Annotated in this window: 46 protein-coding genes and 2 pseudogenes (1 of these 48 only partly in view); 34 read left to right on the forward strand and 14 right to left on the reverse strand. The window is 60.4% G+C overall.

The annotated features are described in order from the left end of the window. Nucleotides 1-649, reverse strand: partial view of a hydroxypyruvate isomerase family protein gene (locus ACIONG_RS01740; RefSeq protein WP_401296255.1) — the 5' portion only. It extends 101 nt beyond the left edge of the window; the window shows 649 of its 750 coding nt (coding positions 1-649); its start codon is at nt 647-649; its stop codon lies beyond the left edge, outside the window. 93 nt (nt 650-742) lie between these two features. Then, nucleotides 743-2,308, reverse strand: a complete 1,566-nt coding sequence (locus ACIONG_RS01745; protein ID WP_401296257.1) for a carbohydrate porin — start codon at nt 2,306-2,308, stop codon at nt 743-745. A 168-nt stretch (nt 2,309-2,476) separates the two neighbouring features. On the opposite strand from ACIONG_RS01745, the gene ACIONG_RS01750 reads away from it, so the two are divergent. The 6 genes from ACIONG_RS01750 to ACIONG_RS01775 all read left to right on the forward strand — a co-directional run bounded on the left by ACIONG_RS01750 (nt 2,477) and on the right by ACIONG_RS01775 (nt 9,314). Next, nucleotides 2,477-3,751 (forward strand): ABC transporter substrate-binding protein, encoded by a 1,275-nt coding sequence (locus ACIONG_RS01750; protein ID WP_401296258.1) that lies wholly within the window; start codon nt 2,477-2,479, stop codon nt 3,749-3,751. Between the two features lie 21 nt (nt 3,752-3,772). Next, nucleotides 3,773-4,735 carry a sugar ABC transporter permease gene (locus ACIONG_RS01755; protein ID WP_315445447.1) on the forward strand — a complete coding sequence of 321 codons (963 nt, stop codon included), beginning with the start codon at nt 3,773-3,775 and terminating at the stop codon, nt 4,733-4,735. Continuing rightward, on the forward strand, nt 4,732-5,574 hold the full coding sequence (locus ACIONG_RS01760) for a carbohydrate ABC transporter permease (protein ID WP_103302005.1): 843 nt from the start codon (nt 4,732-4,734) through the stop codon (nt 5,572-5,574). The genes ACIONG_RS01755 and ACIONG_RS01760 overlap by 4 nt, the downstream gene beginning before the upstream one ends. Before the next feature lie 27 nt (nt 5,575-5,601). Then, nucleotides 5,602-6,747, forward strand: coding sequence for an ABC transporter ATP-binding protein (locus tag ACIONG_RS01765; RefSeq protein ID WP_401296261.1), 1,146 nt, complete (start codon nt 5,602-5,604; stop codon nt 6,745-6,747). Beyond that, nucleotides 6,744-8,246: a glycoside hydrolase family 32 protein gene (locus ACIONG_RS01770; RefSeq protein ID WP_401296263.1), complete on the forward strand. Its 1,503-nt coding sequence runs from the start codon at nt 6,744-6,746 to the stop codon at nt 8,244-8,246. Before ACIONG_RS01765 ends, ACIONG_RS01770 begins: the two co-directional genes overlap by 4 nt. 75 nt (nt 8,247-8,321) lie before the next feature. After that, entirely contained in the window at nt 8,322-9,314 is a 993-nt protein-coding gene (locus ACIONG_RS01775) for a LacI family DNA-binding transcriptional regulator (protein ID WP_103302008.1), read from the forward strand. Between the two features lie 73 nt (nt 9,315-9,387). On the opposite strand, the gene ACIONG_RS01780 is transcribed toward ACIONG_RS01775, so the two are convergent. From ACIONG_RS01780 to ACIONG_RS01795, 4 genes are all read right to left on the reverse strand, one after another. Continuing rightward, entirely contained in the window at nt 9,388-11,790 is a 2,403-nt protein-coding gene (locus ACIONG_RS01780) for a TonB-dependent siderophore receptor (RefSeq protein WP_401296265.1), read from the reverse strand. Between the two features lie 67 nt (nt 11,791-11,857). Then, nucleotides 11,858-12,820 (reverse strand): FecR domain-containing protein, encoded by a 963-nt coding sequence (locus ACIONG_RS01785; RefSeq protein ID WP_401296267.1) that lies wholly within the window; start codon nt 12,818-12,820, stop codon nt 11,858-11,860. Next, nucleotides 12,820-13,329: a sigma-70 family RNA polymerase sigma factor gene (locus ACIONG_RS01790; RefSeq protein WP_401296269.1), complete on the reverse strand. Its 510-nt coding sequence runs from the start codon at nt 13,327-13,329 to the stop codon at nt 12,820-12,822. The genes ACIONG_RS01785 and ACIONG_RS01790 overlap by 1 nt, the downstream gene beginning before the upstream one ends. Before the next feature lie 145 nt (nt 13,330-13,474). Further along, nucleotides 13,475-14,380 carry a helix-turn-helix domain-containing protein gene (locus tag ACIONG_RS01795; RefSeq protein WP_401296271.1) on the reverse strand — a complete coding sequence of 302 codons (906 nt, stop codon included), beginning with the start codon at nt 14,378-14,380 and terminating at the stop codon, nt 13,475-13,477. A gap of 162 nt (nt 14,381-14,542) precedes the next feature. Between ACIONG_RS01795 and ACIONG_RS01800 the strand changes: the two genes are divergently transcribed. The 10 genes and pseudogenes from ACIONG_RS01800 to ACIONG_RS01845 all read left to right on the forward strand — a co-directional run bounded on the left by ACIONG_RS01800 (nt 14,543) and on the right by ACIONG_RS01845 (nt 27,488). Then, nucleotides 14,543-15,901 (forward strand): glutamine synthetase family protein, encoded by a 1,359-nt coding sequence (locus ACIONG_RS01800; RefSeq protein WP_401296273.1) that lies wholly within the window; start codon nt 14,543-14,545, stop codon nt 15,899-15,901. Nucleotides 15,902-16,058: 157 nt separating this feature from the next. Beyond that, a complete protein-coding gene (locus tag ACIONG_RS01805; RefSeq protein ID WP_401296275.1) occupies nt 16,059-17,147 on the forward strand; it encodes a polyamine ABC transporter substrate-binding protein in 1,089 nt (362 codons plus the stop codon). Continuing rightward, nucleotides 17,144-18,445, forward strand: coding sequence for an NAD(P)/FAD-dependent oxidoreductase (locus ACIONG_RS01810; protein WP_401296277.1), 1,302 nt, complete (start codon nt 17,144-17,146; stop codon nt 18,443-18,445). The genes ACIONG_RS01805 and ACIONG_RS01810 overlap by 4 nt, the downstream gene beginning before the upstream one ends. A gap of 176 nt (nt 18,446-18,621) precedes the next feature. Continuing rightward, complete coding sequence (locus ACIONG_RS01815; RefSeq protein ID WP_401296279.1) at nt 18,622-20,277, forward strand: intermembrane transport protein PqiB; 1,656 nt, start codon at nt 18,622-18,624, stop codon at nt 20,275-20,277. A gap of 17 nt (nt 20,278-20,294) precedes the next feature. Further along, complete coding sequence (locus ACIONG_RS01820) at nt 20,295-20,846, forward strand: membrane integrity-associated transporter subunit PqiC (RefSeq protein WP_401296281.1); 552 nt, start codon at nt 20,295-20,297, stop codon at nt 20,844-20,846. 260 nt (nt 20,847-21,106) lie between these two features. Then, on the forward strand, nt 21,107-21,784 hold the full coding sequence (locus ACIONG_RS01825; protein WP_401296283.1) for a histidine phosphatase family protein: 678 nt from the start codon (nt 21,107-21,109) through the stop codon (nt 21,782-21,784). A gap of 57 nt (nt 21,785-21,841) precedes the next feature. Beyond that, nucleotides 21,842-23,561 (forward strand): annotated as a pseudogene (gene arnT / locus ACIONG_RS01830) (lipid IV(A) 4-amino-4-deoxy-L-arabinosyltransferase). A gap of 259 nt (nt 23,562-23,820) precedes the next feature. After that, nucleotides 23,821-24,834: an iron ABC transporter substrate-binding protein gene (locus tag ACIONG_RS01835; RefSeq protein ID WP_401296285.1), complete on the forward strand. Its 1,014-nt coding sequence runs from the start codon at nt 23,821-23,823 to the stop codon at nt 24,832-24,834. A gap of 3 nt (nt 24,835-24,837) precedes the next feature. Beyond that, nucleotides 24,838-26,433, forward strand: coding sequence for an ABC transporter permease (locus tag ACIONG_RS01840; protein WP_401296287.1), 1,596 nt, complete (start codon nt 24,838-24,840; stop codon nt 26,431-26,433). Beyond that, nucleotides 26,430-27,488: an ABC transporter ATP-binding protein gene (locus tag ACIONG_RS01845; protein ID WP_401296288.1), complete on the forward strand. Its 1,059-nt coding sequence runs from the start codon at nt 26,430-26,432 to the stop codon at nt 27,486-27,488. Before ACIONG_RS01840 ends, ACIONG_RS01845 begins: the two co-directional genes overlap by 4 nt. Here the strand turns inward: ACIONG_RS01845 and xerC are convergent, their stop codons facing one another. Next, on the reverse strand, nt 27,489-28,379 hold the full coding sequence (gene xerC, locus ACIONG_RS01850; protein ID WP_213028795.1) for a tyrosine recombinase XerC: 891 nt from the start codon (nt 28,377-28,379) through the stop codon (nt 27,489-27,491). It abuts the gene before it with no gap. A 433-nt stretch (nt 28,380-28,812) separates the two neighbouring features. Between xerC and arnB the strand changes: the two genes are divergently transcribed. The 14 genes and pseudogenes from arnB to ACIONG_RS01920 all read left to right on the forward strand — a co-directional run bounded on the left by arnB (nt 28,813) and on the right by ACIONG_RS01920 (nt 44,455). Further along, entirely contained in the window at nt 28,813-29,961 is a 1,149-nt protein-coding gene (gene arnB / locus ACIONG_RS01855; protein ID WP_401296290.1) for a UDP-4-amino-4-deoxy-L-arabinose aminotransferase, read from the forward strand. Next, a complete protein-coding gene (gene arnC / locus ACIONG_RS01860) occupies nt 29,958-30,992 on the forward strand; it encodes an undecaprenyl-phosphate 4-deoxy-4-formamido-L-arabinose transferase (RefSeq protein ID WP_401296292.1) in 1,035 nt (344 codons plus the stop codon). Before arnB ends, arnC begins: the two co-directional genes overlap by 4 nt. Beyond that, a complete protein-coding gene (arnA, locus tag ACIONG_RS01865) occupies nt 30,989-32,980 on the forward strand; it encodes a bifunctional UDP-4-amino-4-deoxy-L-arabinose formyltransferase/UDP-glucuronic acid oxidase ArnA (protein WP_401296294.1) in 1,992 nt (663 codons plus the stop codon). The genes arnC and arnA overlap by 4 nt, the downstream gene beginning before the upstream one ends. Further along, a complete protein-coding gene (gene arnD, locus ACIONG_RS01870) occupies nt 32,980-33,864 on the forward strand; it encodes a 4-deoxy-4-formamido-L-arabinose-phosphoundecaprenol deformylase (protein WP_103302024.1) in 885 nt (294 codons plus the stop codon). The genes arnA and arnD overlap by 1 nt, the downstream gene beginning before the upstream one ends. Next, nucleotides 33,861-35,513 (forward strand): lipid IV(A) 4-amino-4-deoxy-L-arabinosyltransferase, encoded by a 1,653-nt coding sequence (gene arnT / locus ACIONG_RS01875; protein WP_401296296.1) that lies wholly within the window; start codon nt 33,861-33,863, stop codon nt 35,511-35,513. The genes arnD and arnT (ACIONG_RS01875) overlap by 4 nt, the downstream gene beginning before the upstream one ends. Continuing rightward, nucleotides 35,510-35,854 carry a 4-amino-4-deoxy-L-arabinose-phosphoundecaprenol flippase subunit ArnE gene (arnE, locus tag ACIONG_RS01880; RefSeq protein WP_401296298.1) on the forward strand — a complete coding sequence of 115 codons (345 nt, stop codon included), beginning with the start codon at nt 35,510-35,512 and terminating at the stop codon, nt 35,852-35,854. Before arnT (ACIONG_RS01875) ends, arnE begins: the two co-directional genes overlap by 4 nt. Continuing rightward, nucleotides 35,851-36,255: a 4-amino-4-deoxy-L-arabinose-phosphoundecaprenol flippase subunit ArnF gene (arnF, locus tag ACIONG_RS01885; RefSeq protein WP_401296300.1), complete on the forward strand. Its 405-nt coding sequence runs from the start codon at nt 35,851-35,853 to the stop codon at nt 36,253-36,255. The genes arnE and arnF overlap by 4 nt, the downstream gene beginning before the upstream one ends. Further along, complete coding sequence (locus tag ACIONG_RS01890) at nt 36,252-37,631, forward strand: UDP-glucose dehydrogenase family protein (RefSeq protein ID WP_401296302.1); 1,380 nt, start codon at nt 36,252-36,254, stop codon at nt 37,629-37,631. The genes arnF and ACIONG_RS01890 overlap by 4 nt, the downstream gene beginning before the upstream one ends. Beyond that, nucleotides 37,628-39,223 carry an ArnT family glycosyltransferase gene (locus ACIONG_RS01895; RefSeq protein ID WP_401296370.1) on the forward strand — a complete coding sequence of 532 codons (1,596 nt, stop codon included), beginning with the start codon at nt 37,628-37,630 and terminating at the stop codon, nt 39,221-39,223. The genes ACIONG_RS01890 and ACIONG_RS01895 overlap by 4 nt, the downstream gene beginning before the upstream one ends. Before the next feature lie 35 nt (nt 39,224-39,258). Next, nucleotides 39,259-39,777 (forward strand): GNAT family N-acetyltransferase, encoded by a 519-nt coding sequence (locus tag ACIONG_RS01900; RefSeq protein WP_401296304.1) that lies wholly within the window; start codon nt 39,259-39,261, stop codon nt 39,775-39,777. A gap of 117 nt (nt 39,778-39,894) precedes the next feature. Further along, nucleotides 39,895-41,073 (forward strand): annotated as a pseudogene (locus tag ACIONG_RS01905) (MFS transporter). Between the two features lie 154 nt (nt 41,074-41,227). Next, nucleotides 41,228-41,917 carry an HPP family protein gene (locus ACIONG_RS01910; protein WP_401296306.1) on the forward strand — a complete coding sequence of 230 codons (690 nt, stop codon included), beginning with the start codon at nt 41,228-41,230 and terminating at the stop codon, nt 41,915-41,917. A 276-nt stretch (nt 41,918-42,193) separates the two neighbouring features. Beyond that, complete coding sequence (locus ACIONG_RS01915) at nt 42,194-43,300, forward strand: enoyl-CoA hydratase/isomerase family protein (protein WP_401296308.1); 1,107 nt, start codon at nt 42,194-42,196, stop codon at nt 43,298-43,300. Nucleotides 43,301-43,303: 3 nt separating this feature from the next. After that, nucleotides 43,304-44,455, forward strand: a complete 1,152-nt coding sequence (locus ACIONG_RS01920) for an acyl-CoA dehydrogenase family protein (RefSeq protein WP_212808877.1) — start codon at nt 43,304-43,306, stop codon at nt 44,453-44,455. A 121-nt stretch (nt 44,456-44,576) separates the two neighbouring features. Here ACIONG_RS01920 and ACIONG_RS01925 read toward each other — a convergent pair whose 3' ends face one another. The 6 genes from ACIONG_RS01925 to ACIONG_RS01950 all read right to left on the reverse strand — a co-directional run bounded on the left by ACIONG_RS01925 (nt 44,577) and on the right by ACIONG_RS01950 (nt 51,549). Continuing rightward, a complete protein-coding gene (locus tag ACIONG_RS01925) occupies nt 44,577-45,350 on the reverse strand; it encodes an enoyl-CoA hydratase (protein ID WP_212808878.1) in 774 nt (257 codons plus the stop codon). Nucleotides 45,351-45,366: 16 nt separating this feature from the next. Beyond that, entirely contained in the window at nt 45,367-46,494 is a 1,128-nt protein-coding gene (locus ACIONG_RS01930) for an acyl-CoA dehydrogenase (RefSeq protein ID WP_103302035.1), read from the reverse strand. Nucleotides 46,495-46,636: 142 nt separating this feature from the next. Then, on the reverse strand, nt 46,637-47,830 hold the full coding sequence (locus ACIONG_RS01935) for an acetyl-CoA C-acyltransferase (RefSeq protein WP_401296311.1): 1,194 nt from the start codon (nt 47,828-47,830) through the stop codon (nt 46,637-46,639). Between the two features lie 12 nt (nt 47,831-47,842). Then, nucleotides 47,843-48,604: an SDR family NAD(P)-dependent oxidoreductase gene (locus tag ACIONG_RS01940; RefSeq protein WP_401296313.1), complete on the reverse strand. Its 762-nt coding sequence runs from the start codon at nt 48,602-48,604 to the stop codon at nt 47,843-47,845. Between the two features lie 16 nt (nt 48,605-48,620). After that, nucleotides 48,621-50,285 carry an AMP-binding protein gene (locus ACIONG_RS01945; RefSeq protein WP_401296315.1) on the reverse strand — a complete coding sequence of 555 codons (1,665 nt, stop codon included), beginning with the start codon at nt 50,283-50,285 and terminating at the stop codon, nt 48,621-48,623. Nucleotides 50,286-50,532: 247 nt separating this feature from the next. Then, complete coding sequence (locus ACIONG_RS01950; RefSeq protein WP_401296317.1) at nt 50,533-51,549, reverse strand: AraC family transcriptional regulator; 1,017 nt, start codon at nt 51,547-51,549, stop codon at nt 50,533-50,535. Nucleotides 51,550-51,840: 291 nt separating this feature from the next. On the opposite strand from ACIONG_RS01950, the gene efeU reads away from it, so the two are divergent. From efeU to efeO (ACIONG_RS01970), 4 genes are read left to right on the forward strand one after another with little or no spacing between them, the layout of a single operon-like run. Then, nucleotides 51,841-52,680: an iron uptake transporter permease EfeU gene (efeU, locus tag ACIONG_RS01955; protein WP_401296319.1), complete on the forward strand. Its 840-nt coding sequence runs from the start codon at nt 51,841-51,843 to the stop codon at nt 52,678-52,680. A gap of 8 nt (nt 52,681-52,688) precedes the next feature. Further along, nucleotides 52,689-53,888, forward strand: coding sequence for an iron uptake system protein EfeO (gene efeO, locus ACIONG_RS01960; RefSeq protein WP_401296321.1), 1,200 nt, complete (start codon nt 52,689-52,691; stop codon nt 53,886-53,888). A 17-nt stretch (nt 53,889-53,905) separates the two neighbouring features. After that, entirely contained in the window at nt 53,906-55,204 is a 1,299-nt protein-coding gene (efeB, locus tag ACIONG_RS01965; protein WP_401296323.1) for an iron uptake transporter deferrochelatase/peroxidase subunit, read from the forward strand. A 27-nt stretch (nt 55,205-55,231) separates the two neighbouring features. After that, entirely contained in the window at nt 55,232-56,056 is an 825-nt protein-coding gene (gene efeO / locus ACIONG_RS01970; RefSeq protein ID WP_401296325.1) for an iron uptake system protein EfeO, read from the forward strand. Nucleotides 56,057-56,187: 131 nt separating this feature from the next. Here the strand turns inward: efeO (ACIONG_RS01970) and pssA are convergent, their stop codons facing one another. Further along, complete coding sequence (gene pssA, locus ACIONG_RS01975) at nt 56,188-57,531, reverse strand: CDP-diacylglycerol--serine O-phosphatidyltransferase (protein ID WP_103302044.1); 1,344 nt, start codon at nt 57,529-57,531, stop codon at nt 56,188-56,190. Nucleotides 57,532-57,671: the final 140 nt, after the last annotated feature.

Here is a 57,671-nt window from a genome sequence, read left to right on the forward strand (position 1 = left end):
CCGCGAACAACGCAGCAAAGTCGATATTCCCCGTTCCCGGCTCGTGACGCCCCGGGCAATCGGCAATCTGCACATGGACGGTTCTGTCATAAAACCGCGCCAGCACAGCGGCTGCGTCTCCAGTCAAAAGCTGGGCATGGTAAAGATCAAGAATCAGCCCGACACTCGGGAAGGTTTCCAGAATCTGTTGCGCCTTGCTGAAGTCAGACATGTAGTAGCCCGGCATCGCCTCCGCGCTGATCACTTCGATAAGCGGCCGCAGCCCCTGGTCTTCCAGGTACTTGACCGCATATTCCAGGTTGCCCGCGTAGATACGCTCAGCGTCATTCTGCGTTGTAACGCCCGACATGATGTGGACATCCGAACACGCCAACGTCTTTGCGTAGCGGGCGGCCTGGCGTAACCCGTCACGAAACTCCACTGCCATGCCCGGTAACGCGGCGATGCCTTTGGTCACGCCAGCCGGGGCGGCGAACTGAATCAACGGCAAACTGTATTGGGCTAGATGGTCGGCAAGCAGACTTGCGTCGAATTCATACGGCGACGGAAACTCCACCGCCCGGAAACCGGCGGCTGCGGCGGCTTCGATGCGCTGCAGAAAAGGCAATTCATTGAATTGGAAACCGAGATGAGCATTGAACTTGAGCATTGGGTAATCATCCATCCTGGGAAGAAACGACATCATTAGCCTGGAGCATCCTTCGCCGCTCCAGCACTGCACTATCGCAATTGCGTTCAACCATTAAAACCAGGTTTCCATCTGTATACCGTATTGCCATACCCCTCCCGCCTGGAAGTCGGACATGCCAAAGGAGTCCGCAGTACTGAATTTGTCCAGATCCGAAGACCAGTTCATGTAGCTTGCGAACACTCGCAACTCCGGACGCGTGAGAAGATCGCCAACGTCAAGTTTGAAAGTCGGGGCGACAGTGAACTTCCAGAAGTTACCATCGACAGCATTACGTTGTAGATAGCCTTTAGGGTCGAGGTTCATGGTTTGCCAGCTCATTTCGTAGGCCATTTCGAAGTTGCTGTTGATTGTGTTGGCCAATCGCACGTTCAAGGTCAGCCAGCGGTAGTCGTCACCTTTGACGTATCTATCCTTGCTCTGTTCGGCCAGCACGCTGGGGCCGATGCGCCAGTCAGAGCTCAGAGGGGTTTCACCGTAAAGTGCCAGACGCAGCGCGCGGGCCTCGTCGATCAGCTCACCATCCGAACCAACGTTCTTGACCTCGGCCCCCAGGCCTTGCCCATAGAGCAGCGCGGTTTTGAAGAACCCTTCCCTGCCGAAAAAGGTTTTCTGGTGATTGGCCAGCATGCTGTGCAAACCGCTATCCGCAGGCGTCAAACCGGCTTTATTGGTGCGGGTGCCGAAATCGTTTTTCTTTGCGCCGATGGCGTTGTACATCCACTGCCACTGGCCATCCTCGAAGAACTGGTTGGAGGTCAGAATGTAACTTTCCACATCGGCATCAATACCGCCCTGACTGAAATCCCCGTAGCTACGCCCAATCAAGGAGTAATTCGAACGCCAGTGCTTGTTCATCTGCACATCGTAAATTCCGCCGCCGGTGCCGGCCAGGTAAACGACGTCGGAGTCCAGCCAGTGGATATCGAAGTTATCTCTATCGAACCGCTTGCCTGCCCACAGCGTCGCGTTCTCGAACACTGAATTGCCTTTGAACGCAGCGACATGGTCGAGCGTGGCGAATACCTGGCGTACGTTGAGTTTGCTTTCGTCCGCCGTCCAGTCATTGGAGCTTTCCACACCGTCGGCGATGGAAACCGTGAATTTGGAACGGGTGCCGTTTTGCGCATAGACCTCTTTCGACAGGTCGATGCGCATGTAGGTGTCGTCTTCGTTACCGAGTCGCCCGACTGCACCGCCCACCGAGCCGGCCGGCGTTGCGTAAGGGCCGCCACGGCCGCCACCCAGCCCCTCGTCGACCAACAATCCGGAGCGCGCATAGCCGTTGAAGCTGAACCCATCGGAGAGGTGTCCGGTATTGCTGTCTTTATCCAGGCTTTGCTGACGGGCTTCGAGTTTTGCCAGTCGGGTATCCAGAGCAGGCGCGGAAATGGCTGTTGCGTTAGACGCGACGGGCTGCAAGGGCGGCGCCGCGAGTTTGATCTGCTGCAATTCCCGGGCAAGTACTTGGGTCTGCTGTTCGGCCGTGGCTGCGCGCTTTTCCGCTGCGCTGGCGCGAGCTTCAAGTGCGGCCATGCGCTCTTCCAGTGTCGCTGCCTGTGCGGTCGCCGCGGATGTGCCGAGCACACCTGCCAGTAGCCAGCCTGTTGCTTTGTGCATATGAAATCCCTGTTTTGTTTTTATTGTTGGTTGACGCAAACGGCCGTTTTTTTCTTGCGCTGCGAGTTGTCGCAATCAACGAAAAAAAGGGTGCCTCATCGCAAATACGCTGCTACATTTGGCGATGTTAACGTTAACTTTTCTAAAAACAAAAATAAAGGACGCTCGATGAAACACCTGAAATCGCTCCTGCCCGTTGCATTGCTCACCCTGTCTGCCGCACTTCCATCCGTCTCGAGCGCAGCCGATCTGACGATATCGTGCGGTGCGGTGGGGGCGGAATTGCAGCTGTGCAAAGAGGCCGTCGAGACATGGTCGAAACAGACTGGCAACAACGTCGAGGTGGTCTCCACGCCTAACTCGGCGACCGAGAGGTTGTCGTTCTACCAGCAGATCCTCAGTGCGCAGTCCACCGACATCGACATCATTCAAATCGACATGGTGTGGCCGGGGATGCTGGCCAAACACCTGATGGATCTGCGTGAGGTACTTCCCGCCAACGCGACCCAAGGCTACTTCCAGGCACAAGTCGAGAACGCCACGGTCAACGGACGGCTGGTGACGATGCCGTGGTTCACCGACTCGGGGCTGCTGTATTACCGCAAAGACTTGCTCGATAAATACGCAAAGCAGGTTCCTCAGACGTGGGAGGAAATGACCGCTACCGCCAGGGATGTGCAACAGGCGGAGCGCAACGCCGGGAACGCCAATGTCTGGGGTTACATCTTTCAGGGACGTGCCTACGAGGGCCTGACGTGTAATGCGCTGGAGTGGATCAGCAGCCAATCGCAAGGCGGACTGATCAATCAACGCGGAGACATCGTGGTTAACAGTCCGGCCTCAAGAGCCGCGTTGACGCTGGCGAAAAGCTGGGTAGGAGATATCTCTCCGCGTGGCGTGCTCAATTACACCGAGGAAGAAGGACGCGGCGTATTCCAGTCGGGTAATGCGCTGTTCATGCGTAACTGGCCTTATGTCTGGGGCCTGGTGCAAAGCCAGGACAGTGCCGTAAAAGACAAGGTCGGCGTCGCTCCCCTGCCCCGCGGCGGCGAGAACGGCGAGCATGCTTCCACCCTCGGTGGCTGGGGCCTGGCGGTATCGCGCTACAGCGCTCATCCCAAACTTGCCGCCGAGCTGGTGAGCTACCTGACCAGTGCCCAAGAGCAAAAACATCGTGCCCTGACAGGCGCCTATAACCCGGTGATCGAGTCGCTGTATCAAGATCCCGAGTTGCTCGCGGCCATGCCTTATTACGCTCAGCTACACAGCATTCTCAACGACGGGGTCATGCGCCCCGCCGCAATCACCGCCGACCGTTATCCACGGGTCTCCAATGCGTTCTTTGATCGGGTGCATGGCGTGCTGGCGGGCGAGTTGCCCGTCGATCAGGCACTGGCCGAACTGGAAAGCGAACTCACGCGTATCAAACGCCAGAACTGGTAAGCCACAAGGAAGGAAATCACCATGTCTGTCTCTACTGCCCATGCCCCCTTCGACGAGCTCCTGCTCACGAGGGAAACACCCGTACAACGTCGCCGGGTGCGCGCTGCCTGGCTGTTTCTGACGCCAATGCTGGTCTGTCTGGCCCTGGTGGCCGCCTGGCCGTTGCTGCGCACGTTCTGGTTCAGCCTGACCGACGCCAGCCTGGCGGACACCGGTGGCGCAACCTTCATAGGCTTGAGCAACTATCTTTTGTTCAGCGGTTCCGGCTGGTCAGGCATCCTCGTCGACCCGCAATGGTGGAACGCGGTGCGCAACACGTTGTATTTCACGGTGCTGTCGGTGGGACTGGAAGTCATTCTGGGGCTGTTGGTGGCGTTGCTGCTGAACATCAAGTTCACCGGCCGTTCTCTGGTGCGTGCGTTGATTCTGATTCCGTGGGCGATTCCGACGATTGTCTCGGCGAAGATCTGGTCATGGATGCTCAACGACCAGTTCGGCATCATCAATCACCTGATGCTCAGCCTCGGCCTGATTGACGCCCCCCTGGCCTGGACGGCAGATGCAGACCTGTCGATGTGGGCGGTGATCATCGTTGACGTCTGGAAGACCGTCCCCTTCGTCACGCTGCTGATGCTGGCGGCCCTGCAGATGTTGCCAAGCGATTGCTACGAAGCGGCCAGGGTCGATGGCATTCATCCGCTGAAGGTGTTCTGGCGCGTCACGCTGCCACTGTTGATGCCTGCACTGCTGGTGGCGGCGATCTTCCGTATCCTCGATTCCCTGCGGGTATTCGACGTGATCTACGTGCTGACCTCGAACTCGTCGAGCACCATGAGTATGTCGGTGTATGCCCGCCAGCACCTGGTGGAGTTCCAGGACGTCGGGTACGGCAGCGCGGCGTCGACGCTGTTGTTTCTGCTGGTCGCGGTGATCGCCATGCTTTATCTCTACCTCGGACGCCGTCAACTGGAGGTCCGCGCATGAGCCCGCGCCTGCTGAAAAAAACACTGTTGCGCCTCGGGTTCTGGTGCCTGATCGGGGTTTTGCTGCTGTATGCGGTCTTCCCGTTCTACTACGCCATCGTGACCTCACTGAAGCCCTCCAGCGCCCTGTTCGAGGTGAGCTACTGGATCGAAAATCCCGACTTCTCCAATTACTCGGCGGTACTCCACCAGGCCTCATTCCTGCGGGCGATTGGCAATTCGCTGGTGGTTGCGCTGTGCGTGGTGACGCTGGCGCTGTTCCTCAGTCTGACCGCCGCCTACGCCCTGGGCCGGGTGAAATTCCGTGGACGTGGCACGGTGTTGATGATGGTCCTTGGCGTGTCGATGTTTCCCCAGGTTGCGGTGCTGTCAGGGCTGTTCGAAGTGATCCGTGCCTTGGGTCTGTACAACACGTCCTGGGCGTTAATCCTCAGCTACACGATTTTCACCCTGCCCTTCACCGTTTGGGTGCTGACCACGTTCATGGGGCAACTGCCCCATGAACTGGAGGAAGCGGCAATCATGGATGGTGCGTCACCTTGGGTGACGCTCACCCGCGTGCTGTTGCCGCTGCTCTGGCCTGCACTGGTCACCACCGGTTTGTTGGCCTTCATCGCGGCGTGGAACGAGTTCCTGTTTGCCCTGACTTTCACCCTCACCGACAGCCAACGCACGGTGCCGGTTGCCATCGCCTTGATTTCCGGCGGCAGCCCCCATGAGTTGCCTTGGGGCTTGTTGATGGCTGCCTCGGTGCTGGTCACCGTCCCACTGGTGATTCTGGTGCTGATCTTCCAGCGCCGAATCGTTTCCGGTCTCACTGCCGGCGCGTTAAAGGGTTGATGCCCAATAAAGACAAGGAACAGCATCGTGATCAAATTGAAACTGAACAATGTGAACAAACAATTGGGCGGCGCGCGGATTCTTCGCGACATCAACCTGGAGATCGCGGCGGGTGAATTCGTCGTGTTCGTGGGGCCTTCGGGCTGCGGAAAGTCGACCCTGCTGCGACTGATCGCCGGACTGGATTCGATCTGTGCTGGCGATCTGCTGATCGACGGGCGGCGGGTCAACGACCTGGAACCGCGCGAGCGTGGTGTCGGCATGGTGTTTCAGTCTTATGCGCTGTACCCGCACATGAGCGTCTACGACAACATCAGTTTTGGTCTCAAACTGGCCAGGACTGAAAAGAGCAGCCTGCGCGAGCGGGTGCTGAAAACTGCGCAAATCCTGCAATTGGACAAACTGCTGCAACGCAAGCCAAAGGAACTGTCTGGGGGGCAACGTCAGCGCGTGGCCATGGGCAGAGCCATGGCGCGGGAACCGGACATTCTGTTGTTCGATGAGCCGCTCTCCAACCTGGATGCCTCTTTGCGGGTACAGATGCGCAACGAAATCGCCCGGCTGCATGCCCGACTGCGCTCAACCATGATCTACGTCACCCACGATCAGGTGGAAGCGATGACCCTGGCCGACAAAATTGTTGTGCTCAACGGCGGCCATGTAGAGCAAGTCGGCTCACCGCGCGAACTCTATGAGCGCCCGGCCAGCCGTTTTGTCGCCGGTTTTCTCGGTTCGCCGAGAATGAATTTCCTCCCGGCCCGTCTGCATGCGCCGGGCGAAACCAGCCTGGTTGATGCTCCCGTTTTGCGGATGACCACCCTGCCCTTCGACAGCTCGAACCTGGCGGCGGACGCTCTGCTGAGTCTCGGCGTTCGCCCGGAACACCTGTCGCTCAAAGCGGCGCAGGGAACGGCTGGCGTCGTCGTGACCGGGGTCGAATACCTGGGCAGTGAAACCTATGTGCACCTGGATAGCGGGCAGGACGAGCCACTGATCTGTCGTTGTGAAGTCAACGCCGGATGGCAGACAGGTGATCGGGTCGAACTGCAACTGGACATCGACAAGATCCACCTGTTCGACACCGACGGCACGGCATTGCAGCGCCACCCGCACGCCATTGAATCCGTGCCCGATGACCTCTCTCTACGCTCAATCCGAGCAAACGCCCTATGACCTTGTCTTTGAATACCCCGAGCGATCCCATGTCTTCGACCCTTGACCTTGCGCAGCGCGCACTGGCTGCCAGCCAATCTCGCGTCATCGAGGACTATCGACCCGGTTATCATATTTCTCCGCCGGCAGGCTGGATGAACGACCCGAACGGGGTCGTGTACTTTCGTGGCGAGTACCACGTGTTCTATCAGCATCACCCCTTCGACGCGAAATGGGGGCCGATGTATTGGGGCCACGCCAAGAGTGCCGACCTGGTTCATTGGCAGCACCTGCCCATTGCGCTGGCACCCGGCGATGACTGCGACCGTGACGGCTGTTTTTCCGGTAGCGCGGTGGTGTGTGGCGATACCCTGGCCCTGATCTACACCGGGCACACCTGGCTGGGGGAAGTGGGTGACGAGCGTTTCATCCGTCAAGTGCAGTGCCTGGCGACCAGTACCGATGGCATCCGCTTCGTCAAACACGGCGCGGTGATCGACAGCGCGCCGCAAGACACCATCATGCACTTCCGTGACCCCAAGGTCTGGCAGGCGGATGACTATTGGTACCTGATTGCCGGCGCACGTCTGGGCGATCTGCCGCTGCTCCCGCTGTACCGTTCCACGGATTTGCACGCCTGGGAGTTCCTGAACTATGTGTCTGGCGGCAGCGAGGGCGATGGCTATATGTGGGAGTGCCCGGATCTGTTCCGACTGAACGGACGCGATGTGCTGCTGTACTCCCCTCAGGGCATGCCATCCCAAGGTTACGAACGGCTCAACAAGTACCAGACGGGTTACCGTGTGGGTCGACTGGACAACCAATGGAATTTCACTGGCGGGCCTTTTATCGAGCTGGATAACGGCCACGATTTCTATGCCGCGCAGACGCTGTTGGCCGCCGATGGTCGGCGCCTCGTATGGGCATGGCTGGACATGTGGGAAAGCCCGATGCCGAGCCAGGCCCATCACTGGTGCGGCATGCTCGGATTGCCCCGCGAACTTGAACTGTGCGCCGATCGCCTTTGCGTGTATCCGGCACGGGAGCTCAGCGCACTGCGAATGTCGCTATTGCCGGGTACGCCGTGGTGGGGAGAGTCGGGAGCCCGCTGGGTACCGGAAGTGAATGGCGATATGCTCGAAATCCATGTGCATCTGGATCTGCTCGGCTGCACTGACGGCCACTTGGGAGTCGCCTTGCGGTGCAGCGATGATGGCCGTGAAGAAACCCTGCTCTACTATGATGCGTCACTGCAGCGCCTGGTGCTTGACCGCAGCCGCTCGGGTACGCAAGTCACAGGCCAGCGCAGCGTCTCGATAGACCCGACACAAGAGCGACTGGAACTGCGCGTGTTTCTCGACCGGTCATCCATCGAAGTGTTCGAGGAAAACGGTCGCTTCAGCCTCAGCAGTCGCCTCTATCCGCGCTCCGACAGTCTCGGCGTGAAACTTGTGGCAAGCGGAAGTGGCGGGCGTGTTTCGATTCCCAGGGCATGGCCGCTCGGTTCAGGATGGTCATGAGGGTCGTCATTCGGGTCGCGAGAAGCCCGGGCCCTGTGTCATGATCCTGCGTCAACCTGACCGGCTGCACTTCGCATGACTTCAGTGAAAGACGTTGCACAGCTGGCCGGCGTGTCCCTGATGACGGTTTCTCGAGCGCTCAATACTCCGGAAAAGCTGAGCCCCGAAACCCTCCTACGGGTGCGTCGCGCCATTGATGAACTGCAATTCGTACCCAGCCTGTCAGCGCGCAAGATGCGCGGTGACAACCTCCAGTCGCGAACCATCGGTGTGTTCGCGCTGGACACCGCGACCACACCCTTCGCGGTCGAGTTGCTGCTGTCCATTGAGCAGACCGCGCAGCAAGCCGGCTGGAATGTCTTTATCCTCAACCTCCTGAGCAACCCGCCCACCGACCAGAACATCGACCTGATGCTGTCGCACCGTCCGGACGGCTTGATCTTCAGCGCCATGGGGTTTCGCCAGGTATGTATTCCCGAGCGATTGAAGAGCAAGCCTCTGGTGCTCGCCAATTGTCTGGCAGATGACAGCCGCCTCGTCAGCTATGTGCCCGACGACGAAATGGGCCAGTACCGCGCCGTACACCACGCGTTGAGCCTTGGCTATAAGCGTCCTCTGTGTATCAATCTGCCGAAACAGAGTCTGGCATGGGGGTTGCGACAAAAAGGTCTGCAGCGTGCCTGTCAGGCATTCGGCCTGGCGCCTGAAACGCTCCTGCAGTACGACCTTTCCGATCATGATGCCTACAGTGAAACAGCCGCTATCCTCGACCGGCATGTCATCGATGGTCGTCCCCAATTCGATATTTTGATCTGTGGCAACGACCGCATTGCCTTCTGTGCCTATCAGCTGTTGTTGGGGCGTGGCCTGAAAATTCCCGACGATGTCGCCGTCCTCGGCTACGACAACATGATCGGCATTGCCGAGTTGTTCATCCCGCCGCTGACCACCGTGCAACTGCCGTACTACGAGATTGGTCGCAAGGCTGCACGCCATCTGATCGAGACCCTTGAGCTGTCGGGAACTCAGCGAGTTGACTGTCCACTGGTGGTCAGGACATCACTATGAGAGTGAGTCAGTTCGCTGATAGCGCTCCCGATGGCTTTCGATTTGGCGAGGGCCGTTCACGCCAGAGGTGGAATCAGAAATCCACCGTCGCTGAAAGCAGATAGGTTCTCGGTGTCGACAACGTCAGCCCCGGCTCACTGTCGTCCGAAGCGCCTGCCGAACTCCAATAGCGCTTGTCCAGCACGTTCTCGACATTGGCGCGCAGGGTGATGGTTTTCTCATCGACCTTGAAGGCGTATCGCGTACCCACGTCAAATCGCTCCCAGGAATCGATTTCCTTGTCGTTCGACTGATCCAGATATTGCGAGCTGGAATAGAGGCCGCGTCCGGTCAACGTCAGGCCCTGTACGTTCGGCACATCCCATTCCGCGCCCAGATTGACGTTGTACTTCGGCGTCGCCGGCGCGCGGTTGCCATCGAATGTGCCGTTGGTGGTCCGGGTCAACTCACTGTCGATGTACATCACGCCGCCGAGCAAGCGAAAGCCTTTCAGCGGCTCACCGAACACGCTCAACTCAACCCCGTCGTTCTGCCGTTTGCCGTTCGGGCCGAACACCCGCGTCGTGGCGTTGGTTTCGTACGCCGGCTGTTTGATGCGGAACACCGCGGCAGTGAGGGCATATGAACCGGCATCGTACTTGGCGCCGACTTCGACCTGGCGGCTGATGAACGGCGGGAAGATCTCGTCCTCGTTTATCGACGTCGAAGGCGCGATCTTGCCCTGGCTCAAGCCTTCCATGTAGTTGGCGTACAGCGACAACTTGTCCGTTGCCTTGAACAGAATGCCACCCGAGGGCGAAACCTTTTCCTCGTCGTAGGCGGTATCGCCTTTTACATCATCGCTCCAGTCGTCGACCTTGACCCGCTGCCAACGGGCGCCAAGGGTCAGCAACAGACGATCATCAAAGAAACCGAGAGTGTCGGACAACGCCACGCCACTGAAGCGGTTCTCGGTGTAGACCTTGGCGTCATAGCGCGTTGGCCGAGCGGGTTTTGCGGTTTCTACCGGGTCATACAGATTGCTGCGGCCCGCCGCATAACGGGCGCCGCCGTTTTCAAAATCCATATAGAAGTAGCTGGCGGCGAGGTTGACCTCATGACTGACTGGACCTGTGTGGAACCAGTTGCGCACGCCCGCCGTGGCAGTGCGAACATTCTCGTCACGGGTGAAATCCCGTGGTTGTACGCTGAAGTCGCCGGCATCGTTAGTCACGGAAACCGCATGTCGAAGGAAGTCGTGATTGCTTTTGCGAGCACCAACACCCCCGTAGACCATCACCGAATCACTGACATCAAACTCAGCGTTGAGCGTGCCGAAGGTGTCTTTGGTCCGCGCCTGGCTCCACGGTTGCGCGTAGTTATCGCGCACATCGTTGGCGTTGGGCACCTTGGCATTGGCGGCAACTTGCACGCGTTCTTGCGGTGCGTCGGTATCGCGCTCGGTGTGACCCACATCGGTGGAAAGCCGCAGCCGCTCACCGCGAAAATCCAGACCCAGCACGGCCATGTCGCGGTCGACACTCTGGTGATCCCACTCCGTGTCGCCGGACTGTTTGACGCCGTTGAATCGCAAACCGAACTGGTTGTCCTCACCAAAACGCCGGCCGACATCCACCGCGCCGCCGATTTGATTGTTGGAAGCGTAATTGGCGGTCAGCGAGGTGATGGGTTTGTCCGTCGCACGTTTCGGCACGACGTTGATCCCGCCGCCGACGCTGCCTCGCGGCGAAATACCGTTGATGAGCTGGCTCGGGCCTTTGAGGATGTCGACGCGATCGGCCATTTCCATGTCGATCGTGTACGTCGGCAATACGCCGTAGAGGCCGTTGTACGCCACATCACTGTTGAACAGGCTGAAGCCACGGATGGTGAACTGTTCATAGCGCCCGCCCGCCGGGTTGGTCGCGCGCACGGACGGGTCATTGGCGATCAGGTCGCCGAGGGTTCGGGCCTGCTGGTTCTTGACCGTCTCGCTGGTGTAGGTGGTCATGCTGAACGGGGTTTCCATGAAGTCTTTCGACCCCAGCAACCCTTGCGAGCCTCGGCGTGCGACCTGGCCGCCCGCAAACACGTCCGCGTCCGACGAGTCCGTGGCGCCGAGGATCGAGGTCGGCGCCAGTTGCAGGCTACTGCCCTGCGCCGCCGGAATCAGCGTGTAAGCCTGCTCGCCCACCGGTTGCAGTTGCAGGCCGGAGCCCAGCAACAACCGGGTGAAGCCCTCCTCCACGGCGAATTCACCAGACAAACCATTGCTGTTGCGCCCGCTGACCAGTGCCGGGTCCACCGACAGATTGACGCCGGCCAGACCGGCAAATCGGGTCAGCGCGGAACTCAGGCTGCCGGCCGGCACCTGATAACTGCGCCGGGCTGATTCGTCGGCCCAACTGGACTGGATCAGCAGCGGACTGGCACTCAGGCTCAACAGCAAACTCAACTGCAACAACGGACGCATACGACTGGGGAATACGGCGGGCATTGGAAGAAGCTCTCGATTTTGTTCACTTGCCTGGAATGACCAGCGAGGCGAAAAAAAGGGACAGGCTTCAGCCAGTTTTTTCTGCGGGGGGAATGTTTCGAGGAACGAGCGATACCCAGAATCGCGTACGTGTATGAATCTCGACCGGCAAACTCGCGGCCAGCAACGACAGCACTTGATCGGTGTTGTCGAGACGGAAACTGCCGGTGATGCGCAGGTTTTCCAGCGCGGGATCCCAGCGCAACAAACCGGAACGATAACGGCTCAGTTCGCGCAGGAAATCCCCCAGCGGCTGGTTCTGCGCCATCAACACGCCTTCGCGCCAGCTCGGCATTGACGCGTCGAATGGCGTAACAGGCCCGGCGCCGGAGGCTTGCAGAGTGACTTGCTGTCCTTGCTGCAAGGTCAGCGCCGGCCCGTGCAGCGGTTTTAATTGCACCGCGCCGCGGACCACCGAAACGTTGCAGTCGCGTTCATTGAGACGCACGCAGACTTCACTGCGACTGACGCTGATCCGGCCGTAAGGCGCATTGATCATCAGTGGTGAGCTGCCGGGAACGTTGAGCGCCATTTCGCCGCGTACCAGCGTCAACTGACGCGCAGCAAGATCCACATTCACCGCGCTCGCGGTGTTGAGCTGCAACGAACTGCCATCGGCCAACGCCAGCCGTTTGTGTTCGCCGGTGCTGGTGTGTAAATCGGCGCGCCAGACGTCCAGCGGCAATTGCCGACTGATCAGCCACGCCGCAGGCACCAGCGCCGCCAGACCGAGCGCGCGTTTCAGCGCCGCCCGACGTGCCGGATCCGGACGGTCCAGCGTCGCCATGGCCAGTGCCGAGGGCAAATCGGAAAAGCGTTGGCGCAACAGTTGAATCTTCTGCCAGGCGTGTTCATGCCGGCCATCGCTGCTGCGCCAATGTTGCAGGCGCGTCTGATCGTCCTCCGTGGCCTCGCCGGATTCCAGTAACGCCAACCATTGCGCGGCGGCGCGGGCGACTTCCCGCGCTTCGGCGCTGGGTGCGACGCGCATCAGAAATCCACCAGCAAGCAATGCTCATAGGCTTGCGCCATGTAACGTTTGACCGTGCGCTCAGATACCTGCAAACGCTCGGCGATCTCGCGATAACCGAGGCCTTCGAGCTGGCTCCACAAAAACGCCCGGCGTACCGGACGTGGCAAGCCATCGAGCAATTCATCCAGAGTCTGCAGGGTTTCCAGCAGCAACCAGCGGTGCTCCGGCGAAGGCACGCTGTCCTCCGGCAACTGCGCGAGGGCTTCGAGATAGGCTTTTTCCAGGCTGCGGCGGGTGTAGAAATTGCTCAGCAGACGCTTGCCCACCGTCAGCAAATACGCCCGGGGTTCGCGCATATCGGCAATCGGCTGAGCGCTGCACAGCACGCGCAAGAAGGTGTCCTGACTCAGATCCGCCGCATCCCAGGCGTTGCCCATCCGGCGGCGCAACCAGGTTTCCAGCCAGCCTCGATGCTCGCGATACAGTTGCTGCAGGCTCTGCTCCGAGGGTGCGGCGACTTCAATCATGTCAAGAGACCCTGCGCGAAGAAGAATTCAAATGAGACTGATTCTAATTAAGTTCATTCGCGATACAAAGGTCTTTCTCACGCGCAGACGAGACTGGCGCGCCCAATCCAATTGACCGCGCCCTCCCCTTGATGCTCGGAGCAGATTATTTGTGCAGGCGTTTAAGCGTCTCGCTGGGCAACTCGTTGAACAGCGCCCGATAACTGCTGGAAAACCGCCCCAGGTGCCAGAAGGACCAATTCATTGCCACTTCGGCCACCGTCGTTTCCGTTGGCCGGCGGCTGAGCAGTTCGCGATGGGCACTGTTCAACCGGCGCAAGCGCAACCAGTGGCTTGGCGTCATCCCGGTGTAATCCTTGAAGGCTTGCTGCAATTGACGCAACGAGACGCCCGCCACGTTTGAAAGCTCAAGCAGATTGAGGGTTTCTTCGGGCGAGTCGGCGGCCCACTCGCCGACGCGCTTCATGATCGTTCGCTCTTCGGTGCGGCGCTGCAAGCCGCCACGGTCGAGCTTGACCCGGGCGTTATCGAGGATGAACAGACAGTCCTCCAGCAGCTGTTTCGTCAATGCATCTTTGCTAGGCATATCAATAGCTTGCGTCAACTTCGTGAGAGTCGAGCTTAACCAGCGACTGAACAGGGCGTTCTGCCCGCCATTGAGTGGCGCCATGAACAAGCCTTCGAGTTTCGCCACATCCAGACCGTGCTGACGGACAAATTCGGGGCCGAACACCACGGCAATTTCCTGGTAGTTCTCCGGGGTGATCCAGATGTTGCGGCTGTCTTCATTGAGCAGATACAGCGCGTTGTCGCTGCGATCGAAACAGAACGCGAGGGCACCCGATGGCGCGCTGAAATTCTGCTCGACCCGGGTGTTCATCTGCTCTTCATAAACCTCGACACCTTGCAGGTCCAGATACCTGATTTGCCCGGCGAAATGCCCCGGCGACATCTGCTGGTAATGCTGGACCCAACCCGGCGTGGCGCGGATTTGCTCGGAGACATCAGCGGTGCTGAATGCTTGAACCTGTAATGGATTGCACGTTGTCATGGGGTGACCTTGCGCACTCTTTTGGTGCGCTTTGGTGCTGCTTAAAGTGGATAGATGGAACTGCAAGGCGCGCCCAAGATAGTCGTCAACGCGCCACAGGGGAAGGGGCGGAAGATGAAACCCGCCCTCCCCGGCGTCTATAAAACCAATAACGAGGTCTTTATGAATGCCCCTTTCGATCAGCTCTTCACTTGGCTGAAAGATCACAAGATTACCGAAGTCGAATGTGTGGTCAGCGACCTGACCGGCATTGCCCGCGGCAAGATCGCACCGACCAACAAGTTCCTGCATGAGCGAGGCATGCGCCTGCCGGAAAGTGTGCTGCTGCAAACGGTAACCGGGGATTTTGTCGACGACGACATCTACTACGACCTGCTCGATCCTGCCGACATCGACATGGTCTGCAAGCCAGTGGCCGACGCCGTGTACGTGATTCCATGGGCGATCGAGCCAACCGCCATCGTCATCCACGACACCTTCGACAAGTTCGGCAACCCGATCGAACTGTCACCGCGCAACGTGCTGAAGAAAGTCTTGCAGCTGTATACCGACAGAGGCTGGAAGCCGATTGTCGCGCCGGAAATGGAGTTCTACCTGACCCAACGCTGCGAAGACCCTGACTTGCCGCTCAAAGCTCCGCTGGGCCGTTCGGGCCGTGCCGAAAGTGGTCGGCAGTCGTTCTCCATCGACGCCGCCAACGAATTTGATCCGCTGTTCGAAGACGTCTACGACTGGTGCGAACTGCAAGGCCTGGACCTCGACACCCTGATCCACGAAGACGGCCCGGCGCAGATGGAAATCAACTTCCGTCACGGCGACGCGCTGGATCTGGCCGACCAGATCACCGTGTTCAAACGGACCATGCGCGAGGCTGCGCTCAAGCACAACGTCGCGGCGACGTTCATGGCCAAGCCGATTGGCGACGAGCCGGGCAGCGCCATGCACATCCACCAGAGCGTGGTGGACATCGCCACGGGCAAGCCGATCTTCGCCAACGCCGACGGGCAAATGAGCGAACTGTTCCTGCACTACATCGGTGGTTTGCAGAAGTACATCCCGAAGGTGCTGCCGATGTTCGCGCCGAACGTCAACTCGTTCCGCCGCTTCCTGCCGGACACTTCGGCGCCGGTCAACGTCGAATGGGGCGAAGAAAACCGCACCGTCGGTTTGCGTGTGCCGACCTCAAGCCCCGAAGCCATGCGCGTGGAAAACCGTTTGCCGGGCGCCGATGCCAACCCGTACCTGGCGATTGCCGCGAGTCTGCTCTGCGGTTACATCGGCATGGTCGAGGGCATCGAGCCGAGCGCCGCGGTACAAGGCCGCGCCTACGAGCGCCGCAATCTGCGCCTGCCGATCACCATCGAAGAAGCGCTGACGCAGATGGAAGAGTGCGAGACCGTCGCGCAGTACCTCGGCGACAAGTTTGTTCGCGGCTACGTCGCGGTGAAGCGTGCCGAGCACGAAAACTTCAAACGCGTGATCAGCTCGTGGGAGCGCGAGTTCCTGATGCTGAGCGTCTGATCAAAGCCAAAAGATCCCCTGTGTCGATCGTTCCCACGCTCTGCGTGGGAATGCAGCCCGGGACGCTCTGCGTCCCATCCAAAGCCGAACGCGGAGCGTCCGTTGAGGCATTCCCACGCAGAGCGTGGGAGCGATCATTCGAAAAAGAGGTGTCGAAATGCGTCTGTTGAAATCCGTACTTCCGGTCGCGCTAAGTGTTCTGTTCAGCGCCGTAGCCCACGCCCAGCCACAGGTCAGCGTCTACAACTGGACCGATTACATCGGCGAAACCACCCTCGCCGACTTCCAGAGCAAAACCGGGATCAAGGTGATCTACGACGTTTTCGACTCCAACGAAACCCTCGAAGGCAAGCTGCTCGCCGGGCGTACCGGTTATGACGTGGTCGTGCCGTCCAACCACTTCCTCGCCCGTCAGGTCAAGGCCGGCGCGTTCCTCAAACTGGATCGTGCGCAGCTGCCGAACTGGAAAAACCTCGACCCGAAACTGCTTGAGCTGCTGGAGAAAAACGATCCGGGCAACCAGCATTCGGTGCCGTACCTGTGGGGCACCAACGGCATCGGCTATAACGTCGACAAGGTCAAGCAAGTGCTGGGCATCGATCACATCGATTCCTGGGCCGTACTGTTCGAGCCGGAAAACATCAAGAAACTGTCGCAGTGCGGCGTTTCGATGATGGACTCGGCGGACGAAGTGTTCCCGGCCATCCTCAACTACATGGGCATGGACCCGCGCAGTGAGAACCCGGAAGACTTTAAAAAGGCCGAAGCCAAACTGCTGAGCATTCGTCCGTACATCACGTATTTCCACTCCTCGAAATACGTGTCGGACCTGGCCAACGGCGATATTTGCGTGGCCTTCGGCTATTCCGGCGACGTGTTCCAGGCCGCCAACCGCGCCAAGGAAGCCAAGAACGGCGTGAACATCGCTTACGCCATTCCCAAAGAAGGCGCCAACCTGTGGTTCGACCTGCTGGCCATTCCCGCCGACGCCAGCAACGAAAAGGAAGCGCACACCTTCATCAATTACCTGCTTGATCCACAAGTGATCGCCAAGGTCAGCGCGTCGGTCGGTTATGCCAACCCGAACCCGTCCGCGAAACAGTACATGGATCAGGACCTGGTCAATAACCCTGAGGTTTACCCCTCCCAGGCCGTGCTCGACAAACTCTACATCTCCTCTACCCCGCCCCAGGCGATCATGCGTCTGATGACCCGGTCCTGGAGCAAAGTGAAGTCCAACAAATGAATCAGTACACAACAGAACACGCCCGCTCCTACTACGCAGCCTCGGCTCGGGCGTCCACACCTTATCCGGTCATCGACGGTGATCTGAGCGCCGATGTGTGTGTGATCGGCGGCGGGTTCACCGGGGTCAACACGGCCATCGAACTGGCGCAGCGCGGGCTGTCGGTGATTTTGATCGAGGCGCGCCGGATAGGCTGGGGCGCCAGCGGGCGCAATGGCGGGCAGTTGATTCGCGGCATCGGCCATGAAGTCGAAGGCTTCGCCAAGTATGTCGGGCAAGAAGGCGTGCGCTATTTGCAGCGCGCCGGGATCGACTCGGTAGAACTGGTGCGCCAGCGCATCGAGGCCAACGCCATTGAATGCGACCTGCGCTGGGGCTTCTGTGACCTGGCCAACACCACTGCGCAGTTCGACGCTTTCAAGGATGAACTGGTCGATCTCGCCGAACTCGGTTATGCCCACGAAATCCGCATGATCGGCCCCGAGCAAGTCCGCCAGCAGGTGGTGGACTCCGGGATTTATGCCGGCGGCCTGCTGGACATGGGCTCGGGGCACCTGCACCCGCTGGATCTGGTGCAAGGCGAAGCACGGCTGGCTGCCTCACTGGGCGTGCGCATCTTCGAGCAGAGTCCGGTGCTGGAAATCATCCACGGCACGACCGTACAGGTGCGCTGCGCCACCGGCACCGTACGTGCCGGCAGCCTGGTCCTCGGTTGCAACGCGCATCTGGACGAACTCGAACAACAACTCACTGGCAAGGTGCTGCCGGCCGGCAGTTACATCATCGCCACCGAGCCGTTGTCCGAAGAACGCGCCGCGCAGCTGATTCCGCAGAATCTCGCGGTTTGCGATCAGAAAGTCGGCCTCGATTATTACCGGCTCTCGGCCGACCGGCGCTTGCTGTTCGGCGGTGCCTGTCACTATTCCGGGCGTGATCCGGCGGACATCGCTGCCTATATGCGGCCGAAGATGCTCAAGGTCTTCCCGCAACTGGCAGACGTGCGCATCGATTACCAGTGGGGCGGCAAGATCGGCATTACCGCCAACCGTTTCCCGCAGGTCGGGCGCCTCAAGCAGCACCCGAACGTGTTCTACGCCCAAGGCTATTCCGGCCATGGCCTGAACGTCACCCACTGGTGCGCCAAGTTACTTGGCGAGGCGATCCATGCCGGCCACAGTCAGGGCATGGACGTGTTCAGCGGCGTGCCGCACATGACCTTCCCCGGCGGCCCGGCGCTGCGTTCGCCCCTGCTGGCACTGGGCATGTTCTGGTATCGCCTGCGCGAAATGCTCGGCTAGCAGAACAAACAGCGCTGTCGCGATCTGATCGTTCCCCCGCTCTGCGTGGCAACGATCAATTCTGTTTTCTTACCTGGCGAGCTATACACATTTGCTCTATCGCCAAGCACTTCTATATTGATGAAGTGCTTTTGCGTTCCTGACGCTCAGTGCCCAATCATTGAAGGAGGACACGGATGAAGTCGTCAGCCACCGACGAGCCGCGAGCACCAGGCCAGGCCCCCATCAAGACCCGTCGCTTCGGCATATCGCTGGTATGGATCGTGCCGATCGTGGCGGTGTTGGTGGGCATTTCGCTGGTGGTGCACAACCTGATGCAGGAAGGGCCGACCATCATCGTCAACTTCAAGACCGGCAGCGGTCTGGTGGCCAACAAGACCGAAGTCAAATACCGCAACGTGGTGGTCGGTCAGGTCACCGATGTCGAATTGAGCGACGACCAGAAGAGCGTCAACGCCACCATCAAACTGGCCAAACAGGCCGAAAGCTTCACCCGCGAAGACTCCCAGTACTGGGTCGTGCGCCCACGCATTGGCGCTGGTGGCGTATCGGGCATCGATACCCTGCTCTCCGGCGACTACATCGGCGCCGACATTGGCCAGGCCAACAACCGCGCCAAACAATTCAAGGGCCTGGAGAATCCGCCGCCGATCACCTACGGCGAGCCGGGCAAGCGTTTCATGCTGCATACCCAGGACCTCGGCTCGCTGGACATTGGCTCGCCGGTTTACTACCGCAAGATTCCGGTCGGTCAAGTCGTCACCTATGCCCTCGATGAAGGTGGCAAAGGCGTGAACATCGAAGTGTTCATTCATTCGCCCAACGACGCCTTTGTCACCGAAAACACCCGTTTCTGGAACGCCAGCGGTATTGACGTCAGCGTCGGCGCCAACGGCTTCCAGGTCAAAACCGAATCGCTGTCGTCCATGCTGGTCGGCGGCATCGCCTTCCGCGCCCCGGACTACAGCCCCAACGACGTGGTGGCGGCCGATGACAAAGACTTCGAACTGTTCGCCGATCAGCAAACCGCCCTCGCCCCGCCCAACGGCAAGGCGCAATACCTGAGCCTGCGTTTCGACCAGTCCCTGCGCGGGCTCAAGGTCGATGCACCGGTGGAATTCCTCGGCATGGAGATCGGCCGGGTGGTGGCGATCAATCTGGATTTCGACGCGAAAAAACGCAGCTTCCCGCTGAACGTCGGCATCGTTATCTACCCGCAACGCCTCGGTATGGCCTACGGCAAAATGCTCACGGCGTTCAAGCACGACCCCAACGACGAAGCCGCCGGCATTCGCCTGATCGGCACCTTTATCGACAACGGCCTGCGCGCCCAGGCCCGCAGCGGTAATTTGCTGACCGGCCAGTTGTACATAGCGCTGGATTTCTTCCCGAAAGCCGAAAAAGTTGCCTTCGATCCAACCTTGCGCCCGGTGGTCATTCCGACTGTGCCGGGCAGCCTCGAACAGTTGCAGGAAAAACTCGAAGCCGTGGTCGACAAGCTCAACAAAGTGCCGGTCGATCGCATCGCCAACAACCTCGACAGCAATCTGGTCGAACTGCGCAAAGGCCTGACCCAGTTCAACGCCAAGACCTTGCCGGGGGTGCAGAGCACGCTCGCCGATGTCAGCAAGACCCTGCAGTCCGCCAGCTCGACCCTGGCCGAAGATTCGCCGCAACGCGAAAAACTCACCGAGACCCTCGACGAACTCGGGCGCATGTCGCGCTCGTTGCGTGAGTTGTCGGATTACCTCGGTCGTCATCCGGAATCGCTGATTCGCGGGCGTCCGGACAACGCGGCGCCACTGGATCTGAAAGGACCGCCACGCAATTGAGCACAGGAGTCAAACCGATGGCTGTACCGCTGAAGATCACCCTGCTCGCTGCGTTCCTGCTACTGGGCGCCTGCCGCAGCGACCCGATCAGCTTTCATACGCTGACGCCGGTGCAACTGAGCAATAAGGGCAGCGGCACACAGATCCCGATCGAAAGCCTCAGTGTGCCGCCGCAGGTCGACCGTGCACAAATCGTCATCCGTCAAGGCAACAGCGGCCTGGCGATTCTGGAAACTGATTGGTGGGGCGCGACACTTGCCGATGAGTTGCGCGGTGCGTTGAGCGATCAACTGAGCAACAGCAGCGGTCGCAGCAACGTCTCGGTGCGTATCGAGGTGCAGCGTTTCGACTCGATTCCCGGCCAGTATGGTTTGATCGATGCAAAATGGCGGCTACGTCCACTCGGTGAGACTGACAGCAGTCTGGTGACATGCCGCTCGACGTTACAGACCCCGTCCGGACCGAGCATCGATGACTTGGTGACGGCTCAGCAGAACAACGTCAAACGTCTCGCTGCGTTGATCAGTCAGGCGGCTGGCAACTCGCGAGGATGTCCGCCAGGTCCTTGATCAGTCACGCCGCTTTACCTCGATACTCGATGTTGGTTAAACCCGGGCGCAAACAAAACTGCATTTGAGTTTATTTATCAAATGTCTGCTTTAGTTGTGCCCGGTAACTTCCGGCAATTTTTTCACATGTTCTTCACTGCCCCGCCACGCCCCCGAACGTAGTGTTCAGCCTGCATTCAACTCAGTCGTCGTAAAGTCGCTCGCAGCCTGAGCCTTACGTTGCGCTGAATGAAATACCGAACATTCAAAGGGGCAGGATTGTGGCGCCGTTATTTCAACTGAAAACGTTATTCAGGTCGCCGCAAACCCTGCGTTTGCGCCTGTTGCTGGCACTGGTTTGCGTGGTGTTCGTGGCCATTCTGGTCAGCGGTTTCGTGTTCTGGCCACGCTCACCGAACGATCTGGATCATGCAAGCCGCCGCGTCACTGCCGAATGGATGCAGGCCTGGCAAGCCGGCGAAGTGGTCGCACTGGTGCGCCATACCGAACGTTGTGATCGCTCCGGCAACACTTGCCTGGGGCCGACCGACGGGATCACTCAGGTCGGTAGCGTGGCGGCGGTCGCCGTTGGTCAGGGCTTTCAGCAATTGGGCATGCAGCAGGCTCAAGTGCTGAGCAGTCCGTTGACCCGAACCGCACAAACCGCGCAGTACATGTTCGGTCAGGACGCCAGCACGCAAGACTGGCTGGCCACCTGCGGCCCTGTGCTGCGCGATGAAGTGATCGCCCACAAAACAGCCGGGCAGAATCTGGTGTTGGTGACCCACAGCGGTTGCATCAGCGACTTTGAAAAGCAAACCGGCTTCCCCCACGCGATTGCCGCTGAATACGGCAGTGTATTGCTGGTTCGCATTGACAGCCATAAACAACTAAACGTACTGGGCATTATTAATGTGCCGTTCTGGAAAACCCTGAACATTGCTGATGCACAGAACTAACGCCCATTCAATTCAACGTTTCGCACCCGATACTTATATCCGCGCCAAGGTCCAGTGATGACGTCTGATAACAAACCGTTGCGCCACGCCGTCCGGCATTTACCGCAGACGCCAACAGCACGAACATTTGAGCGCTGGGCGATTCCCGGTCTGATCCTCGCTTGTGTTGTTTTACCTGTTGCCGCTGATGACCCACGGCTTATGGATCCCCGACGAAACCCGTTACGGCCAGATCAGCCAGGAAATGCTCCTGAGCGGTAACTGGGTCGCGCCGCATTTCATGGGCATTCGCTACTTCGAAAAACCCATCGCCGGTTACTGGATGATTGCCATCGGTCAGGCGATTTTTGGTGACAATCTGTTCGGAGTGCGCATCGCCTCGGCGTTGAGCACTGGCGCCAGTGTCTGGCTCACCTACCTGCTGGCCCGGCGACTGTGGAAAAGTCCGCGTCTTAGCGCGGCGTGCGCGCTGCTGTTCATGAGTTTTGGTCTGATTGCCGGTCAGGCCGGTTATGCCAACCTCGATCCGCAGTTCACCTTGTGGGTCAACCTGAGTCTGGTGGCGGTCTGGTTTGCCATCGACAGTCGCACCACGACGACGCGGATTGGCAGTTGGGCGTTGTTGGGCGCTGCGTGCGGCATGGGCCTGATGACTAAAGGGTTCCTTGCGCTGCTTCTGCCGGTGTTGGTCGCCCTGCCCTACATGATCTGGCAACGCCGTTTTGGCGAATTGCTGCGCTTCGGCCCGGTGGCGGTGCTGGTGGCCGCCGTTGTCAGCGTGCCGTGGGCGTTGGCTGTGCATTACCGGGAACCGGACTTCTGGCGATTCTTCTTCTGGCATGAACACATCCGCCGTTTCGCTGCGGGCGATGACGCCCAGCACGCGCGGCCATGGTGGTTCTACCTGCCGCTGCTGTTTGCTGCCAGGTTGCCATGGGCGCTGTTGTTACCATCGACGCTGATCCGCACCTGGCGCGAAAAGTCCGAGCCGAAAATCGCCTTCCTCGCCCTATGGTTCTTGCTGCCGCTCGCGTTCTTCAGTCTGAGCAGCGGCAAGTTGCCGACTTACATCATGCCGTGCCTGATGCCGCTGGCCTTGTTGATGGGCCACACCGTGGTGAACTGGCTGGACCACGGCAACGCGCGAGTGCTGCGTCTGAACGGCGTGGTCAACACCGTGCTGGCCAGTGTCGCGCTGATTGCCCTGATCTACTTGCAGGCCACCAGAGAGATTTATGAAAACACCGAGATGTTCAACCTGTCGCTGGTGTTTATCGTGCTGATCGGCTGGATCATCGCCAACGCCCTGCAAATCATGCGGCCGCTTACGCTGTGGGCGATGCCGGCGCTGGGCATCGGTCTGCTGATTGCGCTGTTGCCGGCGGCAATGCCCGCACAGATCGTCGATAGCAAGATGCCCGATCAGTTTATTGCCGAGCATCAACAGGCATTGAGCGAAACCACTTCACTGCTGAGCAACGACCTCGGCGCCGCATCAGCCTTGTCGTGGCGCCTGAGACGCCCGCAGGTTGACCTCTTCAACACCGTCGGCGAGTTGAAATACGGTCTCGACGATCCGGCCATGGCTTCGCGCAAGGTCGGTCTGGATGATGTCGGCCAATGGATGATCGAGGCGCGTAAAAAAGGCACGGTAGGCGTGGTGATGCGCGTCAACAGTGTTCAGGAAGTTCAGGAAATCGAGCGGTTGCCAATCGATGGCCAGCACTTCCAGCGCGGCAATCTGCATATCTACCTCTTCAGCAAAACCCGGCCATAACCTCAAAGACCAGGCGCCCCGGCGCCTGGTAGCTTGTATCCCTCCTGCCATGAATGACGCTGAATGACGCACGGCAATCGTGCGTCTGCCAGTCGCTGCTAATCTGAATGGCAATGACATGTATTAACGGTTTCTTTGACGTTTTTTTCTCATTTGCTTCTCTACATTGCCGGCGGCCCAATATCTGCAAATCATTCGCATTGAAACCTGCCCGCGAATGCCTGCCCATAACGTCTAAAAAATCAGGAGCGTTCTCGTCATGAATCCACAGTTTCCTGCCTTTGTGAAACGCGCTTTGCTGGCCACCGCCCTGCTCGGCGCAGGTCAGGCGTTTGCTGCCGACAGCATTGGCCTGGTGGTCTACAACGCACAGCACGAAAGCCTGACCAAAGCCTGGGTGGCCGGGTTTACCGAAGAAACCGGGATTCCGGTGACGATTCGCAATGGCGATGACACCGAGATGGGCAATCAGCTGGTGCAGGAAGGTTCGGCCTCCCCGGCCGACGTGTTCCTCACCGAGAATTCCCCGGCGATGGTGCTGGTGGACAACGCCAAACTGTTTGCCCCGGTAGCGCCGGCGACGCTGGAACAAGTGGATTCGGCCTATCGTCCGGCCCACGGTCAGTGGATCGGTATCGCCGCGCGCTCCACGGTGTTTGTCTACAACCCGAGCAAACTTGCGGAAAAAGACCTGCCGAAATCCCTGCTCGATCTGGCCAAACCTGACTGGAAGGGTCGCTGGGCCGCCTCCCCGGCCGGCGCGGACTTCCAGGCAATCGTCGCCGCCGTGCTGGAACAGAAAGGTGAAGCGGCCACACTCGACTGGCTCAAAGGCATGAAAACCAACGCCACCGTCTACCGTGGTAACAGCGCTGTGCTCAAAGCGGTGAATGCCGGGCAAATCGACAGCGGCGTGATCTACCACTATTACAGTTTTGTCGATCAGTCCAAGACCGGCGAAAACAGCAAGAACACCCAACTCCACTACTTCAAACATCAGGACCCGGGTGCCTTCGTGAGCATCTCCGGCGGCGGTGTGCTGGCCTCCAGCAAACACCAGGATGAAGCTCAGCAGTTCCTCAAGTACATCACTGGCAAACAGGGCCAAGAGATTCTCCATAGCGGTAATTCCTTTGAATACGCGGTCGGCAAAGACGCGCCGTCCAACCCGAAACTGACGCCGCTGAAGGATCTCGATGCGCCAAAAGTCGATGCGGCGAAACTCGACAGCCAGAAAGCCGTCGAGCTGATGACCCAGGCCGGACTGCTGTAAGTGATGCCCGAAACTTTACCGGCAGAGGTGGCGGCAGCCTCCTCCGCCCATCGTCCACTGAAAGCCCGCGCCCTTTCCGGTCGCGGGGGATCGTGGGTGGTGGCGTTGGCGATCGGCGTGTCGTTGTTGTCGCTGCTGCCAATCGCTTTTGTGATCGGCGTGTCGTGGGCCACCGGTTGGGCGACCATTCAAGCCTTGGTGTTCCGCCCCCGTGTGGGTGAGCTGCTGGTCAACACCGTGCTGCTGGTGTTGATCACCCTGCCGCTGTGCATCGTGCTGGGTACCACGCTGGCCTGGCTGACCGAACGCACCAACCTGCCGGGTCGGCGTCTGTGGTCGTTGCTCGCGGTGGCACCGCTGGCGGTGCCGGCGTTCGTGCACAGCTACGCGTGGGTCAGCCTGATTCCCTCGATTCATGGCCTGCCCGCCGGCGTGCTGGTGTCGGTGATCGCTTATTTCCCGTTTCTGTATTTGCCGATTGCAGCGACCTTGCGCCGCCTCGATCCGGCCATTGAGGACGTTGCCGAATCCCTCGGCCTCAAGCCCTGGGCGGTGTTTTTCCGGGTGGTATTGCCTCAGTTGCGGCTGGCGATCTGTGGCGGTGCGCTGCTGGTCGGCCTGCATCTGCTGGCCGAATACGGCCTCTACGCGATGATCCGTTTCGATACCTTCACCACGGCGATTTTCGATCAGTTCAAATCGACCTTTAACGGCCCGGCGGCAAACATGCTTGCCGGGGTGCTGGCTCTGTGTTGTCTGGCGATGCTCACCGTCGAATCTGCCGCCCGTGGTCAGGCGCGCTATGCGCGAGTCGGCTCCGGGAGCGCCCGCGAGCAGCGCACCATGCGCTTGAAACGCAGCGCAGTGGTCGCAGGACTTGCCCTGCAAAGCCTGACCTGCCTGCTCGCGCTCGGCGTGCCGTTGCTGACATTGGGTCGCTGGTTGATCGCTGGCGGTGCCGAGGTCTGGGAAAGTGCCGAGCTGCTCCCCGCCCTCCTGCAAACCCTGTCGTTCGGTGCGGCCGGGGCCTTGCTGACCAGTCTGGCGGCGATTCCGATTGCCTGGCTGTCGATTCGCGCGCCGGGCAAATTGCAGCGCTTGCTCGAAGGCTGCAACTACATCACCAGTGCGTTGCCGGGGATCGTCGTGGCGCTGGCCCTGGTCACCGTGACCATCCATTTCGCCCGGCCGATCTACCAGACCACCATTACCGTGCTGCTCGCTTACCTGCTGATGTTTTTGCCGCGGGCGCTGGTCAGCCTGCGCGCCGGTTTCGCTCAGGCACCGGTTGAGCTGGAAAACATCGCGCAAAGCCTCGGCCGCTCGCCACTGCGCGCCTTGTGGCTGATCACCCTGCGCCTCGCCGCGCCCGGTGCCGCTGCCGGTGCGGCGCTGGTGTTTCTGGCGATCACCAACGAGCTGACCGCCACGCTACTGCTCGCTCCCAACGGCACACGGACCCTGGCCACCGGTTTCTGGGCCATGACCAGCGAAATCGACTACGCCGCCGCAGCGCCTTACGCACTGCTGATGGTCCTGCTTTCACTGCCGCTGACAGCCATTCTCTATCACCAATCCAGGCGCACCGCTGGCCGATGAACGCACTCGAACTGATCTCCCTGAGCAAAGCCTTTGGCGCACAGAAAGCGCTGGATGACATCTGCCTGTCCGTCGCGACCGGCAGCCGCACGGTCATTGTCGGCCCTTCCGGTTCCGGCAAAACCACATTGTTGCGGATGATCGCCGGTTTTGAATTTCCCGATGCCGGCAGCCTCACCCTCAACGGCCAGACGCTGGTCGACAGCAGCCATGCCGTGCCGGCCTACCAACGCCAGATCGGCTATGTGCCGCAGGACGGCGCGCTGTTTCCGCACATGACCGTGGCCGCCAACATCGGCTTCGGCCTGGCCCTGACCGGTGCGGCCAGAACCGAGCGCATCGCGCAATTGATGGACAGCGTGGCGCTTGACGCCCACATGGCCAGCCGCTGGCCGCACGAATTATCCGGCGGCCAGCAGCAACGGGTGTCCCTCGCCCGGGCGTTGGCCCAGCAACCGCGCTTGATGCTGCTCGACGAGCCGTTTTCCGCCCTTGATACCGGACTGCGCAGCGCCATGCGCAAAATGGTCGCGCGCCTGCTTGAAGAGGCCGGCGTCACCACCATTCTGGTGACTCACGATCAGGGTGAGGCGCTGTCATTCGCCGATCAGTTGGCGGTCATGCGTGGCGGGCGGCTGGTGCAATCGGGGCACCCGATGGACCTCTACCGCTACCCGGACGATGAGCAGACCGCGCATTTCCTCGGCGAAGCGGTGGTGATGCCAGCGCGCATCGAATCCGGTTGGGCGCACTGCGATCTCGGCCCGGTGCCGGTCAACAGCAACGGCTTCATCGGCAATGCACAGATCATGTTGCGCCCGGAGCAGTTGCAGGTGGCCGACGGGGTAAACGACGCGCAGGCCTGCAATGCCGTGGTCACCGAACGCGATTTCGCCGGCAACACCTGCACGCTCACCGTCGAACTGCGCTCGCGAACCACTCAGGATCCGGGCCGTTCGCTGTTGGTGCGCAGCTCCGGCATGCACGCGCCACCGGCCGGGAGCGCGGTGCAGTTGTCGATACTCGGCGCCGCCCATGTGTTCGCCGCGTCCTGATCAGAGGTCGAAGCGATCCACTGCACGGCGCCGCTCGTTGTCGTCGCGCACGTCGTAGTTGGCCGTGGTCTGGATGTTGCTGTGGTGCGCGAGCTTCTGCGCAATCGACAGATCGTGCTCTTCAATCACCCGGGTGATGAACGAGCGGCGGAAATCGTGGGGCATGATTTTCACCCCGACCTGGGTGCCGCGCTGGCGGGCGATGTAGTAGATCGCGTGTTTGGTGATGCGCTCGCGGGTGATGTGGCTGCCGCGACGGATGCGGTTGAACAGAAAGGCATCGTCGCTTTCACCCTCCTTGAGCTGCGAGCGGCGAAATTCCAGCCAGGCATTGAGCTTGGCAAACGCCCAGGCCGGTGCGTACTTGATCAGTTGTTTATTGCCCTTGCCGGTAACGGTCAGGCTGCGTTCGCTGAAGTCGACCTGATTCAGGTCCAGATCCACCGATTCCGACTTGCGCATGCCGGTGCCGTACAGCAAGGCAATCACGGCGGCGTCCCGCAGGCCTTGCGGGCGTGGATCGGCGGCGCACACCTCCATCAATTCGTGAATCAGCGTGCGCTTCAAGTTGCGCCCCTGCGACAAACGCGTGCCGGCAATGCCTTTGACCGAACGCATCTTCAATAAATGATCCTGCGTAATCAGGCTCATCCGCCACGCTTCATTCATCACGCCGCGCACGGCGTTTACATAGAGCGAAGAAGTGTTCGGCGCATAGTTGTCTTCGCGCAACGCGGCGACTAAGGCGACAACATCTTCAGGCTGCAAGGCGTGCCAGGGAATGTCCTCGACATTCATGTCTTCAAAACCGAGGCGGTCGGCAGCGTCCTGCAAAACATAACGCATGGTCAGTTGGCTGGAGGGCGCCAGACGCGCCAGATACACAGTCATCGGATTGGTTTGGCGGGTTTCCAACGGGACAGCGGACAAGTCAGTCAAACGTAAAGGCCTTGAGTAAAAACAATTCAACACACCAACTAACAACTGCAACATTCCCAGTATAAGGGGAACACTTCTGTAGGACTTTTCTACTAAAAATGACGATAAACGGTAGAAGTCTGAACAGTGGCTGTATGAGTTTCATATAAACGATTCGCCAACCGCTTTTTCATGTTCCTTTCACAAAAACGGGCATAACCTTAATTCCAATAGAACCCGCGGCGGCGGTGCCCAAACTGCCGCGCAACGCCCGAAAAGTCAACCTGACCCCGACGGTAAGTCATTTCAGCAACTTATTGATGCGAAGGTATTTTTTGCGTCTACGCTGAAGTTGGATCCGATTTTTCGAGTTGGTTTTCTTCTGATTGTTTGTGATGAGGTGTTCATGAGTCAGGCGTTTCTCCCCTTCTCTCGCCCCAGTATCGGTGATGAAGAAATTGCAGCCGTAGAGCAAGTATTGCGTTCCGGCTGGATTACCACCGGACCAAAAAACCAGGCACTCGAAGAGCAATTTGCACAGTACGTTGGCAGCCGGCAAGCGGTTGCCCTGTCTTCGGCCACCGGCGGCATGCACATCACCCTGCTGGCGTTGGGTATTGGTCCGGGCGACGAGGTGATCACGCCATCGCAGACCTGGGTCTCGACCGCCAACATGATCTCGCTGATCGGCGCCACGCCGGTGTTCGTCGACGTCGACCGCGACACACTGATGACCGACGCTGCCCGCATCGAAGCCGCCATCACCCCGCGTACCAAAGCGATCATTCCGGTGCATTACGCCGGCGCGGCATTCGATCTCGATCCGCTGTACGCCCTGGCCGACAAACACGGCATCGCGGTGATCGAAGACGCTGCCCACGCCGCCGGCACCCGTTACAAGGGCCGTCACGTCGGCGCTCAGGGCACGGCGATCTTTTCTTTCCACGCGATCAAGAACATGACCTGTGCCGAAGGCGCGATGTTCGTCACCGACGACGAAGCGCTGGCCAGTCGCGTGCGCATGCTCAAATTCCATGGTCTGGGCGTTGATGCCTACGACCGCCTCACCGGCGGCCGCAAGCCGCAGGCGCAGGTCATGGAGCCGGGTTTCAAATACAACCTGGCCGACATCAACGCGGCGATTGCGCTGGTGCAACTGGAGCGTCTGGACGCGATCAACGCCCGCCGCACCGAACTGGCCGCCGCTTACCGGCAAAAGCTTGAAGGCCTGCCGGTGCAACCGCTGGCCGTGCCTGCCTACGCACAAACCCACGCCTGGCACCTGTTCATCCTGCGCATCGACAGCGAGCGCTGCGGCATGGACCGCGAAGCCTTCATGAAGGGTTTGCAGGATCAGGGCATCGGCACCGGCATCCATTTCATCGCCACCCACCTGCACACCTGGTACCGCCAGCGTGACCCCGATCTGTATCTGCCCAACACCGAATGGAACTCGGCGCGGCTGTGCTCGATTCCGTTGTTCCCCGACATGACCGATCAGGACCTTGATCGCGTGGTCGGCGCCATCGCCACTCTTATGGACAAACGCCCGTGAAACCTTACCCAATCCGTTGCGTGTCGATCGTCATCCCGGTCTACAACGAACAGGACAGCCTGCCGGAACTGTTGCGCCGCACTGAAGCGGCGTGCCGGATGCTGCGTCACGACTACGAAATCGTCCTCGTCGACGACGGCAGCCGTGACGAGTCCGCCAATTTACTTGAGGAAGCCGCGAGCCGCGAAGACAGCCCGTTTGTGGCGGTGATCCTCAACCGCAACTACGGCCAGCACGCGGCGATCATGGCCGGGTTCGAGCAGTGCAAGGGCGACGTGGTGATCACCCTCGACGCCGACCTGCAGAACCCGCCGGAAGAAATCCCGCGCCTGGTCGCCGAGGCCGAAAAAGGCTACGACGTGGTCGGCACAGTGCGCGGCAATCGTCAGGATTCGGCGCTGCGCCGCTACCCGTCAAAATTGATCAACCTCGCCGTGCAACGCTCAACCGGCGTTGCGATGAGCGACTACGGCTGCATGCTCCGCGCTTACCGCCGCACGATCATCGACGCGATGCTCGCCTGCCGTGAGCGCAGCACTTTCATTCCGATTCTGGCCAACAGCTTCGCACGCCACACCACCGAAATCGTCGTCGCCCACGCCGAGCGTGAGCATGGCGATTCGAAGTACAGCCCGATGCGTCTGATCAACCTGATGTTCGATTTGATCACCTGCATGACCACTACGCCGCTGCGTTTGCTGAGCATTGTTGGCTTCGCTATGGCCGGGCTCGGCGTGCTGTTTGCGATGGCGTTGATCGTCCTGCGTCTGGCCTTCGGTTCCGGCTGGGCCGGTGACGGCATGTTCGTGCTGTTCGCGGTGCTGTTCGTGTTTACCGGTGGCCAGTTCATCGGCATGGGCCTGCTCGGCGAATACCTGGGACGCATGTACAGCGATGTACGCGCCCGCCCGCGTTTCTTCATTGAAAAGGTGCTGCGCAGCCACCCCGCTACGCCGGCGCCGGCCGTCACCGTTGATGGTCTTTCTTCTACTCCTTCTACAACTTCTACTACCGGTCAGGTTCTCTCATGAGTGCAAAAACTGTTGTCTTCGCTTACCACGATATTGGCTGCGCCGGCATTCAAGCCCTGCTCGACAGCGGCTTCGATATCGCCGCGGTGTTCACTCACGCCGATGATCCGAAAGAGAACGCTTTCTACGCCTCGGTCGCGCAACTGTGCGCCAACAAAGGCATCCCGGTGCACGCGCCGGAGGACGCCAATCACCCACTGTGGATCGAGCGCATCGCCAAGCTCGACCCGGATTACATTTTCTCCTTCTACTACCGCAACCTGCTGAGCGAGGCGCTGCTGGCCACCGCAAAAAAAGGCGCGTTCAACCTGCACGGCTCGTTGCTGCCACGCTACCGTGGCCGCGCGCCGGCCAACTGGGTGCTGGTCAACGGTGAAACCGAAACCGGCGTGACCCTGCACCGCATGGTCAAACGTGCCGATGCCGGCGCCATCGTCGCCCAGCAACGCGTGGCCATCGAGCGCAGCGACACAGCGTTGAGCCTGCACGGCAAACTGCGTGTCGCCGCCAGCGATCTGCTGCGCGACACCCTGCCGGCGATGCTGCAAGGCAAGATCAGCGAAACTGCGCAGGACGAAAGCCAGGCCACGGTGTTCGGTCGCCGCACCGCAGCGGACGGCAAACTGGTCTGGGCGCAGCCCGCCGAGCAGTTGTTCAACCTGGTCCGCGCCGTGACTCAACCGTACCCGGGCGCCTTCTGCGCCGTGGGCGAGCACAAACTGATCGTCTGGAGCGCCGAAGTCGCCAAAGGCAACGAAGGCCAGGCCCCGGGCCGGGTGATCAGTGTCGATCCGCTGCGCATCGCTTGTGGCGAAGATTCGCTGGTGATTCTCTCGGGGCAGCGCAACGACAACGGTCTGTACCTCAGCGGCCCGCAACTGGCCAACGAACTCGGTCTGGTCGACGGCTCGCTGCTGCGCGGCGCCGAGTCCGGCCGTGGCCCACGTCGCACTCGCGTGCTGATCCTCGGCGTCAACGGTTTCATCGGCAATCACTTGTCCGAGCGTCTGCTGCGTGATGACCGCTATGAAGTCTATGGTCTGGATATCGGCTCCGACGCCATCGAGCGTCTGCGCAGCCATCCGCGTTTTCACTTCGTCGAAGGCGACATCAGCATTCACTCCGAGTGGATCGAGTACCACATCAAGAAATGCGACGTGGTCCTGCCGCTGGTGGCCATCGCCACGCCGATCGAATACACGCGCAATCCGCTGCGGGTGTTCGAACTCGACTTTGAAGAAAACCTCAAGCTGGTGCGCTACTGCGTCAAATACAACAAGCGCGTGATCTTCCCGTCGACCTCGGAAGTCTATGGCATGTGCCAGGACAAGAACTTCGACGAAGACACTTCCAACCTGATCGTCGGGCCGATCAACAAGCAGCGCTGGATCTACTCGGTGTCCAAGCAACTGCTCGACCGGGTGATCTGGGCCTACGGCGCCAAGGGCCTGAATTTCACGCTGTTCCGGCCTTTCAACTGGATGGGCCCGCGTCTTGATCGTCTGGATTCGGCGCGCATCGGCAGCTCCCGGGCAATCACCCAACTGATCCTCAATCTGGTGGAAGGCACGCCGATTCGTCTGTTCGACGGCGGTGAGCAAAAACGTTGCTTCACTGACATCGCCGACGGCGTCGAAGCACTCGCGCGGATCATCGATAACGACAACGACGTCTGCAACGGCCAGATCATCAACATTGGCAACCCGGACAATGAAGCGAGCATCCGCCAGTTGGGCGAAGAGTTGCTGCGCCAGTTCGAAGCGCATCCGCTGCGCCACAACTTCCCGCCGTTCGCCGGTTTCCGCGACGTCGAGAGCAAGGCGTTCTACGGCGCCGGGTACCAGGACGTCGAGCACCGCAAACCGAGCATCGCCAACGCCAAGCGCCTGCTGGACTGGACGCCGACCGTGGAAATGCGCGAGACCATCGGCAATACGCTGGACTTCTTCTTGCGTGAAGCCATGCTCGAAATCGCGGACAAGCATTGATGCAGGCCGGTCTACGCATCGACGTCGATACCTTTCGCGGCACCCGTGAGGGTGTGCCGCGGCTGCTGGAAATGCTCGACGAAGCGCAGATCAAGGCAACGTTCTTCTTCAGTGTTGGCCCGGACAATATGGGCCGGCATCTGTGGCGCCTGATCCGCCCGCAGTTCCTCTGGAAGATGCTCCGTTCCAACGCGGCCGGCCTGTATGGCTGGGACATTCTGCTGGCCGGTACCGCGTGGCCGGGCAAACCGATTGGCCGCGAACTCGGGCACCTGATGCGTCAGGCCCGAGACGCCGGGCATGAGGTCGGCCTACACGCCTGGGATCACCACGGCTGGCAGGCCAATGCCGGGCGCTGGAGCGACCAGCAGCTGATCGAGCAGATCCGTCAGGGCGTCGACACCTTGAGCGACATTCTTGGCGAGAAGGTCACCTGTTCGGCCGCTGCCGGTTGGCGTGCCGACGAGCGCGTGATTGAAGCCAAGCAGGCGTTCGGCTTTCGCTACAACAGCGATTGCCGAGGGACGCGAGTGTTCCGTCCGCTGCTGGCTGACGGCACACCGGGCACGCCGCAGATTCCGGTGGATCTGCCGACCTTCGACGAAGTCGTCGGCCCCATCGTTGCGGCGCGGGATTTCAACCGCTTCATCCTCGATCACTTTCTGCCGCGACAACTCAACGTCTACACCATTCATGCCGAAGTAGAAGGGATTCTGATGGCTGAGGACTTTCGTCAACTGCTGGCCGATGCGCGCCAGCGCAACATCGACTTCACCCCGCTGGGCGACTTGTTGCCCGAGTTCTTCAACACCTTGCCCGTGGGTCGTGTTCAGCGCGGCGCCCTCGACGGCCGCGAAGGCTGGCTGGGAGTGCAAGGCGCATGACTAAACGCTGGACACTGCCGCTGCTGTTGTTGGCGATCTGTCTGCTGGCCTATCTGCTGCCGCTGGGCAGCCATGGCTTGTGGATTCCCGACGAGACCCGCTACGCACAGATCAGCCAGGACATGCTGCTGAGCGGCAACTGGGTGTCGCCGCATTTCATGAGCCTGCGCTATTTCGAGAAGCCGATTGCCGGCTACTGGATGATCGCGCTGGGGCAGGAATTGTTCGGGCAGAACCTGTTCGGCGTGCGCTTCGCTTCGGCGCTGAGCACGGGTTTGAGCGTGTTGCTCTGCTACCTGATCGCCCGGCGCCTGTGGAACGAGCCGCGCAAAAGCTTCGTCTGCGCCCTGCTCTACATGAGTTTCACCGTGGTTGCCGGGCAATCGGGCTACGCCAACCTCGATCCGCAATTCACGTTTTGGGTCAACCTGAGCCTGGTGGCGCTGTGGTTTGCCGTCGACAGTCAAAGCAGCGGCAAACGCATGGCCGCCTGGGCCGTGCTGGGATTCGCCTGCGGCATGGGCTTCATGACCAAGGGTTTTCTCGCCTGGGTGTTGCCGGTGCTGATCGCCTTGCCGTGGATGCTTTGGCAAAAACGCTGGCGCGAATTGCTGCTGTACGGCCCGGTGGCGATTGCTGTGGCGATCATTGTCAGCTTGCCGTGGGCGCTGGCGGTGCATGCGCAGGAACCGGACTACTGGCGGTTCTTCTTCTGGCATGAACACATTCGACGGTTCGCCGGGGACGATGCCCAGCACGATGCGCCGTGGTGGTTTTATCTGCCACTGCTGGTGGCGTTCAGTCTGCCGTGGGTGGGGTTGTTGCCGACTGCTTTCAAGCAGGCATGGCAGAGCCGTACTCAGCCCAAAGTGGTGTTTCTGTTGCTGTGGTTGCTGATGCCGCTGGCGTTCTTCAGCCTGAGCAACGGCAAATTGCCGACGTACATCCTGCCGTGCCTGTTGCCGATGGCGTTGTTGCTGGGCCATGCGCTGACCGATCGCTTGCGACTGGAGCAAGGCCGGGCGTTGGGCATCAACGGTTTACTGAATCTGTTGCTCGGAATCGCGGTGCTGATTGCGCTGGTGTATGTGCAGCTGACGCGGCCGATTTATGACCATGAACTGCACAGCCTGGTGCTGGTGTTCATCGCCCTGATCGGCTGGATCATCGCCAACCTGCTGCAAGCCTTCCTGCCCTTGCAGTGCTGGGCGGCGCCGGCCTTCGGCAGTCTGTTGCTGATCGCGCTGTTGCCGGCGGCATTGCCCAAATCGGTGGTCGCCAACAAGACACCTGATCAGTTCATCAAGCATCACGTCAGCGAACTGGCGCAGGCCGAGCATCTGTTGAGCAACGATCTGGGCGCCGCGTCGGCCCTGGCCTGGCGGCTGAAACGCCCGCAAGTGGCGTTGTACAACACGATAGGCGAATTGAAATATGGCCTTGCCTATCCTGACGGTATTCAACAACGGGTCGATCCCGAACAGGTTCAACAGTGGATGCGCGAGGCGCGCCGCAGCGGTTCGGTCGGCGTGGTGATGCGCGTCAAGGGGCAAGACGAACTGGACGAAATCGACAGACTGCCAAAGGACGGCGTGCGTTATGAGCAGGGCAACCTGGTGATCATGATTCTGCCCAAGGAGGCGTCATGAGCCTGTTGCTGCTGTTGCTCGCCTGCCTGCTGACCTGCCTCGGGCAGGTCGCGCAAAAGTACGCCGTGGAAAGTTGGCGCGGTGTCGAGTCGTCCTGGGCCGACAAACTGCGCTCGCCGTGGTTGTGGCTGGCGTTGCTGGCGCTGGGCTCGGGCCTGCTGGTCTGGCTGCTGGTGCTGCAGCGTCTGGAAGTCGGCATCGCCTACCCGATGCTCAGCCTCAACTTCGTGTTGATCACCCTGATTGCGCGCTTCGTTTTTCGTGAACCCATCGACCGCCAGCATTGGCTTGGCGTGGCGCTGGTGATCGGTGGCGTGGTTTTGCTGGGGCAACAGTCATGAACCAGCGTCGTGGAATCACCTTCGCCATGGGCAGCGTGTTGTTGGTCAGCGCCGCGCAACTGGGCATGCGCTGGAGCATGACGCGCCTGCCGGCACCGGACCATTGGCTTGCGCTGGACAGTATCGACCTGCGTGCGCTGGCGGTTGTTGTCGCGGCGATTTTCGCCTACGCACTGTCGATGCTCTGCTGGCTCGCCGCCCTGCGCGATCTACCGCTGGGCCGCGCCTATTCGCTGCTGAGCATCAGCTATGCGCTGGTGTACCTGTTGGCGGCCAGCCTGCCGCTGTTCAACGAATCCTTCAGTTTCACTAAATCACTGGGCGTGGCGCTGGTCATGCTCGGGGTCATCACTATCAACACTCGTCCGGCTCGTGCGCCCGAATTCAGGAGTGCTCCATGAAAATCACAGTATTTGGTAGCGGATATGTCGGTCTGGTGCAGGCCGCAGTACTGGCCGAGGTCGGCCATGACGTCGTGTGCATGGACGTCGATCAAAAGAAAGTCGACCTGTTGCGCCAGGGCCACGTCAGCATCTTCGAACCGGGGCTGGCCAGTCTGGTGCGTGCGGGCCTGGATTCGAAACGCCTGCTGTTCACCACCGATGAAAAACTCGCCGTGCAGCACGGTCGGGTCGCATTTATCGCAGTCGGCACACCGTCCCGTGAAGACGGTTCGGCGGATCTGCGTTATGTGCTTTCAGTCGGCGACGCGATTGCCCGGCATCGTGAACAGCCGTTGATCATCGTGGAGAAATCCACGGTGCCAGTGGGCACCGGCGACACCCTGCGCACGCACATCGAAAAGGCCCTGATCAAGGTCGGTCGCCTGCTGCAATTCGATATCGTCTCCAACCCGGAGTTTCTCAAGGAAGGCTCCGCCGTCGCGGATTGCCGCCGGCCGGATCGCATTGTTATCGGCTGCGAAGGCGATGAGGTACGCGACGTGATGCGTGACCTGTATTCGCCGTTCAACCGCAACCATGACCGCATCATGTTCATGGACCTGCGCAGCGCCGAGCTGACCAAGTACGCGGCCAACTGCATGCTGGCGACCAAGATCAGCTTCATCAACCAGATCGCCGAACTGGCCGAACACCTCGGTGCCGACATTGAGTCGGTGCGTCAGGGCATCGGTGCCGACACGCGCATCGGCTATCACTTTATCTACCCGGGTTGCGGCTATGGCGGTTCGTGCTTCCCGAAAGACATGCGCGCATTGATCCACAGCGCCGAAGAGGCGCACTGTTCCAGCGATCTGCTGCAAGCGGTCGAGGCGATCAACCAACGGCAGAAACACAAGCTGTTCGAGCGCATCAACGCGTTCTACAAGGGTGACCTGCGAGGCAAGACCTTCGCCCTGTGGGGCCTGGCCTTCAAGCCCAACACCGATGACATGCGTGATGCGCCGAGCCGGGTGTTGCTGGAAGAATTGTGGGCGGCCGGTGCCAGCGTGCGCGCATTCGATCCGGAAGCCATGCAGGAAACCCAGAGTCTCTACCCGGATGAGTCGAAACTGATGCTGATGGGTACGCCTGAATCGGTATTGCCCGGCGCCGATGCGCTGATCATCTGCACTGAATGGCAGCAGTTCAAAGCTCCGGATTTCGACCTGATCAAGCAGCGTCTCAACACACCGGTAATCTTCGACGGTCGCAACCTGTATGACGCCGAGCGCCTGGCGCGCAACGGCTTCCAGTATTTCCCGATGGGCCGTGGCGAATCGCGCAAGTTACCGATACCGCTGCAACAGTGGCCGCACGCGTCCGACGTCGCTTGATCACGCTGACGCCTGCCATTCGCCGGCAGTCCCTGATCGCAGGGCTGCTGGCGTTTTTATTGTTCATCGCCGGGGTCTACGGGCAGGCTCCTATCGGTTTTGATTCACGTTTTGTGCTGTTCGCGCAGGAAATGCTGCGCCACGGGCCGACGGTGTTTCCCACCACTTACGGTGAGCCGTACGCGGACTACTCGGCGCTGTCGACGTGGTTTGTCTGGCTGCTGTCGCTGCCGTTCGGCACGGTCAACGCCTTAACCGCCTGGACGCCGAGCGCTGTAGCCGGGGCCGTGATGGTGACGTTGATGTATCGCCTGCTCGCGCCGTATTCGCGGCGTTGGGCGCTGATCAGCATTGCCTTGCTGATGCTCACCGGCACCTTCGTCACTGAAGTGCGTGCGGTGTCGCAGGACCTGATGCTTGCCGCTGTGGCGTTTGCCGTGTTCTATCTCGGTTATGCCCATGATCATTTCGGTGGTGGACGGCGCTGGTCGCTGATCTTTGTGTTGCTACTGCTCGGTTTCGGTATTCGCGGGCCGATCGGGTTGGTGGTGCCGACCGGGATGCTGTGCAGTTATTACCTGCTCAATCGGCAATGGTCGCGATTGCTGATGTTCGGCGGGCTCGCGGCGCTGTTGCTGGTGGCGTGCGTCGGGCTGTTGTTGTGGCTGGCGCAGGTCAGCGGTGGTCCGGGGTTCATGCAGGACGTGATCCGCATGCAGTTCATGGGGCGCATGGACGGCAGCGAGGGTGTCAGCGGTTCGTTGTATTACTTCACCAGTTCACTCGGCAACTACGCGCTGGCGTATCCCTTGGCCTTATTGGCGTTGGCCTGCGCATGGCTGAGCAAACCGCAACAGCGCGGGCCGGCCTTGCGGCTGGTGCAATATTGCGCGGCGGCGGGGTTGATCGTGATGGTCGGGCTGTCGATTCCGCAGGCGAAGAAGGCGCGGTATCTGCTGCCGATGTTGCCGATGGCGGCGATCATCGCGGCGTATCCGTTTCAGGTGGCGCACGGGCGCGTGTTCGTCTGGTTGCGCGGCGTGATTCAAGGGCTATGGCTGCTGACGCCGGGGTTGCTGATGGTGGTGTTGCTGGTTGCGCGGCGGCAGGTTCCGGAGTTGCAAATTGGGTTGGCAGGCGTGTTGATCGTGCTTGGCGTGCTGCAAGTGTTTGCATTGTCGCGCCTGTTGCAGCCGCGCTGGCGTGCCGAGGTCATGGCGTTCAGTGCGGTGCTGGCGTTGTGGGCGGTGTATGCCATGGTGTTCGAGCCGGTTGAACGGCAGATGTACGACACCCGCACCTTCAGCCGTGAAGTATTTGCCCAGGTTCAACAAAACCCGGCACCACTGGTGCTGCACGGCATGGGCAAAGATGCCAAAGCGATCAAGTTCATGGTCAATATCGAGCAGGATCTGCAACCGCAGTTCAGCGAAACCGCGCAGGACCTGGAAGCACTCAAAGGCCCGGCGTGGCTGATGATGGATCGCAATGACTTCAAGGCACTCGCGGGTACGCCGCTGCAAACGCTGGAACCGGTGTTGAGTGGGCGTTTCGATAAAAACGACTATGTCCTGCTGTGGCTGAAACCGTAATCTGTCGGGCTTTGCTCGACAGGATTCGTCCCGACATGACTTTCATCGTCCGCCGCGCCAGCCCTGCTGACGCGGCCGCCCTCCCCGCCATCGAACGCTCGGCTGCCGGGCTGTTTCGTCTCGACCCTGCCCTCGCCTGGCTCGCCGACGCCGAAGTGCCAGATAGCGCGCAGCATGTGCAGGCCATCGAGCAGCTGTGCGTTTGGGTGATTGAAAGTGCTGACCAGTCACTGGCGGGGTTTCTTCGGGCACTGGAAATCGACAGTCAATTGCACATCGAAGAGCTGTCGGTGAGTCAGGATTTTCAGGGGCAAGGCATGGGGCGTGCGTTGGTATCAGCGGCCATTGAGCACGCGCGTCAGATGCAATTGTGGGCCGTGACCCTGACTACCTTCCGCGACCTGCCGTGGAATGCGCCGTTCTATCAGCGCCTCGGGTTTATCGTGCTCGGCGCTGAAGACACGCCACCGCATCTGCTGACCGCCCTGCAAACCGAAATCAACCACGGTTTCCCCGGCGAAAGACGTTGCGCGATGCGCCTGCCACTTCCCTGACAACACCCAAACCATCTCCTACATGGGCATGTCGGTGTGTCAGGTTGACCGCCGAGCGAGAGCCGGGGAGGATGGCGGCGCGCCTCTCGCATTTGAAATAAGGACGTTGACCTCTTCGTGGCCACCTACTCGCGCCTCATTCGCCGACTGATGATCAGCTCGCTGACGGTCGTTGTCAGCCGTGCTCTGATCAGTCCGCTGCTGACCCTGTTCCTCAGTAACAAACTCGGCCTCAACCCGCAGGACGTCGGCTTGCTGCTGGGCGTCGCGGTGTTCAGCGCGACGCTGTTGTCGCTGTACGGCGGCTACATCATCGACAAACTCGACAAGCGTCAGTTGCTGATTGTGACGATGCTCTCCAGCGGCATCGGCCTGATGCTGCTGACCTTCGCGCAGAACCTGTATCTGGTCACCCTGGTGCTGATCATCAGCGAGACCGCGTCGGCGCTGTTCCTGATCTGCTCCAAGGCGATCCTCAGTGAAAACCTGCCGGTCGGCCAGCGGGTCAAGGCGTTCTCGCTGAATTACACGCTGACCAATATCGGCTATGCGGTTGGGCCGATGATCGGCGTGGTGATTGCCGGCATCCAGCCCGCCGCGCCCTTCATCGTTGCCGGCGCAATTGCCATTGGCAGTATTTTCCTGCTGCTCGGCGCCGCCAGAGATGCCAGCCCGATCTCGCCAGTCGGCCAGCCACAAAGCTTTCTGAATACGCTGATCATCCTCAAGAACGATCGCACGATGATCCTGTTCACCCTCGGTTGCCTGCTCAGCACGCTGGTGCACGGGCGTTTCACGTTGTACCTGTCGCAATACCTGCTGGTGACCCACACCCAGCAACAGACGCTGGACACCATGGCCGCCCTGCTCGCCTGCAACGCGATCACGGTGATCCTGTTGCAATACCAGATCGGCCGCTTGCTCAAACGCGAGTACTTGCGCCAGTGGATTGCCGGTGGCACGGCGTTGTTCATCGTCGGTCTGATCGGTTTCAGCCTGGCCGACAGCCTCGTAGGCTGGTGCGTGGCGATGTTCATCTTCACCTTGGGCGAAATGATCATTTACCCGGCGGATTTCCTCTTCGTTGATACGCTGGCCCCGGAGTAGTTGCGTGGCAGCTACTACGGCGCGCAGAACCTGGCGGCACTCGGCGGTGCGGCGAGTCCGATGATGTGCGGATTCCTGCTGATGCACACGCCGGCGCCGAGCATGTTCTACGCGCTGAGCGCGTTGGCGGCGTTAGGCGGTTATCTGTGTTTCGTCAGCGGCCGAAGAGTGGCGTCAGTTCAAAAATAATGCACTGAAACTGCATTAATATGAATTTGTCAGCATCGTGAATGATCGGCACACTGTGCACGTTCCTCCCCCAATGTTGGAACACTTCGAGGGCTTTCCGGATTGCCGGACAGTCCTTTTTTTTGCCCGCAATTTTTTACAGGATCGGATTCACATGCTCGCTCGCTGGTTACCCGCCGCCATCAACACCCGCCCCACCGAATGGAGCCGCGCCGCCATCGGCATGGCCTTGGGCACGCTGTTCAGCGTTTGGATGTGTGCGCAGGTGTTCGGTCATGACGTGGCCTATCACCTGATCGGCCCGTTGGGTGCGTCGGCGGTGTTGCTGTTCGCTGTGTCGTCCGGTGCGCTCGCCCAGCCTTGGTCGATTCTCGGTGGTTACTTGTGTGCCGGCGTCGTCGCATTGTTGGTGGCCCACGTGCTCGGGCGAACCCTTGGCAGCGCGTGCCTGGCGGCGGGCATGGCGTTGATTCTGATGTGCTGGCTGCGTTGCCTGCATCCACCGGCCGGCGCCTTGGCGTTGACGCTCGTGTTGGCAGATCCGGCGACCGTCGCCATGGACTGGACAGCCATGGGGCCGGTGATGCTCGGCGCTGCGTGCATGCTGCTCAGCGCCCTCGCTTACAACAATCTGACGCGGATTCGTTATCCGAAACGTGCTGCCGATCCCGCACCAACGGTGGCACCGGTCGACAGTCAGGCGATCACCGCTGAAGACTTGAAACTGGCACTGGCGGACATGGAAGCGTTCATCGACATCACCCCCGAAGACCTCGAACAACTGATCCACACCAGCGAACAGCACGCCAAACGGCGCAGCATCGGTGAAGTCTTCACACGTTAGCCGCTGAGATCCCTGTGGCGAGGGAGCTTGCTCCCGCTGGAGCGCGAAGCGGTCCCCTGCATTCTTCAAGACAAATCGCATAACCCGGTTTACGACTGCTGCGCGCCTGCGCGTGAGCATGCTCCCTCGCCACAAAGGCGATCTTGTGTCTAAGGTAAAAACGCAGACAGACCCTGCACATATCCCCGTTGTACAGGGCAAATTTGCACTGTTACGATCCGCTAACGCTCGCGCGCGAGCTTCTCGAATAAAGACAATAAAAGCAGGGAGTTAGTGATGACTGCTCAGGCTTCATCCCCGCGGACTGTGTCCATGGATGCCACGCAAAACGAAGTGCTGGCCGAGGTTCGCAACCATATCGGTCACCTTACCCTCAACCGCCCCGCCGGCCTCAACGCCATTACCCTCGACATGGTGCGCCTGCTGCAACAGCAACTCGACGCCTGGGCGAGCGATGCCAATGTTCACGCAGTCGTGCTGCGCGGTGCCGGTGAAAAAGCCTTCTGCGCCGGTGGCGATATTCGTTCCCTGTATGACAGTTTCAAAAGCGGCGACACGCTGCACGAAGATTTCTTCGTCGAGGAATACGCCCTCGACCTGACGATTCATCATTACCGCAAACCGGTGCTGGCGTTGATGGACGGTTTTGTCCTCGGCGGTGGTATGGGCCTGGTGCAAGGCGCGGATCTGCGCGTGGTCACCGAGAAGAGCCGACTGGCGATGCCGGAAGTGGCCATCGGTTATTTCCCGGATGTCGGCGGCAGTTACTTCCTGCCGCGTATTCCCGGTGAGTTGGGCATTTATCTGGGTGTCAGCGGCGTGCAGATCCGCGCTGCCGACGCGCTGTATTGCGGCCTCGCCGACTGGTATCTGGACAGCAGCCAACTGGCGCTGCTTGACGAAAAACTTGATCAGATGGAGTGGCAGGACACGCCGCTCAAGGCCCTGCAAAACCTGCTGGCCAAACACGCCGTGCAAACCCTGCGCGATGCGCCACTGGAAGCCTTGCGCCCGGCCATCGACCATTTCTTTGCTCTGCCCGATGTACCGAGCATGGTCGAGCAACTGCGCGCAGTGACCGTGGCCGACAGCCATGAATGGGCGACTACCACCGCCAACCTGCTGGAAACCCGTTCACCGCTGGCCATGGCCGTGACTTTGGAAATGCTCCGTCGCGGCCGTCATCTGAGCCTGGAACGTTGCTTCGCCCTGGAACTGCATCTGGATCGTCAGTGGTTCGAACGCGGCGATCTGATCGAAGGCGTGCGCGCCCTGCTGATCGACAAAGACAAGACACCTCGCTGGAACCCGCCGACCCTCGCCGCGCTGGACGCGGCGCATGTCGCGAGTTTCTTCCACGGTTTTGATGAGAGCGGGAGCTGAGCCATGCACGATCTCGAACTGACAGAAGAACAAGTGATGATCCGCGACATGGCCCGGGACTTTGCCCGTGGCGAAATCGCACCCCATGCACAAGCCTGGGAAAAGGCTGGCTGGATCGACGACGCGCTGGTAGCGAAGATGGGCGAACTGGGCCTGCTCGGCATGGTCGTGCCGGAAGAATGGGGTGGCACTTACGTCGACTACGTGGCGTACGCACTGGCGGTCGAAGAGATTTCTGCCGGCGACGGCGCGACTGGCGCGTTCATGAGCATTCACAACTCGGTCGGTTGCGGCCCGGTGCTCAACTACGGCAGCGAAGCTCAGAAACAGACCTGGCTGGCGGATCTCGCCAGTGGGCAAACCATCGGTTGCTTCTGCCTGACCGAACCGCAGGCCGGTTCCGAAGCGCACAACCTGCGCACCCGTGCCGAATTGCGTGACGGCCAATGGGTGATCAACGGCGCCAAGCAATTTGTCAGCAACGGCAAACGGGCGAAACTGGCGATTGTGTTTGCAGTGACCGATCCGGAGCTGGGCAAGAAAGGTATTTCGGCGTTTCTGGTCCCGACCGACACGGCGGGTTTCATCGTTGACCGTACCGAACACAAAATGGGCATCCGCGCCTCCGACACCTGTGCGGTAACGCTGAACAACTGCAGCATTCCCGAGGCCAATCTGCTCGGCGAACGTGGCAAAGGTCTGGCGATTGCCCTGTCCAACCTTGAAGGCGGCCGCATCGGCATCGCCGCGCAAGCGTTGGGCATCGCCCGTGCGGCGTTTGAAGCGGCGCTGGTTTATTCGCGTGATCGTATCCAGTTCGGCAAGCCGATCAATGAGCACCAAAGCATCGCCAATCTGCTGGCCGACATGCACATGCAACTGAACGCGGCACGCCTGATGATTCTCCACGCGGCACGGCTGCGCACGGCGGGCAAACCGTGTCTGTCAGAGGCTTCGCAGGCCAAACTGTTTGCGTCGGAAATGGCCGAGAAGGTCTGCTCGTCGGCGATTCAGATTCATGGCGGGTATGGGTATCTGGAAGATTATCCGGTCGAGAAGTACTACCGCGATGCGCGGATTACCCAGATCTATGAAGGGTCGAGCGAGATTCAGCGGATGGTAATTGCTCGGGAGCTGAAGAACTACCAGATCTAAAAGCAAAAGCATCGCTGGCAAGCCAGCTCCCACAGGGTTCTCGGTCGATCACAGATGTTGTGTACACCGAAGATTGTGTGGGAGCTGGCTTGCCAGCGATGACGTCAGTAAGACTGCAGCATTATTTGCCCTGAAAATCCGGCGTCCGCTTGGCCACAAACGCCGCCATCCCTTCCTTTTGATCCTGCGTGGCAAACGCCGCATGGAACACCCGGCGCTCGAAACGCACGCCTTCAGTCAGATTGACCTCGAAAGCACGGTTGACGCTTTCCTTGACCATCATCGCAATCGGCAGCGACTTGCTGGCGATCACCGCCGCCACCTTCAGCGCTTCTTCCAGCAACTCATCGCTTGGCACGATCCGCGCAACGATGCCGCAGCGTTCGGCTTCCACCGCATCGATCATGCGCCCGCTCAGGCACATTTCCATGGCCTTGGCCTTGCCCACGGCGCGGGTCAGGCGCTGGGTGCCGCCCATGCCCGGCAGCACGCCGAGGTTGATTTCCGGCTGACCGAATTTGGCGTTGTCGCCGGCCAGAATGAAGTCGCACATCAGCGCAAGCTCACAGCCGCCCCCCAGGGCAAAACCGTTGACCGCCGCGATGATCGGCTTGCGCCGGTTGGCCACGCGGTCGCTGTCACTGAACAGATCGTCCATGTAGATCTGCGGGTAGGTCAGCTCGGCCATTTCCTTGATGTCGGCACCGGCGGCGAAGGCTTTTTTCGATCCGGTGAGGACGATGCAACCGATGTTCGCATCGGCTTCCAGGCCATCGAGGGCATGATTCACTTCGCTGACCAGTTGCGCGTTCAGGGCATTCAGCGCCTGCGGCCGGTTCAAGGTGATCAGGCCAACGCGGCCGTGGGTTTCCAGCAGAATGGTTTCGTAAGTCATGAATGCAGATTCCTTCTCAAAGATTGCGCGAAATGACCATGCGCTGAATGTCACTGGTGCCTTCATAGATCTGGCAGACGCGCACGTCGCGGTAGATACGCTCCAGCGGGAAGTCGTTGAGGTAACCGTAACCGCCGAGGGTTTGCAACGCCATCGAGCAGACCCTCTCGGCCATTTCCGAAGCGAACAACTTGGCCATGGAGGCTTCGACCAGCGCCGGTTGGCCACTGTCGCGCAGGGCGGCGGCGTAATGCACCATTTGCCGGGCGACGGCGATTTGCGTGGCCATGTCGGCGAGGCGGAACGCCACGGCTTGATGCTCGATGATCGGCTTGCCGAAGGTGTCGCGCTCTCGGGCGTAATCACGCGCCGCTTCAAACGCGGCACGGGCCATGCCCACCGATTGCGAGGCGATGCCGACGCGGCCGCCTTCAAGGTTGGCCAGGGCAATTTTGTAGCCTTCGCCCTCCTCACCCAGCCGGTTGGCGACCGGGACTTTGACGTCTTCAAAGAGGATCTGGCAGGTGTCCGAGGCGTGCTGGCCGAGCTTGTCTTCGACGCGGGCGACTTTGTAGCCCGGCGAATCGGTCGGCACGATAAACGCAGTGATGCCGCGCTTGCCGGCACTCGGATCGGTCACCGCAAACACGATGACGATCCCGGCGTTCTGCCCGGAAGTGATGAACTGTTTGCAGCCGTTGAGCACGTAGTGATCGCCTTCAAGACGCGCACGGGTTTTCAGGCTGCTGGCGTCGGAACCGGCCTGCGGTTCGGTCAGGGCGAACGCGCCGAGCATCGCGCCACTGGCCAATGGCTTGAGGAAGCGTTCGCGCTGGTCGTCGTTGCCGAACTTGAGGATCGGCACGCAACCCACCGAGTTGTGCACGCTCATGATCGTCGAGCAGGCGCCATCGCCGGCAGCGATTTCTTCCAGGGCCATGGCGTAGGCCAGGTAACCGGTGTCACATCCGCCCCACTGCTCCGGTACAAGCATGCCGAAGAAACCCAGTTCGGCCATCTCGCCGATGGCCTCCTTGGGGAAACGGTGCTCGCGATCCCACTCGGCGGCAAACGGTTTGAGCCGTTCCTCGGCAAACTGCCGGGCCATGTCGCGGATCTGGGTTTGGTCTTCGTTGGGAATCATGGTGAATCCTTAAATCCGGGTGACAACACAAAACCCTGTGGGAGCGGGCTTGCCCGCGATGGGGTCGTGTCAGCAAACATATCTGCTACATGACCCACCGCTATCGCGGGCAAGCCCGCTCCCACAAGGTCAGCCATCAACTTCAGTAAACGCATTCCACGGCCATCGCCGTCGCTTCACCGCCGCCGATGCAGATGGCCGCGATCCCGCGGTTGAGGTTTCGCTGGCGCAGCGCCGAGAGCAAGGTCACCAGAATGCGCGCGCCGGACGCACCGATCGGATGGCCCAAGGCACAAGCGCCGCCATGCACGTTGAGCTTGTCATGGGGAATTTCCAGGTGAGTCATCGCCGCCATCCCCACCACCGCAAACGCTTCGTTGACCTCGAACAGATCAACATCGCCCAGCGACCAACCGGTTTTCTTGATCAGTTTCTTGATCGCGCCGATCGGCGCCACCGGGAACAGCCCCGGAGTATCGGCAAACGCCGCATGGCCATGGATGACGGCCAGCGGTTTCAGACCGAGTTTCTGCGCCTGCGACTGACGCATCAACACCAACGCCGCCGCGCCATCGGAAATTGAGCTGGAATTGGCCGCTGTCACCGTGCCGCCTTCGCGGAAGGCCGGTTTCAGCGAAGCGATCTTGTCCAGTTTGGCTTTCGGTGGCTGCTCATCGTTGCTGATCAGCACCTGTTCTTTGCCGACGGGCACGGTCAGCGGGACGATTTCGTCCTTGAAGCTGCCGTCCTTGATCGCCTGCTGCGCACGGGTGGTCGAGGCGATGGCAAAAGCGTCCTGCGCTTCGCGGCTGAAGTCATTGGTTTCAGCGCAGTCTTCAGCGAAGGTGCCCATCAGACGGCCCTTGTCGTAGGCGTCTTCGAGGCCGTCGAGGAACATCGAGTCGAGTACGCGGCCATGGCCCATGCGATAACCGGCGCGGGCACGATCCAGCAGATACGGCGAGTTGGACATGCTTTCCATGCCGCCGGCAATCACCACGTCGGCACTGCCGGCGACCAGCATGTCGTGGGCCAGAATGGTGGTTTCCATGCCCGAGCCGCACATCTTGTTGACGGTGGTGCAACGGGTCGATTTATCCAGCCCGGCGCCCAATGCCGCTTGCCGCGCAGGTGCCTGGCCGAGGCCGGCGGGCAGTACGCAACCGAACAACACTTCGTCGACCGCATCGCTGGCGACTCCGGCACGTTCAACCGCAGCCTTGATCGCAGCGGCGCCGAGTTGTGGCGCGGTGAGGCTTTTCAGTTCGCCTTGAAAGCCGCCCATCGGGGTGCGGACGGCGCTGACGATGACAATCGGATCGTTGGAAAGGGTCATGACAAATCCTCCTTACTTGGCGGCCATGCGCAAGGCACCGTCGAGACGGATCACCTCGCCGTTGAGCATGCTGTTTTCGATGATATGCCGAACCAGTGCGGCGTACTCGGCAGGCTTGCCCAAACGCGGCGGGAACGGCACGCCGGCGGCCAGCGAGTCGCGTACTTCCGGGGTCATGCCGGCCATCATCGGTGTTTCGAAAATGCCCGGGGCGATGGTCATCACGCGGATGCCGAAACGCGCCAGTTCACGGGCGGCAGGCAGGGTCAGGCTGGCGATGGCGCCTTTGGATGCCGAGTACGCCGCCTGACCGATCTGGCCGTCGAAAGCCGCCACCGAAGCGGTGTTGATGATCACACCGCGTTCGCCGTCGGCATTGGCCTCGCTTTCGGCGATGGCGGCAGCGGCCAGACGCAGCATATTGAAGCTGCCGATCAGATTGACGTTGATCACTTGCGCAAAACTGCTCAGCGCATGCGGGCCGGTCTTGCCGAGGATTTTCTCGCCACGCACGATGCCGGCGCAGTTGACCAGGCCATTGAGGCTGCCAAAGGCGCTGACGGTCGCCTGCACCGCGGCTTCGGCCGCGGCTTCGTTACTGATGTCGGCAACCACGCTTTGCGCGCCCAGACGCTGGGCCTGAGCCGCCACGGCTTCGGCATTCATGTCCACCAGCATCACTTTGGCGCCGGCACTGACCAGCAGTTCAGCGGTGGCGGCACCGAGGCCGGATGCGCCGCCGGTGACGATAAAAACCTTGTTCTCGATCTGCATGACTGTACTTCCTGATTCAAGCTGAAACGTTCTTCGCCGCGGCCTCTTGAGCCTTGGCGATTTCCTGGTTGCGCAAGATAAAGCGCTGCAATTTGCCACTCGGGGTTTTGGGCAATTCGCTGACAAATTCGATTTCACGCGGGTAAGAATGCGCGGCCAGGCGCTTGCGCACGTGTTGGCGCAATTCCTCGGCCAACTCCGGCGCCGCGCGGTATTGCGCGCTGAGCACGACAAAGGCTTTGACCAGTTCGGTGCGCTCCGGATCGGGTTTGCCGACCACGGCCGCTTCGACCACCGCCGGGTGTTCGATCAGCGCGCTCTCGACGTCGAACGGGCCGACGCGGTAGCCGGAGGTGGTGATCACGTCATCGCTGCGGCCGACGAAGCTGATGCTGCCGTCCGGGTTCCACTCCACAGTGTCACCACTCAGGTAGTAGTTACCGACGAAAGCCTTGGTCGGCGCGCCCTGATAGCCGCCGAACCAGCACATCGGCGACTGCGGACGGTCGATGGCGAGAATGCCGGGCTGGCCGACGCCCAATTCGTTGTACTGATCGTCGAGTACCACGATGCGATGCCCCGGCGAGGCGAAACCGGCGGCGCCGACATGCACCGGATGGTCGAGGCCGTGGTGGTTGCACAGGACCATGCCCAGTTCGGTCTGGCCGTAATGGTCGTGAATGACCACGTCGAGGTTGTCGGCGAACCAGCGGATCACTTCCGGGTTCAGCGGCTCGCCGGCGCTGCTGACAATGCGCAGCTTGCCCTTGATCGACTTGGCGAACTCGTCGCCGCCGGCAATCAGCAGGCGATATGCGGTCGGCGAACCGGTGAGGTTGGTGATGCCGTACTTGTTGATCACCCGGCAGGTGCTTTCGAGGGTGAACGGACCATCGTAAAAGGTAATCGGATGGCCCATCGACAACGGCCCGGTCACGCCGAAATAGATGCCGTAGGCCCAGCCCGGATCGGCGACGTTCCAGAACGAATCTTCGGGGCGCAGATCCACCGCGTCGCGGGTGTAGCTCTGGAACGCGACGATGGCTTTGAGCGGGACCGACAGTGCTTTCGACGGACCGGTGGTGCCCGAGGTGAACATCAGCAGGAACGGGTCTTCGCCCGTGAGCATCGTCGGTTCGCAGACATTGGAATGGTTGGGCAGCTCGGCCCAGAAACTGAAATCGCCACGGACAATGCCCTGGCCCTTGGCGCCGCCGACGGTGACCAGGGTCGGGCAGTCGGCAACTTCCGAGAGTTTCGGCCGGTTGACCGCATCGGTCACCACCACTTTGGCGCCGGAACTGTTGAGGCGATGTTCAAGGGCTTTGGGGCCGAACGCGGTGAACAGCGGTTGATACACCGCGCCAATGCGCCAGGTGGCGAACACGGTGATCAGCAATTCGATATTGCGCGGCAGCAGACCGGCGACCTTGTCACCCTTCTGCACGCCTTGGGCGAGGAGGAAATTGGCAAAACGCGCGGCTTTGTCCTGCAAGTCGCTGAAGGTGTACGTTGCACTGGCGCCGTCGCGACCCTCCCAGAACAGCGCAATACGCCCCGGCAAGGCATGGCGGTCGCAGCATTCGACGCAGGCGTTGAGCGCCTCAAGCGAACCGCTGAGTGCGGCAACAACGGTGTGCTGATAGTTGAACTGTGCGGTAGCAGACAAGTAATCGCGCATTGCCAGAATCCCTCTGTGTTTTTATTAGGTTGGGGAACCGTAAACAACAGAGGGATAGTCGCGCTGCGGCGGAGTTGGGGCAATGGTCAAAGCCATCAAAGTGGCTGACTGGTTTGGCCAGGGTTCAGGTTATGTAGCGCCTGTCAGGCCGCCATCGCTGGCAAGCCAGCTCCCACAGGATTTGCGCTGACCCTGTGGGAGCTGGCTTGCCAGCGAAGGCGCCGGGCCAGGCGATGAATGATCTGGATCAGACTGCTTCGTTGAGGATCAATGTGCGGTAATGCCCCGGGTTCGACCCCGACCATTTGCGAAACGCCTTGTAGAACGAACTGGCATCGGCAAACCCCAGCCGCGCCGCAATCTCGACAAAACTGATCGAAGGCTCCGCCAGCCAGACAATCGCCAACTCCTTGCGCACACTGTCCTTGAGGCCTTGATACGTCTGCCCTTCCTCCGCCAGACGTCGGCGCAACGTCGAGGCGGATATGCACATTTGCTGCGCCAGTGTTTCGGTTTCCGGCCACCGCTCGGCGGGCAACTGGCGCAAGTCCTGTTTGATCCGGCTGGCGAGGCTTTCCGGATCGCGGTACTTCACCAGAATGTTCGCCGGCGCGTGGGCCAGAAAGCGCTTGAGCTCTTCGGCGCTGCGCTTGATCGGCAGATCGAGACACTCGGCGGAGAAAATCATCCGCGTACGCGGGCGATCAAAGCGCAGGTTTTCCGAGAACATCACCCGATAGTCATCGGTGAAGTCCGGCGCCGGGCAAAGCAGCTCGATGGCGAGAATCGGAATCCGCCGCCCCGCCAGCCAACAGGCCACGCCGTGAACGATCATCCAGTAGGTGAAATAGGTGAAAGCGCGGCGTGGCTGTGGATCGTCTTCAAGCAGGACGATTTCCGCCAGGCTCTGCTGATGCACCAATTGCGCGGGCATTTTTTCCAGCATCAGCGAGAGGAACGTCAGCCCCGTGTTCAGGCCGTCGGCCAGCGTCGATTGCGCCATCGCGCTACGACAGAGGAACGCCAGACTCCCCGACTTGAGTCGGCGCGGGTCCATGCCGAAGAACTCGTCATCGCCACGCCGGGCCAGCAGACGCCAGAGTTTCGCGTACTGCGAGGCCGGCACCCGGCCATCCTCACGTTGCAACAGCGCCGGATCGATGCCGACCTTGTTCAAGGCTTCTTCCGTGGCCACGCCCGGGGCACAACTTTGCAGCAGCGCTTCACGCACCAGTTGCACGGCGATGGTGTCTTTTTCCGACATGGAACTCGCTGAACCTTGTTGTTTTTGAATGACCGGCATCTTACCGCAGGACATGAATTCAACACGAACCCCCTGTAGGAGTGAGCCTGCTCCCGATGGCGGCGGGTCAGAAAAATATGCGCTGACTCACACGACGCCATCGCGAGCAGGCTCACTCCTACAGGGATCTATGTGAGGCAAAAATTGAGGTTGTTCAGCTTGCGTTCAGGTTTATGTCAATGATTGTCATGTGAGAATGAGTGTCATTATGTTACAACTTGTAACCTCTTCGAATGACTTATTGGATGCCGAATGCTCGTCCCCTTTCTGATCATGCTGCGCGAAGGCATTGAAGCCGCGCTGATCGTTGGCATCATCGCCAGCTACCTGCAACAGACCGGCCGTGGCCAATGGATGCCCGCCGTGTGGATCGGCGTGTTTCTCGCCGCTGCGCTGGCCCTGCTGGTCGGCGGTGGCCTGGAACTGGTCAGCGCTGAATTCCCGCAAAAACAGCAAGAGCTGTTTGAAGGCGTGGTCGGACTGGTGGCCGTGGGCATTCTCAGCTCTATGGTGTTCTGGATGCGCAAGGTGGCGCGCTCGATCAAGCATTCGCTGCAAGCCTCGCTGGATCAGGCGCTGACCTCTTCGAAACACCAAGTGATTGCCTTGATCGCCATGGTCTTCTTCGCCGTCGCTCGCGAAGGACTGGAAACGGTGTTCTTCCTGCTCGCGGTGTTCCAGCAAAGCGAAGGCCCGGGGGCGCCGATCGGTGCCCTGCTCGGCCTGATTCTGGCGATCATCGTGGGTTTCCTGATCTACACCGGCAGCATGCGCCTCAATCTTTCGGCGTTCTTCAAGTGGACCGGGCTGTTCATTCTGGTGGTGGCCGCCGGGATTCTCGCCAACTCGGTGCAGGCCCTGCATGAAGCCGGCCTGTGGAATCACCTGCAAACCGTGCTGTTCGACTTCAGTTCGACGCTGCCGATGGATGGCCCGCTCGGCTCGGTGCTGGCCGGCATGTTCGGTTATCAGGACGCGCCGACCGTCAGCACCCTCGGGGCGTATCTGATTTATCTGCTGGTGGCGTTGCTGATGTTTTTCTACCCGGCGCCCAAACCAGCCGCGCAATCGTCTTCCGTTTCCAGCCAATAAGGGCACCCATGTCAAAGCCTAATACCCCTCAGGCCTCCCCTCCCCGCGCCTTGCGCTGGGCGGTGGCCGGTTCGGTGGTCGTGATGATCGCCGCCGGTGGCCTGTTCTACTACGCCTCGAAAATGGCCGCGGCCAAGCGTCAGCTCAACCATGACGAAGTAGTGGTCAACATTCATCCGGGCAGTTGCGAGCCAAACGCGCTGACGGTGCCGGCCGGCCGCGCCAGTTTCCGCATCGTCAACCGCTCCGACCGCGCCGTGGAATGGGAAATCCTCGACGGCGTGCTGGTGGTCGAGGAACGCGAAAACATTGCGCCGGGCCTGAGCCAGGTGATCAACGCCAACCTGCAACCCGGCGACTACGCGATCACCTGCGGCCTGCTGAGCAACCCGCGTGGCACCTTGCATGTGACGCCGACGGCCGCGTCCGATGCGGCCGCCAAGGCCAAGCCGTCGATGGTCGCCTTCGTTGGGCCGTTGTCGGAGTTCCGCGTGTATCTGGCCAGCCAAGGCAGCGCGCTGATCAAAGCCGTGACCGCACTGGATCAGGCAATTGCCAGCGGCGACCTCAGTCAGGCGCAGGCGTTGTACCTGCCTGCGCGTGCTGCCTATCAACGTCTGGCCCCGGCCGCGCAACGTCTGGCGGAACTGGACAACAGCATCAACGCCCGTGCCGATTACTTCGAGAAGCGCGAGCAGGATCCAGCGTTCGTCGGCTTCCACCGCATCGAGTACGCGCTGTTCCAGCAACGCAAACTCGACGAACTTGCCCCCGTTTCCCAGCGTTTGCTCAGCGACGTCACCGCGCTCAAACAGCAACTGCTCGCGCAGACGCTGCCACCGGAGCAACTGGTCAACATTATCGTGCGCAACCTCAACACCCTGGCCGACGTCCGCGCCGCCAGCGGTGAGGAAGAACGCTACAGCCACGGCGACCTCAATGGTTTCGCCGCCAACCTGGAAACCGCACACAAAGTCGTCGATTTACTGCGGCCGATGCTGAGCAAATCCGCCGCCGACCTGTTGCCGAAAATCGATCAGGCATTGGCCGACTTCGACACCCAACTGAACAGCTTCAAGGTCAAGGACGGCTACGCCACTTACGACACCGTCAGCGGCGAGCAACGCAAGCAGATCGCCGACAAGGCTCAGGCCCTCGCCGACGCACTTGATGGCATCGATCCAGCCCTCGGCCTCTCCGGCCTGTAAGCAGAAGACGAGTACCGATGAAAGATTCCGAACAACTCAACCTGCAACGTCGCCGCGTCCTGCTGGGCATGGGCGCTGCCGGGGTCGCCCTCGCCGGTTCGGCTCTGAGCTGCCCGGCCATGGCGGCTGCACCTGCGCAAGTCACTGAAGCGCCGAGCAGCGACAAAACCGAAGACCGCCACGATTACCACGGTTTGCATCAGACCGGCATCGTCACCCCGCGCCCGGCCTCCGGGATGTTGGTGTCCTTCGACGTGCTGGCCAGTGATCGCGAAGACCTTGAGCGGCTGTTCCGCACGCTGAACGAACGCATCGCCTTCCTGATGAAGGGCGGCCCGGTGGCGCAGATCGATCCGAAACTGCCACCGCCGGATTCCGGCATCCTCGGCCCGGTGGTCACCCCGGACAACCTGACGATCACCGTGTCGGTGGGCGAATCGCTGTTCGACGAGCGCTTCGGTCTGGCCGACGCGAAACCGAAACGCCTGCAACGCATGGTCGGTTTTCCCAACGATGCGCTGGAAGCCGATTGCTGCCATGGCGACCTGAGTTTGCAGTTCTGCTCCAACACCGCCGACACCAACATTCACGCCCTGCGCGACATCGTCAAAAACCTCCCGGACCTGCTGCTGGTGCGCTGGAAACAGGAAGGCAGCGTGCCGCCGCAAGCCCCGGCCAAATCCGGCGTGCCGGCGCAGTCTGCACGCAACTTTCTCGGTTTCCGTGATGGCTCGGCCAACCCCGACTCCAACGACGCCAAAGCCATGGATCGCCTCGTCTGGGTGCAACCCGGCAGCGACGAACCGGCCTGGGCGGCGCACGGCAGTTATCAAGCGGTGCGGATCATCCGCAATTTCGTCGAACGCTGGGACCGCACACCGTTGCAGGAACAGGAAAGCATCCTCGGCCGGGTCAAGACCACTGGCGCGCCAATCGGCGGAAGCCATGAAAGTGAAGTCCCGGACTACAGCAAAGACCCGGCCGGCAAGCTGACCAAACTCGACGCGCATATTCGCCTGGCCAACCCGCGCACCGTCGAGACTCAGGCCAATCTGATCCTGCGTCGGCCATTCAACTACTCCAACGGCGTCAACAAGAACGGCCAGCTCGACATGGGGCTGCTGTTCATCTGCTACCAGGCTGACCTGGAAAAAGGCTTCATCACCGTGCAGACCCGCCTCAACGGCGAGCCGCTTGAGGAATACCTCAAGCCGGTCGGCGGCGGGTACTTCTTCACCCTGCCGGGTGTCACGGGCGACAAGGACTTCATCGGTCGCTCGCTGCTCAATGCCACACAACCGAAAACCGCTGCATAAAACAATCCCGACACTGGAGCCGCCCCCATGAAAAAAACGCCACTCGCGTTATTGCTGACCCTTGGTTTGCTCAACACCCCGCTGTCAGCGTTCGCCGCGACAGCACCGCTGGATCTGGTCGGGCCGGTTTCGGACTACAAGATTTACGTCACCGAACAGCTCGATGAACTGGCCAGCCACACCCAGCAATTCACCAACGCGGTGAAGAAAGGTGATCTGGCCACCGCACAAAAACTCTACGCACCGACCCGCGTGTATTACGAGTCGATCGAGCCGATTGCCGAACTGTTCAGTGACCTCGATGCGTCCATCGACTCCCGTGTCGACGACCACGAGAAAGGCGTGAAAGCAGACGACTTCACTGGCTTCCACCGCATCGAATATTCGCTGTTCTCGGAGAAAAGCACCCAGGGTCTGGACGCACTGGCGGACGGTTTGAACAAAGACGTCAAGGACCTGCAAACCCGCGTGGCCGGCCTGACCTTCCCGCCCGAGAAAGTCGTCGGCGGTGCGGCTGCGCTGCTGGAAGAAGTCGCCGCGACCAAGATTTCCGGTGAAGAAGACCGTTACAGCCACACCGACCTGTATGACTTCCAAGGCAACATCGACGGCGCGAAGAAAATCGTCGACCTGTTCCGTCCGCAGATCGAGAAGCAGGACAAGGCTTTCGTAGCGAAAGTGGACAAGAACTTTGCCACCGTCGACAAGATTCTGGCCAAGTACAAGACCAAGGACGGGGGTTTCGAGACGTATGACAAGGTCAAGGATAACGACCGCAAGGCGCTGGTTGGCCCGGTCAATACACTGGCGGAAGACTTGTCCACATTGCGTGGCAAGTTGGGTCTGAATTAAGGTTTTTTAGCGTTTGTTAAGGCCCCATCGCTGGCAAGCCAGCTCCCACAGTTTTTTGGTGTACACAACATATGTGAACGACCGAAAACCCTGTGGGAGCTGGCTTGCCAGCGATGGCATTTTCAGCCTTCTTACAAAATCCGGTAGAGCAACCGCTCGATCCGCACCCGACTCACGCGCTTGAGAAACTTGGCCACGCCCGCCGGGTATTCAGGCAACGTCTCCAGAGCATTAAAACTCTCGATCCGCGTGGTATGGCGGAAAATCTCCTCCAGCTCCTTCGCCCGCGGTTCCAGCCATTCCCCTTTCGGGTCATCAATCAGTAGCGCGTTTTCCAGATCCAGGCGGAATGCCCGTGGATTGAGGTTATTGCCGGTCAGCAGCGTGTAGCGCTGATCGATCCACATGCCCTTGAGGTGATAGGTGTTGTCGCCATCACGCCACAGGTGCAGATTCAACTGGCCGCTGTCGATGTTGCGCTGATGCCGTTTGGCGAAGCGGCGCAGGCTGATCTCGTACAGGTACGGCAACGCCGCGATCACCTTGAACGGCTCGCTCGGCGGAATGTAGAAATCGTTGGCGGTCTTGTCGCCGACCACGATGTCGATCTTCACGCCACGGGCCAGGGCGCGGTTGACCTCGCGGATCACCCCCAGCGGCAGGTTGAAGTACGGCGTGCAAATGGTCAGTTGTTTTTGCGCGCTGGCGATCAGTTCAAGAATCGCCCGGTTCAACGGGTTGTTCTTGCCCACGCCGAGCAATGGGCTGACCGACAGGCCGTCTCTGGCCGTGCTGCCGTTGGCGGTGTCGTAAGTCGCGTATTTGAGGCGGCTGCGCAGATCGCCGATGTCGTTACGCAAGCTGCGCGTGGTCGGCAGATTGGGCAGGTCGAGGCGATGCACGGCTTTCGATTCGATCAGACCGTGCTTGACCAGGTGATGCATCGAATCCGCCAGTTCGCGGCTTTGCAGGACGTGATAGCGGTCGAAACGGTACTTGTCGAACTTGTGCAGGTAGACGTTGTTCAGGCTCGCGCCGCTGTACACCACGCAATCATCGATCACGAAGCCCTTCAAATGCAGCACGCCGAACAGTTCGCGGGTCTGCACCGGCACGCCGTAGACCGGCACCTCACTCTGGTGAGTGCGGGTCATTTCCTGATACCACGCCGAATTGCCCGGCTGCTTGCCGGCACCGATCAGCCCGCGCTGTGCGCGCAACCAATCGACCACCACAGCGATTTCCAGCTCGGGACGCTTGAGTTTGGCGGCGTGCAAGGCATCGAGGATTTCCTGACCGGCTTCGTCTTGCTGCAGATACAGCGCGACGATGTAGATGCGCTGGGTCGCCGTGGCGATTTTCTCCAGCAGGCAACGACGGAACTCGGCGGCGCCGGACAGAATGGTCACGGCCTCGGCGGTCAGCGGAAAGCTGCGCAGTTTAGGCAGCAGAGAACGTTTGAAAAGCAACGGCATAGGGCTCGCAATGGGTCGAATCCGGAGAACCCGAGAGCTTACACCATCGCTTCCTTCGGGTCTTGTTAGTGTCTGTAATGAGCTATTCGCGGGCAGGCTCGCTCGCACATTTGAAATGCGTTCCCCTTTGGGAGCGAGCC

Source organism: Pseudomonas sp. NPDC087817 (assembly GCF_044742875.1).
GTDB lineage: Bacteria > Pseudomonadota > Gammaproteobacteria > Pseudomonadales > Pseudomonadaceae > Aquipseudomonas.

What these genes read in the sequence shown, in the direction of transcription:
- ACIONG_RS01925 (WP_212808878.1), bottom strand. Translation starts at nt 45,350, where the DNA reads ATGACTTACGAAACCATTCTGCTGGAAACCCACGGCCGCGTTGGCCTG.
- efeB (WP_401296323.1), top strand. Translation starts at nt 53,906, where the DNA reads ATGAAAGATTCCGAACAACTCAACCTGCAACGTCGCCGCGTCCTGCTG.
- pssA (WP_103302044.1), bottom strand. Translation starts at nt 57,531, where the DNA reads ATGCCGTTGCTTTTCAAACGTTCTCTGCTGCCTAAACTGCGCAGCTTT.
- xerC (WP_213028795.1), bottom strand. Translation starts at nt 28,379, where the DNA reads ATGACTGTGTATCTGGCGCGTCTGGCGCCCTCCAGCCAACTGACCATG.
- ACIONG_RS01775 (WP_103302008.1), top strand. Translation starts at nt 8,322, where the DNA reads ATGACTTCAGTGAAAGACGTTGCACAGCTGGCCGGCGTGTCCCTGATG.
- ACIONG_RS01900 (WP_401296304.1), top strand. Translation starts at nt 39,259, where the DNA reads ATGACTTTCATCGTCCGCCGCGCCAGCCCTGCTGACGCGGCCGCCCTC.
- arnT (WP_401296296.1), top strand. Translation starts at nt 33,861, where the DNA reads ATGACTAAACGCTGGACACTGCCGCTGCTGTTGTTGGCGATCTGTCTG.
- ACIONG_RS01820 (WP_401296281.1), top strand. Translation starts at nt 20,295, where the DNA reads ATGGCTGTACCGCTGAAGATCACCCTGCTCGCTGCGTTCCTGCTACTG.
- ACIONG_RS01760 (WP_103302005.1), top strand. Translation starts at nt 4,732, where the DNA reads ATGAGCCCGCGCCTGCTGAAAAAAACACTGTTGCGCCTCGGGTTCTGG.
- ACIONG_RS01785 (WP_401296267.1), bottom strand. Translation starts at nt 12,820, where the DNA reads ATGCGCGTCGCACCCAGCGCCGAAGCGCGGGAAGTCGCCCGCGCCGCC.
- ACIONG_RS01770 (WP_401296263.1), top strand. Translation starts at nt 6,744, where the DNA reads ATGACCTTGTCTTTGAATACCCCGAGCGATCCCATGTCTTCGACCCTT.
- ACIONG_RS01910 (WP_401296306.1), top strand. Translation starts at nt 41,228, where the DNA reads ATGCTCGCTCGCTGGTTACCCGCCGCCATCAACACCCGCCCCACCGAA.
- efeU (WP_401296319.1), top strand. Translation starts at nt 51,841, where the DNA reads ATGCTCGTCCCCTTTCTGATCATGCTGCGCGAAGGCATTGAAGCCGCG.
- ACIONG_RS01750 (WP_401296258.1), top strand. Translation starts at nt 2,477, where the DNA reads ATGAAACACCTGAAATCGCTCCTGCCCGTTGCATTGCTCACCCTGTCT.
- ACIONG_RS01780 (WP_401296265.1), bottom strand. Translation starts at nt 11,790, where the DNA reads ATGCCCGCCGTATTCCCCAGTCGTATGCGTCCGTTGTTGCAGTTGAGT.
- ACIONG_RS01845 (WP_401296288.1), top strand. Translation starts at nt 26,430, where the DNA reads ATGAACGCACTCGAACTGATCTCCCTGAGCAAAGCCTTTGGCGCACAG.
- ACIONG_RS01755 (WP_315445447.1), top strand. Translation starts at nt 3,773, where the DNA reads ATGTCTGTCTCTACTGCCCATGCCCCCTTCGACGAGCTCCTGCTCACG.
- arnB (WP_401296290.1), top strand. Translation starts at nt 28,813, where the DNA reads ATGAGTCAGGCGTTTCTCCCCTTCTCTCGCCCCAGTATCGGTGATGAA.
- ACIONG_RS01745 (WP_401296257.1), bottom strand. Translation starts at nt 2,308, where the DNA reads ATGCACAAAGCAACAGGCTGGCTACTGGCAGGTGTGCTCGGCACATCC.
- arnD (WP_103302024.1), top strand. Translation starts at nt 32,980, where the DNA reads ATGCAGGCCGGTCTACGCATCGACGTCGATACCTTTCGCGGCACCCGT.
- ACIONG_RS01920 (WP_212808877.1), top strand. Translation starts at nt 43,304, where the DNA reads ATGCACGATCTCGAACTGACAGAAGAACAAGTGATGATCCGCGACATG.
- arnA (WP_401296294.1), top strand. Translation starts at nt 30,989, where the DNA reads ATGAGTGCAAAAACTGTTGTCTTCGCTTACCACGATATTGGCTGCGCC.
- arnF (WP_401296300.1), top strand. Translation starts at nt 35,851, where the DNA reads ATGAACCAGCGTCGTGGAATCACCTTCGCCATGGGCAGCGTGTTGTTG.
- ACIONG_RS01930 (WP_103302035.1), bottom strand. Translation starts at nt 46,494, where the DNA reads ATGATTCCCAACGAAGACCAAACCCAGATCCGCGACATGGCCCGGCAG.
- ACIONG_RS01795 (WP_401296271.1), bottom strand. Translation starts at nt 14,380, where the DNA reads ATGACAACGTGCAATCCATTACAGGTTCAAGCATTCAGCACCGCTGAT.
- ACIONG_RS01840 (WP_401296287.1), top strand. Translation starts at nt 24,838, where the DNA reads ATGCCCGAAACTTTACCGGCAGAGGTGGCGGCAGCCTCCTCCGCCCAT.
- ACIONG_RS01915 (WP_401296308.1), top strand. Translation starts at nt 42,194, where the DNA reads ATGACTGCTCAGGCTTCATCCCCGCGGACTGTGTCCATGGATGCCACG.
- ACIONG_RS01940 (WP_401296313.1), bottom strand. Translation starts at nt 48,604, where the DNA reads ATGCAGATCGAGAACAAGGTTTTTATCGTCACCGGCGGCGCATCCGGC.
- ACIONG_RS01805 (WP_401296275.1), top strand. Translation starts at nt 16,059, where the DNA reads ATGCGTCTGTTGAAATCCGTACTTCCGGTCGCGCTAAGTGTTCTGTTC.
- efeO (WP_401296325.1), top strand. Translation starts at nt 55,232, where the DNA reads ATGAAAAAAACGCCACTCGCGTTATTGCTGACCCTTGGTTTGCTCAAC.
- ACIONG_RS01935 (WP_401296311.1), bottom strand. Translation starts at nt 47,830, where the DNA reads ATGACCCTTTCCAACGATCCGATTGTCATCGTCAGCGCCGTCCGCACC.
- ACIONG_RS01815 (WP_401296279.1), top strand. Translation starts at nt 18,622, where the DNA reads ATGAAGTCGTCAGCCACCGACGAGCCGCGAGCACCAGGCCAGGCCCCC.
- ACIONG_RS01945 (WP_401296315.1), bottom strand. Translation starts at nt 50,285, where the DNA reads ATGCGCGATTACTTGTCTGCTACCGCACAGTTCAACTATCAGCACACC.
- ACIONG_RS01950 (WP_401296317.1), bottom strand. Translation starts at nt 51,549, where the DNA reads ATGTCGGAAAAAGACACCATCGCCGTGCAACTGGTGCGTGAAGCGCTG.
- ACIONG_RS01800 (WP_401296273.1), top strand. Translation starts at nt 14,543, where the DNA reads ATGAATGCCCCTTTCGATCAGCTCTTCACTTGGCTGAAAGATCACAAG.
- ACIONG_RS01810 (WP_401296277.1), top strand. Translation starts at nt 17,144, where the DNA reads ATGAATCAGTACACAACAGAACACGCCCGCTCCTACTACGCAGCCTCG.
- ACIONG_RS01835 (WP_401296285.1), top strand. Translation starts at nt 23,821, where the DNA reads ATGAATCCACAGTTTCCTGCCTTTGTGAAACGCGCTTTGCTGGCCACC.
- ACIONG_RS01890 (WP_401296302.1), top strand. Translation starts at nt 36,252, where the DNA reads ATGAAAATCACAGTATTTGGTAGCGGATATGTCGGTCTGGTGCAGGCC.
- ACIONG_RS01790 (WP_401296269.1), bottom strand. Translation starts at nt 13,329, where the DNA reads ATGATTGAAGTCGCCGCACCCTCGGAGCAGAGCCTGCAGCAACTGTAT.
- efeO (WP_401296321.1), top strand. Translation starts at nt 52,689, where the DNA reads ATGTCAAAGCCTAATACCCCTCAGGCCTCCCCTCCCCGCGCCTTGCGC.
- arnE (WP_401296298.1), top strand. Translation starts at nt 35,510, where the DNA reads ATGAGCCTGTTGCTGCTGTTGCTCGCCTGCCTGCTGACCTGCCTCGGG.